This is a genomic window from Amycolatopsis sp. WAC 01375 (assembly GCF_003947325.1).
Classification (GTDB): Bacteria; Actinomycetota; Actinomycetes; order Mycobacteriales; family Pseudonocardiaceae; genus Amycolatopsis.
Genome location: NZ_QHHW01000040.1, coordinates 112,177 through 156,904, shown reverse-complemented (window position 1 = coordinate 156,904; position 44,728 = coordinate 112,177). Strand labels below are relative to the sequence as shown.

At 68.9% G+C, this 44,728-nt stretch carries 44 protein-coding genes and 1 riboswitch (1 of these 45 cut by a window edge); of the genes, 13 read left to right on the top strand and 31 right to left on the bottom strand.

Annotation, left to right across the window (positions count from 1 at the left end):
- Nucleotides 1-166 precede the first annotated feature (166 nt).
- The 9 genes from DL991_RS29120 to DL991_RS29080 form a co-directional block, all read right to left on the bottom strand.
- Nucleotides 167-952: a DeoR/GlpR family DNA-binding transcription regulator gene (locus DL991_RS29120; RefSeq protein ID WP_125787539.1), complete on the bottom strand. Its 786-nt coding sequence runs from the start codon at nt 950-952 to the stop codon at nt 167-169.
- 126 nt (nt 953-1,078) lie between these two features.
- Complete coding sequence (locus DL991_RS29115; RefSeq protein ID WP_125787538.1) at nt 1,079-2,935, bottom strand: DUF5107 domain-containing protein; 1,857 nt, start codon at nt 2,933-2,935, stop codon at nt 1,079-1,081.
- A complete protein-coding gene (locus DL991_RS29110) occupies nt 2,932-3,999 on the bottom strand; it encodes an ABC transporter ATP-binding protein (RefSeq protein WP_125787537.1) in 1,068 nt (355 codons plus the stop codon). The genes DL991_RS29115 and DL991_RS29110 overlap by 4 nt, the downstream gene beginning before the upstream one ends.
- 6 nt (nt 4,000-4,005) lie before the next feature.
- Nucleotides 4,006-4,935 carry a carbohydrate ABC transporter permease gene (locus tag DL991_RS29105; RefSeq protein ID WP_125787536.1) on the bottom strand — a complete coding sequence of 310 codons (930 nt, stop codon included), beginning with the start codon at nt 4,933-4,935 and terminating at the stop codon, nt 4,006-4,008.
- A 10-nt stretch (nt 4,936-4,945) separates the two neighbouring features.
- Nucleotides 4,946-5,893, bottom strand: a complete 948-nt coding sequence (locus tag DL991_RS29100; RefSeq protein ID WP_125787535.1) for a carbohydrate ABC transporter permease — start codon at nt 5,891-5,893, stop codon at nt 4,946-4,948.
- On the bottom strand, nt 5,893-7,284 hold the full coding sequence (locus DL991_RS29095) for an ABC transporter substrate-binding protein (protein WP_125787534.1): 1,392 nt from the start codon (nt 7,282-7,284) through the stop codon (nt 5,893-5,895). The genes DL991_RS29100 and DL991_RS29095 overlap by 1 nt, the downstream gene beginning before the upstream one ends.
- A gap of 81 nt (nt 7,285-7,365) precedes the next feature.
- Nucleotides 7,366-8,247, bottom strand: a complete 882-nt coding sequence (locus DL991_RS29090) for a class II fructose-bisphosphate aldolase (protein WP_125787533.1) — start codon at nt 8,245-8,247, stop codon at nt 7,366-7,368.
- Nucleotides 8,248-8,255: 8 nt separating this feature from the next.
- Entirely contained in the window at nt 8,256-9,146 is an 891-nt protein-coding gene (locus DL991_RS29085; protein WP_125787532.1) for a 1-phosphofructokinase family hexose kinase, read from the bottom strand.
- A gap of 7 nt (nt 9,147-9,153) precedes the next feature.
- Entirely contained in the window at nt 9,154-10,035 is an 882-nt protein-coding gene (locus tag DL991_RS29080; RefSeq protein WP_125787531.1) for an SIS domain-containing protein, read from the bottom strand.
- A 141-nt stretch (nt 10,036-10,176) separates the two neighbouring features.
- On the opposite strand from DL991_RS29080, the gene DL991_RS29075 reads away from it, so the two are divergent.
- From DL991_RS29075 to DL991_RS29055, 4 genes are all read left to right on the top strand, one after another.
- A complete protein-coding gene (locus DL991_RS29075; protein WP_125787530.1) occupies nt 10,177-11,025 on the top strand; it encodes a cobalamin-binding protein in 849 nt (282 codons plus the stop codon).
- A gap of 78 nt (nt 11,026-11,103) precedes the next feature.
- Complete coding sequence (locus DL991_RS29070; RefSeq protein WP_125787529.1) at nt 11,104-11,577, top strand: carboxymuconolactone decarboxylase family protein; 474 nt, start codon at nt 11,104-11,106, stop codon at nt 11,575-11,577.
- Nucleotides 11,578-11,676: 99 nt separating this feature from the next.
- Entirely contained in the window at nt 11,677-12,138 is a 462-nt protein-coding gene (locus DL991_RS29065; protein ID WP_125787528.1) for a MoaF C-terminal domain-containing protein, read from the top strand.
- A gap of 299 nt (nt 12,139-12,437) precedes the next feature.
- Nucleotides 12,438-13,895: an APC family permease gene (locus DL991_RS29055; protein WP_125787526.1), complete on the top strand. Its 1,458-nt coding sequence runs from the start codon at nt 12,438-12,440 to the stop codon at nt 13,893-13,895.
- On the opposite strand, the gene DL991_RS29050 is transcribed toward DL991_RS29055, so the two are convergent.
- A complete protein-coding gene (locus DL991_RS29050) occupies nt 13,875-14,624 on the bottom strand; it encodes a GntR family transcriptional regulator (RefSeq protein WP_125787525.1) in 750 nt (249 codons plus the stop codon). The genes DL991_RS29055 and DL991_RS29050 overlap by 21 nt on opposite strands.
- Nucleotides 14,625-14,733: 109 nt before the next feature.
- On the opposite strand from DL991_RS29050, the gene DL991_RS29045 reads away from it, so the two are divergent.
- Nucleotides 14,734-15,603 (top strand): aldolase, encoded by an 870-nt coding sequence (locus DL991_RS29045; RefSeq protein WP_125787524.1) that lies wholly within the window; start codon nt 14,734-14,736, stop codon nt 15,601-15,603.
- A 20-nt stretch (nt 15,604-15,623) separates the two neighbouring features.
- The gene (locus DL991_RS29040) at nt 15,624-17,108 is read left to right on the top strand and encodes a CoA-acylating methylmalonate-semialdehyde dehydrogenase (protein WP_125787523.1); all 1,485 of its coding nucleotides are present in this window, start codon (nt 15,624-15,626) and stop codon (nt 17,106-17,108) included.
- Nucleotides 17,109-17,174: 66 nt separating this feature from the next.
- On the opposite strand, the gene DL991_RS29035 is transcribed toward DL991_RS29040, so the two are convergent.
- Nucleotides 17,175-18,563 (bottom strand): amino acid permease, encoded by a 1,389-nt coding sequence (locus tag DL991_RS29035; protein ID WP_125787522.1) that lies wholly within the window; start codon nt 18,561-18,563, stop codon nt 17,175-17,177.
- A 171-nt stretch (nt 18,564-18,734) separates the two neighbouring features.
- Between DL991_RS29035 and DL991_RS29030 the strand changes: the two genes are divergently transcribed.
- Nucleotides 18,735-19,640, top strand: a complete 906-nt coding sequence (locus DL991_RS29030) for a glutaminase (protein WP_125787521.1) — start codon at nt 18,735-18,737, stop codon at nt 19,638-19,640.
- A gap of 80 nt (nt 19,641-19,720) precedes the next feature.
- Here the strand turns inward: DL991_RS29030 and DL991_RS29025 are convergent, their stop codons facing one another.
- Nucleotides 19,721-20,137 (bottom strand): hypothetical protein, encoded by a 417-nt coding sequence (locus DL991_RS29025; RefSeq protein WP_125787520.1) that lies wholly within the window; start codon nt 20,135-20,137, stop codon nt 19,721-19,723.
- A gap of 29 nt (nt 20,138-20,166) precedes the next feature.
- Nucleotides 20,167-21,024 carry a LysR family transcriptional regulator gene (locus DL991_RS29020; RefSeq protein WP_125787519.1) on the bottom strand — a complete coding sequence of 286 codons (858 nt, stop codon included), beginning with the start codon at nt 21,022-21,024 and terminating at the stop codon, nt 20,167-20,169.
- A gap of 82 nt (nt 21,025-21,106) precedes the next feature.
- Between DL991_RS29020 and DL991_RS29015 the strand changes: the two genes are divergently transcribed.
- The gene (locus DL991_RS29015) at nt 21,107-22,048 is read left to right on the top strand and encodes an MBL fold metallo-hydrolase (protein WP_125787518.1); all 942 of its coding nucleotides are present in this window, start codon (nt 21,107-21,109) and stop codon (nt 22,046-22,048) included.
- Here the strand turns inward: DL991_RS29015 and DL991_RS43040 are convergent.
- The 4 genes from DL991_RS43040 to DL991_RS29000 form a co-directional block, all read right to left on the bottom strand.
- Nucleotides 21,995-22,171: a hypothetical protein gene (locus tag DL991_RS43040; RefSeq protein WP_199746593.1), complete on the bottom strand. Its 177-nt coding sequence runs from the start codon at nt 22,169-22,171 to the stop codon at nt 21,995-21,997. The genes DL991_RS29015 and DL991_RS43040 overlap by 54 nt on opposite strands.
- Before the next feature lie 149 nt (nt 22,172-22,320).
- Complete coding sequence (locus DL991_RS29010) at nt 22,321-23,094, bottom strand: hypothetical protein (RefSeq protein WP_125787517.1); 774 nt, start codon at nt 23,092-23,094, stop codon at nt 22,321-22,323.
- Nucleotides 23,081-24,616 (bottom strand): substrate-binding domain-containing protein, encoded by a 1,536-nt coding sequence (locus DL991_RS29005; RefSeq protein WP_125787516.1) that lies wholly within the window; start codon nt 24,614-24,616, stop codon nt 23,081-23,083. Before DL991_RS29005 ends, DL991_RS29010 begins: the two co-directional genes overlap by 14 nt.
- The gene (locus tag DL991_RS29000) at nt 24,613-25,851 is read right to left on the bottom strand and encodes a hypothetical protein (protein ID WP_125787515.1); all 1,239 of its coding nucleotides are present in this window, start codon (nt 25,849-25,851) and stop codon (nt 24,613-24,615) included. Before DL991_RS29000 ends, DL991_RS29005 begins: the two co-directional genes overlap by 4 nt.
- Before the next feature lie 171 nt (nt 25,852-26,022).
- Here DL991_RS29000 and DL991_RS28995 point away from each other — a divergent pair, with 171 nt between their 5' ends.
- Nucleotides 26,023-27,678, top strand: coding sequence for a glutamate--tRNA ligase (locus DL991_RS28995; RefSeq protein WP_125787514.1), 1,656 nt, complete (start codon nt 26,023-26,025; stop codon nt 27,676-27,678).
- Nucleotides 27,679-28,075: 397 nt separating this feature from the next.
- On the opposite strand, the gene DL991_RS28990 is transcribed toward DL991_RS28995, so the two are convergent.
- Together DL991_RS28990 and DL991_RS42715 are read right to left on the bottom strand one after the other, a co-directional pair.
- Entirely contained in the window at nt 28,076-28,789 is a 714-nt protein-coding gene (locus DL991_RS28990; protein WP_125787513.1) for a hypothetical protein, read from the bottom strand.
- A 15-nt stretch (nt 28,790-28,804) separates the two neighbouring features.
- Nucleotides 28,805-28,960, bottom strand: a complete 156-nt coding sequence (locus DL991_RS42715) for a hypothetical protein (RefSeq protein ID WP_158634468.1) — start codon at nt 28,958-28,960, stop codon at nt 28,805-28,807.
- A 244-nt stretch (nt 28,961-29,204) separates the two neighbouring features.
- On the opposite strand from DL991_RS42715, the gene DL991_RS28985 reads away from it, so the two are divergent.
- Nucleotides 29,205-29,429, top strand: a complete 225-nt coding sequence (locus DL991_RS28985) for a hypothetical protein (protein ID WP_125787512.1) — start codon at nt 29,205-29,207, stop codon at nt 29,427-29,429.
- A 4-nt stretch (nt 29,430-29,433) separates the two neighbouring features.
- On the opposite strand, the gene DL991_RS28980 is transcribed toward DL991_RS28985, so the two are convergent.
- From DL991_RS28980 to DL991_RS28965, 4 genes are all read right to left on the bottom strand, one after another.
- The gene (locus DL991_RS28980; RefSeq protein ID WP_125787511.1) at nt 29,434-29,667 is read right to left on the bottom strand and encodes a hypothetical protein; all 234 of its coding nucleotides are present in this window, start codon (nt 29,665-29,667) and stop codon (nt 29,434-29,436) included.
- 140 nt (nt 29,668-29,807) lie between these two features.
- Nucleotides 29,808-30,104 carry a hypothetical protein gene (locus DL991_RS28975; protein ID WP_125787510.1) on the bottom strand — a complete coding sequence of 99 codons (297 nt, stop codon included), beginning with the start codon at nt 30,102-30,104 and terminating at the stop codon, nt 29,808-29,810.
- Between the two features lie 114 nt (nt 30,105-30,218).
- On the bottom strand, nt 30,219-30,809 hold the full coding sequence (locus DL991_RS28970; RefSeq protein WP_125787558.1) for a hypothetical protein: 591 nt from the start codon (nt 30,807-30,809) through the stop codon (nt 30,219-30,221).
- 63 nt (nt 30,810-30,872) lie between these two features.
- Nucleotides 30,873-31,529, bottom strand: a complete 657-nt coding sequence (locus DL991_RS28965) for a TetR/AcrR family transcriptional regulator (RefSeq protein WP_125787509.1) — start codon at nt 31,527-31,529, stop codon at nt 30,873-30,875.
- Between the two features lie 115 nt (nt 31,530-31,644).
- Here DL991_RS28965 and DL991_RS28960 point away from each other — a divergent pair, with 115 nt between their 5' ends.
- Nucleotides 31,645-32,274 (top strand): SRPBCC family protein, encoded by a 630-nt coding sequence (locus tag DL991_RS28960; RefSeq protein WP_125787508.1) that lies wholly within the window; start codon nt 31,645-31,647, stop codon nt 32,272-32,274.
- A 31-nt stretch (nt 32,275-32,305) separates the two neighbouring features.
- A complete protein-coding gene (locus tag DL991_RS28955) occupies nt 32,306-32,659 on the top strand; it encodes a hypothetical protein (RefSeq protein ID WP_125787507.1) in 354 nt (117 codons plus the stop codon).
- Nucleotides 32,660-32,663: 4 nt separating this feature from the next.
- On the opposite strand, the gene DL991_RS28950 is transcribed toward DL991_RS28955, so the two are convergent.
- The 6 genes from DL991_RS28950 to DL991_RS28925 are packed head-to-tail and all read right to left on the bottom strand — an operon-like array spanning nt 32,664 to nt 40,146.
- Nucleotides 32,664-33,497: an ECF transporter S component gene (locus DL991_RS28950; protein ID WP_125787506.1), complete on the bottom strand. Its 834-nt coding sequence runs from the start codon at nt 33,495-33,497 to the stop codon at nt 32,664-32,666.
- Nucleotides 33,494-35,089 carry an ABC transporter ATP-binding protein gene (locus tag DL991_RS28945; RefSeq protein ID WP_125787505.1) on the bottom strand — a complete coding sequence of 532 codons (1,596 nt, stop codon included), beginning with the start codon at nt 35,087-35,089 and terminating at the stop codon, nt 33,494-33,496. The genes DL991_RS28950 and DL991_RS28945 overlap by 4 nt, the downstream gene beginning before the upstream one ends.
- Complete coding sequence (locus DL991_RS28940) at nt 35,086-36,198, bottom strand: energy-coupling factor transporter transmembrane component T (RefSeq protein WP_125787504.1); 1,113 nt, start codon at nt 36,196-36,198, stop codon at nt 35,086-35,088. The genes DL991_RS28945 and DL991_RS28940 overlap by 4 nt, the downstream gene beginning before the upstream one ends.
- Entirely contained in the window at nt 36,198-37,130 is a 933-nt protein-coding gene (locus DL991_RS28935) for an ABC transporter substrate-binding protein (RefSeq protein WP_125787503.1), read from the bottom strand. The genes DL991_RS28940 and DL991_RS28935 overlap by 1 nt, the downstream gene beginning before the upstream one ends.
- On the bottom strand, nt 37,127-37,696 hold the full coding sequence (locus tag DL991_RS28930) for a flagellar hook-length control protein FliK (protein ID WP_233599051.1): 570 nt from the start codon (nt 37,694-37,696) through the stop codon (nt 37,127-37,129). Before DL991_RS28930 ends, DL991_RS28935 begins: the two co-directional genes overlap by 4 nt.
- Nucleotides 37,697-37,701: 5 nt before the next feature.
- Entirely contained in the window at nt 37,702-40,146 is a 2,445-nt protein-coding gene (locus DL991_RS28925; protein WP_125787501.1) for a hypothetical protein, read from the bottom strand.
- A gap of 66 nt (nt 40,147-40,212) precedes the next feature.
- Nucleotides 40,213-40,356, bottom strand: a riboswitch (cobalamin riboswitch).
- A gap of 132 nt (nt 40,357-40,488) precedes the next feature.
- Between DL991_RS28925 and DL991_RS28920 the strand changes: the two genes are divergently transcribed.
- The gene (locus tag DL991_RS28920; RefSeq protein ID WP_233599050.1) at nt 40,489-41,493 is read left to right on the top strand and encodes a prenyltransferase/squalene oxidase repeat-containing protein; all 1,005 of its coding nucleotides are present in this window, start codon (nt 40,489-40,491) and stop codon (nt 41,491-41,493) included.
- A 95-nt stretch (nt 41,494-41,588) separates the two neighbouring features.
- Here the strand turns inward: DL991_RS28920 and DL991_RS28915 are convergent, their stop codons facing one another.
- On the bottom strand, nt 41,589-42,416 hold the full coding sequence (locus DL991_RS28915; RefSeq protein ID WP_125787500.1) for an LLM class F420-dependent oxidoreductase: 828 nt from the start codon (nt 42,414-42,416) through the stop codon (nt 41,589-41,591).
- A 46-nt stretch (nt 42,417-42,462) separates the two neighbouring features.
- Nucleotides 42,463-44,728, bottom strand: the 3' portion of a protein-coding gene (locus DL991_RS28910; protein ID WP_125787499.1) for a LuxR family transcriptional regulator. 101 nt of this gene lie beyond the right edge of the window; 2,266 of the gene's 2,367 nt are visible here — the last part of the coding sequence; the start codon falls outside the window, past its right edge — the gene reads right to left on this strand; it ends in the stop codon at nt 42,463-42,465.

Here is a 44,728-nt window from a genome sequence, read left to right as displayed (position 1 = left end):
ACGAGGGCCTCCAGGTAGCCGGTGCAGATGTCGCAATCCACACCGAACCCGGAGGCCCTCCCCTATTCCAAGATCATCGACCCACGTGTCGCCCCCGTTCACAACCTCCCAGGTCAATACACCTAGGCGCAAGGAAGGGGGCCTTCATGTACTTGGACGGGAAGAGTCAGACGGCTTGGACCTCGACCCCCGCGGCCTCGAACGCCGCCAGCACCTTCGGATCGGCGTTGGAATCGGTGACCAGCGCGTGCACCTCCGGGGTCGCGCAGATCCGCGCGAACGCGCGACGGCCCAGCTTCGAACCGTCGGCGACCGCGACGACGCGTTCGGCCCGCTCGACCATCAGCCGGTTGATACTCGCCTCGCCCTCGTGGTGCGCGAAGGCGCCGGCGTCCGCGTCGAACGCGTCGACGCCGAGGAAAAGCAGGTCGATCGTCAGTTCGCTGAGGACCCGGGTGGCCAGCGGACCGCTGAGCTCGAACGACTGCGGACGCGCGACCCCGCCGGTGACCACGATCTTCACATGCGGCCGCACCGCCAGTTCGTGCGCGATGTTCAGCGCGTTCGTGACCACGGTCAGCCCGGGCGAATCACGGAGACCGGCCAGATCGGACCGCGTGGCCAGCGACCGCGCGACCCCGGCCGTGGTCGTCCCGCCGTTGAGGCCGACCACCATGCCCTGCGCCACGAGCGCCGCCGCGGCGACGCTGATCCGCTGCTTCTCGGGCACGTGCCGCGCGGTCTTGTAGCGCAACGGCAGGTCGTAGGCGAGGTCGTTGGCCACCGCACCGCCCCGGGTGCGGGTGAGCAACTGCTGCTCCGCCAGATGATCGAGGTCGCGCCGGATCGTGGCCGCGGAGACGTTCAGCTCCTCGGCCACGTCCTCGACGTCGATCTTTTCCCGCTGCCCCAGCAGGTCCAGCAGGGTGCTCAGCCGTTCGTGCCGGGCCATCGGCGCCACTCCTAGCTCGCTGCGGCCTATCGCGCATGACGTTGCGCTGTTGGCCACTGTTTCGAGCAGTATGCTGCATCGCGGTTGTCCGTCGCGAGCGGCACGCCGGTCGAGTGGCCCGGCCGCTCACTTCATCCGGAAGTCAAGGTGTTCCGGCAGCGGTTCGTTCGAAACCGCCGCCCAAGTGTCCGATAAAGACGTTTCCCCTTCCCTGATGTTCGCGACTTCGAAACCGGTGCCGTACACGGCCTTGGCCCCGGCGACGTCGCCCTGGGCGAGCAGGGTGCGGGCGGTCAGCAAGGCGATCCGCCCTTCCCGGGGAAGCCCCTCCAGCAGCGCGCTCGCCTCTTCCGGGAGCCCCGCAGCGAGTTGCGCCCCGATCGCCTCGACGACCAATGGCCGCACCGACGGTGCCAGAGCGACTGCCCGGCGGTACAGCCAGGCGGCCTCGTGCCCGGCCGTGGCGACCGCGAGATTCCGCAGTGCCCAAGGGTTCTCGTCCGCCGAGACCGATTCACGCCAGGCGCGGACCGCGTCCGAATGCCGTCCGGCCGCCCAGAGCGCGACACCGCGGTGATACCAGGTCAGCCAGTTCTTCGGGGCGTACTCCATGAGATCCGCCCAGTACCGGTTCACCAGCGTCGGCGGGGGCACGGCGAGCGGATCCCCGTCCGGCGGCGTCCCGTCGAGCAGCGCGAGCCACGGCTCCTGATCCGGCCCGAGCGATTCGTCCGGGAACGGCGTGCCGGGCAGGCACATCGGCGCGCGCCGGTTCTCCAGCGCACCCCAGCCGGAGCCGGTGACCAGGAAGGATTCCGGGGTGACGTCGGCGATCTTCCGCCAGTCGTCGTGGTATTCGTCCATGGCTTCCGCCGACGGCAGGCCGGCGGCGACGGCCTCGCGCGCCGTCGCCCAGTCCTCCCCGTGCGCCGCCGCCGGATCCGCGGTGACCGGGCCATAGGCCTCCAGCCAGTCCCAGCTCTCCCCCGGCGGCAAGCGCAGATGCTCCAGCTGGGTGCGAGCCAGCCCGGCTTGGATCTCCAGGTAGCCGCCGGCGCCTGGGGCAAGCCACTCCTGCCAGCGACGCCCACCGGTGGACTCGCCCCACAGGAACAGTTTCCGGCCGCGCAACCGGCCGGTGGACAGCTGGGCCAGCCCCGTCCCGTCCGCCTCGACGGCCGCTACCCACGGCCTTCCGGTCACCTCGAAGAAGTAGTCCGCCGCGGCTTCGGCGCGGGCCGGATAGGTCAGCTCGCCGGGGACGTCGACCAGATCGAGCCGCCCAGAATAGCCGTAGTGCCAAGCTTGGGTCGCGGGCGCCAGCACACGGGTGCCTTCGTTCTGCGGCACCGCGATGTTCGACCACCAGTACACCGGGACGTCGTAGGGATGCGGGTTCCGCACCCGCACGGCGACGAGCAGCTGATCAGACCCGTCGGGCAGCCAGAAGTCGATTTGATACGGCAGGTCGCGGGTGCGTTCCCACTCCCACAACCGCAGCACCGGCGTGCCGTCCGGGCCCTCGATCTCGGCGGCGAACATCGGCTCGCAGGTCGACGTCGTATGCCCGGTGCTCCCGAGGTTCCACTCGACACCGCCGGCGAACCACGCGTCCCGCAGCGCGAGATTCGCGGGCTGGAACACCGGATTGCGGTAGAGCAGTTCGCGTCCGGACGGCTTGTGCACCAGCGAGTACAGCCGCCCGCCCAGTGACGGCAGTACCGTGGCGCGCAGCTTGTCGTTCTCCAGCACCAACGCCGGAAGCTCGCGTTCCGCGCGCTCCCGGGTGTAGCCGTCCTGAAGCAGGCATGGCAAGGGTGTATCCAGGCGGCCGTAGCCGATGTTCTCCGCCAGGTCCGGCGGCAGCTCGTCCACATTGGACACCTTGGCCACCGCTTCGGGTTTCCGGAGCGGCGGCAACGGGTTCTCCGGCCCCAGCTCGGCGGCCGGGAGCAGCAGACCGGTGCGGTACAGGCGGGTCATGCGTCCGGGAGCCTGTCACCCGTCGCGGCGTCGAACAGGTGCACCGCACCCGGTCGCGGGGTCAGGGAGATCGGCTCGCCACGCTGCCACGGGGCCATCCCCGGAGTGCGAACGGTCAGCACGCGGTCGCCGTCCCGGCAGTAGAGGTACTGGTCGCTGCCCAGTTCCTCGACGACCTCGACGACGGCTTCGAAACCGCCGTCGCCGATCGTCCAGCCCTCGGGCCGGACACCGACGACGATGCCGGGGCCGGTCAGCGCCGAACGCTGCGCCGGGGTCAGCGGCAGCCGCGTGCCACCGGCGACGGCGCCGCCACTGTCCACAGTGGTCTCCAGCAGGTTCATCGCCGGCGAGCCGATGAACCCGGCGACGAAGACGTTGACCGGCTTCGCGAACAGCCCGACGGGCGTGTCGCACTGTTGCAGGATCCCGTCCTTCAGCACGGCGACCCGGTCCCCCATCGTCATCGCCTCGACCTGGTCGTGCGTGACGTAGAGCGTGGTGATGCCCAGCCGTCGTTGCAGGGAAGCGATCTGCGTCCGCGTCTGCACCCGGAGTTTGGCGTCCAGATTGGACAGTGGTTCGTCCATCAGGAACACACTCGGCTCGCGCACGATCGCGCGCCCCATCGCGACGCGCTGCCGCTGGCCGCCGGACAGCTTCGCGGGTTTGCGGTCGAGGTACTCGGTCAGGTCGAGCACGGCGGCGGCCTCGCGCACCTTGCGTTCGCGTTCGGCCTTCGCCATCTTCGCCAGCTTCAGGTGGAAGCCGATGTTCTCCCCCACCGTCATATGCGGGTAGAGCGCGTAGTTCTGGAACACCATCGCGATGTCCCGTTCCTTCGGCGGCAGTTCGGTGACGTCGCGATCGCCGATGTGGATGGAGCCGTCGTCGACGCCTTCCAGCCCGGCGAGCATCCGCAGCGTGGTCGACTTCCCGCAGCCGGACGGGCCGACCAGCACCAGGAACTCGCCGTCGGCGACCTCGAGGTCGAGGCCGTCGACCGCGGGACGTTCCACTCCGGCGTAGAACCGGGTGGTGTCGGAGAAGGTCACGGTGGCCATCAGGTCCTACTTTCCGGCGCCGAGGGTCATGCCGGTGATGATCCGGCGGGCGAGTACGAGGTAGAGCACGAGCATCGGGAGCACGACGATCGCCACCCCGGCGATCAGGCCGCCGTACTCCGACTGATAACTCGCGGCCCCGTAGAAGGTGAACAGCGCGCGGGACAGGGTGAAATGCGCCTGGTCCTTGAGGAACACGATCGCCAGCAGCGTCTCGTTCCACAGGCCGATGGCGTTCAGCGTCAACGCGGTGATCATGCCGCCGCGGGTCAGCGGCAGCATCACCGAGAAGAACGTGCGCGTCGGCGAAGCGCCGTCGAGCGCGGCCGCCTCCTCCAGTTCGTCCGGCAGCGACCGGAAGAAACCGGTCATCAGGAACACCGTGAACGGGATGGACAGGGCCACGTACAGCACGAACAGGCCGTACTCGTTGTCCATGTGCACTTTGCTGAGCACCACGAACAGCGGGATGATCACGGTCTGGAACGGCACGCCCATGCCGATCGCGACGACGTTCGTCATCGGACCGGCGCCGCGGACGCCGAGCCTGGTCAGTGCGTACGCGCAGGGCGCCGAGACGACGACGGTCACGACCGTCGCCAGCCCGACCAGGGCCACGGTGGTCAGCACCGCGTCACCGAAACCGGCGTTGTTCCAGGCGTAGATGAAGTTCCGGAACGGCTTGCCGTTCCGGAACCATTGGTACGGCAGGTCGAACGGCTTGGTGAAGATCTCCACCGGTGTCTTGAACGACGCCGTGAGCAGCCAGTACAGCACCAGGATGTTGCCCGCGGTGAACAGCCACACGATCGTGGTGCCCAGTACCCGCAACGGGCTGAACCGTTTGGAGCCGGGTGCCGGACGCGGTTTGCGTGGCGGCTTGCGCACCGGTTTCGCCGGTCGCCGCGCGGGCGCCTCGACGTCGGTGACGGACATGGGATCTCCCTCAGAACTGGATCGCGTCACGGCGCATCAGACGGCGGAGCAGGACGACGAGCACGGACACCAGCGCGATCATCGCCACCGCGCAGGCACAGGCCGCACCGAAGTCCGGCGTGCCGTTCGAGCCGAAGGTCCGGTCGAACACGTAGATCCCCAGCGTCCACGCCTCGTTGGGCGGGGCGTAGGTGCCGGGACCGGCCAGCACGAACACCAGCTCGAAGATCTTGAGCGCGTTGATCGTCCACAGCACCCCGGCGACGCCGACGACGTCCCAGGTCATCGGCAGCGTGATGTTCCTGAACTTCTGCCACGGCGAGGCGCCGCCCAGCTCGGCGTCCTCGTAGAGATACGGCGGGATGCGGTCGACCGCGGCCATCAGGATGGTGATGTAGAAGCCCGAACTGGCCCAGATCAGCGAAGCGGTCACGACACCGGTCACATTGGACGGTGCGAGGAACTTCGCCGCGTCCGCGCCGAGGCTTTCCAGCACGTAGTTCGCCAGACCCTGTTTCCCCGGCTGGTACTTGAACACGAAGCCGAGGAACATGCCGAGCGCCACCGGCGCCACGATGTTCGGGAAGAACAGGATGGCGCGGACGATCTTGCCGCCCTTCATGTCCCGCAGCACCATGGTGAACAGGAAGGCCAGCGCGAACGTGCCGATCCCGCCGAGGAACACGTAGATCAGCGTGTTGCGGAAGGCGTACTGGAACGAGTCGCTCGCCCACATCTGCGTGTAGTTGGTGACGCCGTTGGGTTCGGGGGTGTCGCCCGCGCCCGCCCAGCTGGTGAAGCTCAGCACCACGGTCGCGAGCGTCGGCAGGACCAGGAAGGCCAGGTACAGCACCAGCGCCGGCGCGGCGAACGGCCAGAACAGCCGTTTCTTGCGGCGCAGATGAGCCCCGGCCTTCACCGCCCGCGCCGGCGTCGTCGGCGTCGTGACCGTCGCCATCAGCCCTGGTTCTTCCAGAACTCGGCGCTCTTGACGGCGAGCTGGTCCACGAACTGCTGCGGCGTGAGCTGGCCCTTCAGCAGCGCGATGTCGGCCGGGTCGAAGACGTCGGTCTGCCATTTGCCGCCGGCGATGCCGTCGATCCCGTCGTACTGCAGGACGTGTTCCTTCTTCGGGTCGTCCAGCGCGGCCTTGACCTGCTTGAGGTCGTCCGGCACGGCGAGGTCGGCACGCGGCACGAGGTTGTCGGCCACGATCGGGATCCCGGCGAGCAGGTCCTTGTTGAGGAAATAGGCGATGAACGCCTTGGCCGCCTCGGCGTGCTTGGCCTTCTTGGTCACCGAGAAGCCGATCGACATCTGCTCGACGGTGTCGTGCGTGGCGCCTTCGGGCATCGGGAACTGGAAGGAGCTGTAATTGATCTTCGTCCCGGCGCCCTGCTTGTCCAGGTACTCACGGGTCTCGCTCGGCGCCCAGCTGCCGACGTAGAGGAACCGGGAGTCGCCATCGGCCCAGCGCTGCTGCACCTGCGGGAACTTCGCCGCGTCCCAGCCGTCGATGAAGTACTTGGGCAGCTTCGCGGTTTCGGTGGCGGCCTTGAGGAAACCGGGCTCGGTCTTCCACGCCTGGCCGGTCTTGTCGGTCGCCGCCTTGTACAGCCCGCCCGCGCCGACGAACCGCTCGGCGAGCTGGGTGTAGTAGTACATGTTGTAGAACGGGATGTCGCCGTCGAGGCTGATGGCGGCCTTGCCGTCGGACTTCGCCTTGTCGAACAGGGCGATCAGCTCGTCCATCGTCTTCGGCTGCTGGATGTCGCCGGCGGTGTCCTTGTTGAACCACCAGGCGCTCGACTGGATCGTGTACGGGACCATGAAGTTGCGGCCCTCGCGGTCCTTGTTCTGCGGGAAGTCGTACGAGCTCGGCGAAAGCACGTCCTTGACGGTCTTGTCGCCCTCGCCGACCTTCATCGCGAACACGTCGTCGACGCTCTGCGTGCCGCCCGGCGTCATGACCGCCGCGCCGACCTTGCTGACGTCCTGGTCGAACAGATCCGGCACCGCGTCGGTGTTCAACGCGGGCACCAGGTTCTGGGTGTAGGCCTTGCGGCCCAGCCACTGCACGTCGACCTTGACGCCGGTCTTCTCCTGGAAGCATTTGAAGGCCTTCTGGAGGACCTTGCCCTGGGGCTCGTCGGCCGTCCACATGGACCAGTACGTGAATTCCTTGTCCGTCGCGGGTTTCACTCCCGCTTCCGGACAGGGCGCGTTGAGGAACTGGTCGACGCCAGGGAGCGCGTTCTCGCCGGTGCCACCGGCCACGTCCCCGCCGCCGCATCCCGCGAGCAGGAGCGCCGCCCCTGCCGTCAATGCCGTCAGCCTGCCTACCCGCATCCGCCACCACCTGGATCGAAGATCACACAAGTTCTGCTTGTTGTTGCGCAGTTTTGTGAGGTTTCACGCACATGTCAACACTCAATCGCGCAAAGTCTGCTCAATCGTCACCTTGACCGGTTCAACATGATCAAGCTTGAGCACTCCCAGCAGCCGCCGCACCTCGGCGGCGACCGCCGCCCTTCCCGCACCGAGGTACTTCCGCGGGTCGACGCGCTCCGGATGCGCGCGCCAGTCTTCCGCGGCCGCGGCGGTGAACACCTTGTTGAGCTGGGTGGCGATATTGATCTTCGTCATCCCGGCCCGCACGGCCTCGGCCAGTCCCTCGTCCGGCACACCCGACGAACCGTGCAGCACCAATGGCACCGGCACCCGCTCCCGCAGGCGCGTGATCAGCTCGAAGTCCAAGGCGGCGTCACGGGTGAGCATGGCGTGCGAGCTGCCCACCGCCACCGCCAGCGCATCGATACCGGTGGACGCGGCGAACTCCGCCGCCTCGTCCGGATCGGTGCGCGCACCGGGCGCGTGGACGCCGTCCTTGCCCCCGACCTCGCCGAGTTCGGCCTCGACCCAGACCCCGTGGTCGTGGCAGTATGCGGCGACTTCCCTGGTCGCGCGCACATTGTCGGTGTAGTCCAGTTTGGACGCGTCGAACATGACGGAGCCGAAGCCGAGCGAGACCGCCTCACGGACGAGATCGGCCGATTCGGCGTGGTCGAGATGCACCGCGACCGGAGTGACGGCGCCTCTCGCCGCGGCCAGCGCCGCCGTGCCCACCGGCGCCAGTGAACCGTGGTACTTCACGGCGTTCTGGCTCAGTTGCAGAATCACCGGCGCTTCCGCCGCGGCCGCGCCGTCGACGATCGCGGTGATGTGTTCGAGCTGGATCGCGTTGAACGCGCCGCAGCCGTGCCGGGCCGCCGCGGCGGCACCGACGATCTCCCCGGTTCCCACCAGAGGCATGACGTCTCCTAATCCGGGCGGGCGCGCACGGCGACCAGCCCCTGTTCGGCTTCGTAGTGCGCGAGGTCGACGTCCCCGGCAAGCGGGCCAAGCACGGCCGCCCCGGACAACGCGACGGCGCGGCGCAGGATGTCCGGCCACGGTTCGGTGCGGCTCAATCCCAATGCCAGCGCCGCGACGACGGCGTCACCGGCGCCGGTGGTATTGCCACTGAGCACAGTGGACGGTGCCGCGTGCCAGGTGCCGGATCCGGTCACCGCAAGCAGCCCCTCCGGGCCCAGCGAGACGACGACGGCGCCCGCCCCCGCCTTGCGTAGTTCGGTCGCGGCGGCCACCGGATCCCGCAGGCCGGTGACCTCGCGCAGTTCGTCGGCGTTCGGTTTGACCACGGACGGCCGCCCGGCCAGTCCGGCGAGCAGCGCCTCGCCGGAAGTGTCCAAGATGGATGGTGCCCGGCCGAGGAGTCCGGCGTATCCCCCGGCGCCCGGCGGCAGGCTGCCCGAGCAGACGAGCACGTCCGGTTTCCGGGCTCGTACGGCCGCCGCAAGCGCTTGCCACTCGTCTTCGGTGAGCCGCGGCCCTGGCTCGTTCAGCAACGTGACCGAGCCGTCGTCCGCCAGGACCGTGGTGGTGCGCCGGGTCTCCCCGCCGATCGGTACCGCGGCGGCCGGAATGCCCGCCGCCGCGAGGTCGCGGACGACGGCGGTTCCCGTCGCGCCGCCTGCCGTGAAGATCGCGCGGACGTCGGCACCGAGTGCGTGCAGCACGCGGGCGACGTTGACACCCTTGCCACCTGCCCGGTGCCGCACTTCCCGCACCCTGTGCACCGCGCCCGGTCGCAGACCGTCCACTGTGTACGTGACGTCCAGCGCGGCGTTCGGCGTGACGGTGACGATCACGGCGGCCTCAGGTCAGCACGACGGAACGGGTGAGGCTGCGGGGGTTGTCCGGGTCGAGTCCCTTGCGGGCGGCGATGGCCCCGGCGACGCGCTGGGCGCGGACGAGGTCGGCGAGCGGATCCAGGCCGCTCTCGACGAACAGGCCGCCCGCGCCGGCGACGTCGTCGGCCAGCCCCTCCGGCGCCTGCCCGAACATCCACGTCACGCGGCCGGGTTCGCTGATGCTGATCGGCCCGTGCCGGTAGTCCCACGCCGGATACGACTCCGTCCACAGCAGACACGCCTCGCGGAACTTGAGCGCGGCTTCGTTCGCGATGCCCACCGACCAGCCGGTGCCGAGGAAGCTGAACTGCTCCGCGGCGACCAGTTCGTCGGGCAGCGGTTCGGCGAGCACGCGTTCGGCCTGGTCGGCGACCGCGGTCAGGTCTTCGCCGAGGTGCGCGCGCAGCATCGCCAGCGCCGTCGTGGCGAACCGGGTCTGCACGACCGAGCGTTCGTCCACGACGGACAGGTCGATGATCGTGTCCGCGGCGGCGTCGATCTCGCGGGGCACGCCGGTGATCGCGATGGTCGGCGTCCTGCCCCGCAGTTTCGCCAGCAGGGCGTGGACCTCGGTCGTCGTACCCGACCGGGTCAGCGCCACGACGTGGTCGTAACCACGGCCCGCCGGGAACTCGGAGGCGGCGAAGGCGTCGGTCTCGCCGAGCCCCGCGGACTCGCGAAGGACGGCGTACGCCTGGCCGATGAACCACGACGTGCCACAGCCGACGATCGCCACCCGCGCGCCCGGCGGCGGCAGCAGATCACTGTTCGCCGAGGCCAGGGCCGCCGCTTCCCGCCAGCAGCCGGGCTGGCTCGCGATTTCCGCCGCCATGAAGGTCCCGCTCATGAACTCCCCATCCGTGCCAGTTGTGCGCAATAGCTGTCACGTTAGGTGCAGTTTTGTGCAACGTCAATGCTCTGTTAGCGCACTTTCACGCATTTGACTCGCGCAGATGTGCATGATGGGCCGGTCGCCTACCGTGGACGGATGCGAATCGTCTCGCTGCTCCCCGCCGCGACCGACTTCGTCGCGACCCTCGGGCTCCTGCCGTCGCTGGCAGGCCGGACCCACGAATGCGACTGGCCCCCCGGCGCGCTGGACGACGTCCCGGTGGTCACGAGCGGCGCGATCGACCACGACGTGCTGTCGAGCCGGGAGATTTCGGCGGCCGTCGGCGGCGAGCATCGCGGTTCGGGCCTGTACTCCCTCGACGCCGGCCTGCTCGCGGCGGCCGAACCCGACGTCGTGCTCACGCAGGACCTCTGTGACGTCTGCGCGGTCTCCTACCGGCAGGTCTCGGAGACCGTACGCACGCTGGACGGCGACACCCGGGTGGTCAGCCTCGAACCGCGAACGCTCGACGGCGTCTTCACCTGCTTGGCCACGCTCGGCGAGGTGCTGGGCGTCCCGGAGCGCGCGGCGGCCGAGGCCCGTCTCCTCCGGGAACGAGTGGACGCGGTCCGCGCCCGGGTCGCCGGACGGCCGCGCCCGCGGGTGGCCGCCATCGAATGGTTCGACCCGCTCTGGCCCGCCGGGCACTGGGTCCCGGAGCAGATCGAAACCGCCGGTGGCGTCCCGTTGCTCGCCGTCGCGGGCGAACACACCCGTCCGATCACGTGGGACACCGTCGTCGAGGCACGGCCCGACGTGCTGTTGCTCATCCCCTGCGGTTTCCCGCCCGAACGGACCGAAGCGGAACTGCATCTACTGAGCGGCTTACCGGGTTGGGACGACATTCCGGCCGTGCACATCTTGGACGGGCCGGCCTACTTCAACCGTCCCGGACCCCGTGTCGTCGACGGCGCGGAGATCCTCGCCGACCTCCTCCACCCGTGACCGGCGTCACGTCCGAAGCTGTCACAACCTCTCCGGCCCACTCGTCATGTGTGCAGGAACCGACGGAGAGGAAAGATCATGGAACCGCGCGTCAACCTGTTCGAGAACGAGGTCATCCTCAAGTACGCCAAGCGTCTCGGCGCCGCGAACCGGCCGATCGAAGAGTCCTCGCTGCCGCACGCGACCCAGGAACTGGTGAAGCTGCGCGCCAGCCAGATCAACGGCTGCGGCTTCTGCACCGACATGCACAGCAAGGACGCCTCGCACGCGGGCGAGACCTCGGTGCGGCTCAACCTGGTCGCCGCCTGGCGGGAGGCGAACGTGTTCACCGAGCCCGAGCGCGCGGCGCTGGCGCTCACCGAGGAGGGCACCCGCATCGCCGACGCGCACCACGGTGTCAGCGACGAAACCTGGGCGCAGGTACGCAAGCACTACGACGACGAGCAGATCGGCGCCCTGATCGCGCTGATCGCCACGATCAACGCGTACAACCGGCTCAACGTCATCGCCAGGACGCCGGCGGGCGACTACCAGCCCGGCATGTTCGACTGATCCTCGCGTCCAGCGACAACAGGATCGCTTCGCCGGACAACGATCGAGCCGCCACGGGCTGATAAACCTGCGGAAACAAGCGATCCGGAGGTTCAGCCCGTGCGACTCGACGTCCGTTTCTTCCCGGTGACCGGGACTCATCCGCTCAGCACCGACCTCGTCGGACTCCGCGCGAACTTCCACTACGGCTCCGGGAACGTGCTGGAGCAGCACTACGCGGACCGGACGACGATGATCTGGACGGGTGTGTCCGGCGACTTCGCCGGTGTCCGGCAGAAAGAGGCGACGCTGCGTGTCTTCGAAACCGGACCGGCGCAGTACTTCGTCACCTGGTACGAAACCGGGACCGTCGCGACGGCCGCGCACGGCGAGATCTTCGACGGCGGTTACCCCATTGCGGTGATGGCCGACTTCGACCGTCTGGTCGCGACGGCGGCATATACGAATCCGCGCGAGGACGGCGGGCAGTATTTCCTGGTCGACCAGGCGACCATCGAGATTCTGGAGCGGCCGCACGGGTGGCCGTCCTTTCCCGCGACAAAGTCCTCCGCCGGAAGTTGACCCGGAGCGCGAGCATCCGTCCCGATCGAAGAGCGGGCATCTGACGGTGCCGCACGGCGTCGCGCTGTACGTCGGCGCGGTCCTGCTGGTCCTCCCGTCACTCGCCGCCAAGCCTGCGGGGCCGGCGTCGCTGATCTCCAAGCGGGGCAAACGTGGCGTGTCGATTCCGGTCAATCCTCGCGGACTCCGCACCTCCCGCCATCACCCAGCGCTGATGGGCAAGCGATACGCGCACAGAGACAAAGGTCGCGGGGCAGCCGCTCCCATACTGGCCGTCCAGCGGAGATGAGGAGCAGCGAATGAGCCGGGACGACACGTCGCTCGCGAAGAACGTCTTGGGCGTGCCAGGCATCGTCTTCCTCGTGCTCGCCGCGGTCGCGCCGTTGACCGGGATGATCGTGATCGCGGCCATCGGGATCGCGGTCGGGAACGGCGGCGGGATGGTCGCGGCCTTCCTGCTGGCCACGGTCGTCCTGTTGCTGTTCGCGGTCGGCTACGCGCAGATGTCGCGGGTGCTCACCAGCGCGGGCGGCTTCTACGCCTTCGTGGTCAAGGGACTGGGCAGGACGCCGGGGCTCGTCGCCGGTTTCGTCGCGATGCTGGGCTACAACTGTTTCGTCGCGGGCGCCATCGGCACGAGCGGGTTCTTCACCTCCACGGCGATCGGCGACGTCTTCGGGCTCCACCTCGATTGGCTCTTCTGGAGCGCGGTTTCGGTGGTGCTGGTCCTTCTGCTCAGCCGCCGGGGAATCGCGGTGAGCGCGAAGGTGCTGGGAGTCTCGCTGATCCTCGAGGTGTCGATCCTGCTGGTCATGGACTTCAGCGTGCTGTTCCGGCACGGCTTCTCGTTCGCCGCCTTCAGCCCCTCCGTGCTGTTCCAGGGTGCCGGCGGGCTGGCGTTGTTGTTCGCCGCCAACGCTTTCATCGGTTTCGAGGCGACGGCACTGTTCGGCGAGGAGGCCAAGGATCCCAAGCGGACGATCCCGCGGGCGACCTACATCGCCATCGGGTTCATCGGGGTGTTCGCCGCGTTCACGACCTGGGCCGTGGTCAGCGCGATCGGCGCCGAACAGGCGCAGGACGTGGCCGTCGCACATCTTTCGAGCGGGGATCTCGTGCTCTCGGTCGCACAGGAGTATCTCGGCGGCCCGCTGACCAAGGTGATGTTGCTGCTTCTGGTGGTCAGCCTGTTCGCGGCGTTGCTGGCGCTGCACAATTCGGCGACCCGGTATCTGTACGCGCTGGGCCGGGTCGGCGTGCTGCCGCGACTGCTGGGCAAGACCAGTCCGCGCAACGGAGCACCGCGCTACGCCTCGATCGTCCAGCTGGTCTTCGGCTCGGTGGTGGCACTGGCGTTCCGGCTCGCCGGGCTCGACCCGGTCGCCGACCTCACCGCGAGCATGACCGGCTTCGGCACGCTGGGCATTCTCACCCTGCAACTGTTCGCGGCGGTCGCGATCCTGGTCTATTTCCGCCGGACGCGGGATCGCCGGGTGATGAAGACGCTGATCGCCCCCGGGCTGGGCGCGGTGGGGCTCGGGATCATCGTGACGCTGGCGATCCTCAACTTCCCGACGCTCGCCGGGTCGAGCAACGGCGTCGTCCCGCATCTGCCGTGGCTGCTCCTGGTGGTCGCGCTGGCCGGGCTGGCACTCGCCGGCTGGCTGCGCAAGTTCCGGCCCTCGGTGTACGCGGCGTTGGAGACCGATCTGGAACGCGACGCCGCGCCGAAGCCATCAGAGACTGTTGGTCAGTGAGAGGTTGAACGAGTAGCGCGAGGCACGGTAGACGTGCCAGCCGTATTCCACGACCTTGCCGGAGTCGTCGTAGGTGGTGCGTCGCATGGTGAGCAGCGCCGCGCCCGGCTCCTCGTCGAGCAGTTCGGCGTCCTCTTCAGTCGCCTGCCGCGCGCCGACGTTCTGCTGCGCGGCGTGCAATCGGACACCCGCCGAGCGCAGTAACTGATAGAGCCCCTTGTCCCGCAGTTCGTCGTCGGCCGGGTCGATGAGGCCGTCGGGCAGGTAGTTGTTCATGATCGCCAGCGGTTCGCCGCCGGTCGAGCGCACCCGCTTCAGCCGCCGGACGTGGGTCAGGCCCGGTGTCTCGAGATGCTCGACCGCCTCGTCGTCCGCGGGCTCCACCCGGTTGACGAGGACGACCGACTCCGGCCTGTCCCCGAGTTCGCTGAGATCGTCGAAGAGGCTGCTCAACCGCAGCGGGCGGGCGACCTTGGTGCGGACGACCTGGGTGCCGACCCCGCGTTTGCGGACGAGCAGCCCCTGGTTGACCAGCGACTGGATCGCCTGGCGGATGGTCGGCCGCGACAGGTGCAGCCGCGCGGCCAGGTCCAGCTCGTTGTCCAGCCGGGCGCCGTTCGGCAGCCTGCCGTCTTCGATCGCGGCGCCGAGCTGCCTGGCGACCTGCGAGTACAGCGGCTCCGGGCCGTTCGGATCCACCACGATCTCACCGGGTGCCCAGGGTTTCATGCGCGGAGCCTACCGCGACGAGCGACTATGACCTTATGTCCATATGTCTTGACAAAGTCTCCGAGCGCTTGCGAAGGTCGAAGCACCACGCGAGCCTGGAGGAACGAAAGTGTCGGACACAGTGCGCCGGATAGTCGCCGCGCGGGTACGCGATCCGGGGGCCGTCGCGGTGGCCGCGGCCACCCGGATCCGGGCGAAATCGCCGTTCAACGACAAGGGCCGGACGATGATCATCGCCGCGGACCATCCGGCGCGCGGCGCGAACGGTGTCGGCGCCGATCCGCTCGCGATGGCCGACCGCGGCGAGCTGCTCGACCGCCTCGGCCTGGCGCTGGAACGCCCCGGGGTCACCGGCGTGCTGGCGACCCCGGACATCATCGACGATCTGCTGCTCCTCGGCGCCCTCGACGGCAAGACCGTCATCGGGTCGATGAACCGCACCGGCCTCGCGGGATCGAGTTTCGAGATCGACGACCGGTTCGCCTGCTACGACGCCGAAACGATCGAGCGGATGCGGTTCGACGGCGGCAAGACGCTCACCAGGATCTGCCTGGGCGACCCGGCGACGCCGAGCGCGCTCGAGAACACCGCGAAGGCGGTCAACGACCTCGCCGACCGGAAGCTGATCGCAATGGTCGAGCCGTTCCTCTCCGAGTGGGCCGACGGACGTCTGCGCAACGACCTCTCCCCCGATGCCGTGATCCGGTCGATCACCATCGCCTCCGCGCTCGGCCGCTCGTCGGCGTACACCTGGCTGAAACTCCCGGTGGTCGAAGACATGGAGCGCGTGCTGGCCGCCTCGACGCTGCCCGCCGTACTGCTGGGCGGCGAGGTCAAGGATCCCGACGCCGCGTTCGCCGCCTGGCAACGGGCGCTCGCACTGCCGACCGTGCAAGGCCTCGTGGTCGGCCGCTCCCTGCTCTACCCGCACGACGGCGACGTCGCCAAGGCCGTCGACACGGCCGTCGGACTGCTGTGAACACCTGTGGAGGACAACGCGTGAAGACCATCGACCACTGGATCAACGGCACCGCGACCACGGCGGGCTCCACCCGCACCGCGCCGGTGTTCGACCCGGCCGCGGGGCGCCCGCGGGCGCAGGTGCTCCTCGCGGAACCGTCCGATGTGGACACCGCGGTGTCCGCCGCGGGCAAGGCCTTCGAGACGTGGGGCGATTCGTCGCTCTCGCAGCGGACCAAGGTGATGTTCGCCTTCCGCGAGTTGCTGGTGAAGCACGAGGACGAACTCGCCAGGATCATCTCCTCCGAACACGGCAAGGTGATCGACGACGCGCGCGGCGAGATCGTCCGCGGCCGCGAGATCGTCGAGTACGCCTGCGGGATCGCCGACGCGCTGAAAGGCGGCTTCTCCGACCAGGTCTCGCGCGACGTGGACGTGCACGACTTCCGGCAGCCGCTCGGAGTGGTCGCCGGGATCACGCCGTTCAACTTCCCGATCATGGTCCCGCTGTGGATGCATCCGATCGCCATCGCGGTCGGCAATACGTTCGTGCTCAAACCCAGCGAGCGGGTCCCGTCCGCGTCCCGGCTGGTCGCCGAACTGTACGCCGAGGCCGGCCTTCCGGACGGCGTGTTCAACGTGGTCAACGGGGACAAGGTCGCGGTCGACGCGATCCTGGAGCATCCCGGTATCGCAGCCGTGTCGTTCGTCGGCTCGACGCCCATCGCCAAGTACGTCCACGAACGCGCGACGGCCACCGGCAAACGCGTGCAGGCGCTGGGCGGGGCCAAGAACCACGCCGTCGTCCTGCCCGACGCCGATCTCGAGTACGCCGCGAACCATCTCACGGCCGCCGCGTTCGGTTCGGCCGGGCAGCGCTGCATGGCGATCTCCATCGGCGTCGCCGTCGGTTCGGCGGGTGACCGGCTGGTCGAGATCCTCGAACGCAAGGCGGCCGAGATCAAGGTCGGCCCCGGGTACGAAGCCGGCAACGACATGGGCCCGGTGGTCACCGAGGCCGCGCGGCGGCGGGTGATCGACTCCGTCGCCCTCGGGGCGGAGCAGGGCGCGACCGTGGTGGTCGACGGCCGGGAGCTGAGCGTCGCGGGGCACGAGACCGGTTTCTTCGTCGGACCGTCCCTTTTGGACAAGGTGACCACCGGGATGTCCGCGTATCGCGACGAAATCTTCGGGCCGGTGCTCGGGATCGTGCGGGTGTCCACTCTGGACGAAGCGATCGAGCTGATCAACGCCAACCCTTACGGCAACGGGACCGCCGTCTTCACCGGCAGCGGCGAGGCGGCGCGGCGCTTCCAGCGGGAGGTGAAGGTGGGGATGATCGGGGTGAACGTGCCCATCCCGGTGCCGATGTCGTACTACTCCTTCGGTGGCTGGAAGGACTCCCTCATCGGCGACAGCCCGATCCACGGCCCGGCGGGCGTCCGGTTCTACACCCGGGCGAAGGTCGTCACGACGCGATGGCCGCACTCCGCAGCGGGCTTCAACTTCCCGACGTCCAGCTGACCCACGCAATTGGTCACCTACTTGCGGTGTGAGTGAGCGCAAGTAGGTGACCAATTGCGAGTGGGGTCAGCCCACCTCTTGCCGCTGCCGCTTCCCGACGATCCGCCAGCCGACCGCGAGCACCACGACCAGCACCGGGATCGAATAGAACGCGATCTTCTCGGCACCGTCGGAGAAGCCCATCAGGACGACCACCAGCGCGAGGAAACCGAGCGTCGCCCAGCCGCTGTAGGGCGCCCACGGCATCCGGTAGGACGGCCGTTCCAGCTCCCCGCGCAGCGCCGCCTGGCGCATCCGCATCTGGCAGAAGATCAACGTCGCCCAGGTGGTGATCACGCCGAGCGAGGCGATCGCGATCGCGATGTCGAAGGCGTCCTTCGGCACCAGGTAGTTGAGCACCACGCCGAGCACGTAGGCGCCTGACGTGAACAGGATCCCGCCATAGGGCACGTGACGGCCGCTCATCCTGCCGACGAACTTCGGCGCCTCGCCCTTGTCCGCGAGCGCCCGCAGGATACGGCCGGTCGAATAGAGCCCGGAGTTGCAGCTCGACAGCGCCGCGGTGAGCACGACCGCGTTCATCACGTCGCCGATCCCCGGGATCCCGAGCCTGCTGAACACGGTGACGAACGGGCTCTCGCCGCCGTTGTAGAACGGCCACGGCAGCAGCATCGCCAGCATCAGCACGGATCCCACGTAGAACACGCCGATCCGCCAGACCACCCCGTTGATCGCCTTCGGCAGCACCTTGCGGGCGTCCTTGGTCTCACCGGCGGCGATGCCGACGACCTCGATCGCCGAGTACGCGAAGATGACCGCCTGCAGCGTCATCAGCGCGATGCCGATGCCCGCCGGGAAGAAACCGTTGTGGGCGGTCAGGTTGTGCACGCCTGCCGTGGTGCCGCCGATGTCCGCGCTGGTGAGCACCAGCCCGGTCGCGGTGACCAGGAAGACCACGATGGCCAGCACCTTGACCACCGAGAACCAGAATTCCAGCTCGCCGAACAGTTTCACCGAGAGCAGGTTCACCAGGATCAGCACGCCGAGCGCGACCAGCGCGGTGATCCACTGCGGCACGTCGGGCAGCCACTTGTGCACGTAGATCGCCACCGCGGTGATCTCCGCGATGCCGGTCATCGCCCAGTTCACCCAGTACATCCAGCCGGAGGCGAAACCCGCCCACGGCCCGATGAACTTGCGGGCGTAGGTGACGAAACTGCCGGAGGTCGGCTCGTGCAGCACGAGCTCACCGAGGGCGCGCATCACGAAGTAGGCGGCGATACCGCAGAGCGCGTACGACAGGACCAGCGAAGGCCCGACCTGGTGGAGCTTGCCGCCGGCACCGAGGAACAGCCCGACGCCGATCGCGCCGCCGATGGCGATCATCTGCACTTGGCGGTTGCCCAGTGCTTTTGAGTAGCTTTCACCTTTTTCGGTGAGCAGCGAGGAATCCATGGTTGCCAGACGCTAGAGCGTGTGCGGCACGTCACCCAACAGTGCTAAGGAAGACTTAAGGTGTGCGGGACGTCACCCAGGTGGTTTAACCGGATTTTCCCGTTTCGATTTGACAAGTTCACCCGCGAACCCCGATCTTCGCGCGCGAAGACGCACTTCTACGCTACGGCCGTGGACCTCGCAGCGCTGCTGGACCGGATCGCCGACGACGTCGCGCCGGAGATCGGCCGCGGCTCCGTCGCGGACTACATCCCCGCCCTGGCAAGGGTCGAACCCCGGCAGTTCGGCATCGCGGTGGCCGAAGTGGACGGTCGGGTGCACGGCGTCGGCGACTGGGAGGTGCCGTTCTCCATCCAGAGCATGTCGAAGGTCTTCACCTTGGCGCTCGCGCTCTCCCATGGCGACGGGGTGTGGGAGCGGGTGGGCCGTGAGCCGTCCGGCAACCCGTTCAACTCGCTGGTGCAATTGGAGAACGAGGACGGAATCCCCCGCAATCCGTTCATCAACGCCGGCGCGCTGGTGGTGACCGACGAACTGGCGCACCACGGCGATGCGGCGGAAACACTGCTTCGGTTCCTTCGTGCGGAAAGCGGCCGCACGGCCATCGGGATCGACGACGAGGTCGCCGCTTCGGAGGCCGCGCACGCCGATCGCAACCGCGCGCTCGCCTATTTCATGGCGTCGTACCGGAACATGCGGCATCCGATACCCGCCGTCCTCGATCAGTACGTGCGTCAATGCTCGATCGCGATGAACTGCGGCGACGTCGCGCGCGCGGCGGTGTTCCTCGCCCGCCACGGCGTTCGCAACGACGGCACCCGGCTGCTCGAGCGAAGCGCGGCCAAGCGGGTCAACGCGGTGATGCTGACCTGCGGCACCTACGACGCGGCGGGCGAATTCGCCTACCGGGTCGGGCTTCCCGGCAAAAGCGGCGTCGGTGGCGGCATCGTCGCGATCGTCCCTGGCCGGTGCGCGATCTGCGTGTGGAGCCCCGGACTGGACCCTCGCGGCAACTCCGTCGCGGGCGTCGCGGCGCTGGACCGGTTCACCACCCTGACCGGCTGGTCGATCTTCTGATCGGTTCCGTGCTCGACCAGCGGAGGCTCGGAAAGCAGCGCGTGGAGACGATCCAGGTCCTGCCCACGAAGAGGAGCGGCTCAGGTGCTGGGCCGCCCCATTTCGTGCCCCGGCCGCCCCTCGGTCCGCCGTTGCCGCTTGATCCGCTCTTCGTGCAGGTGCCGCCGCCCTCCGGTCAAGTCTTCGGCGACCTCGCGGGTCAGATCGCGGTAAGCCCGGTAGTAGCCGTCGTCGTACTCCTCGATCAGCTGGAAGGTCCACCGGTCCGGCAGCACGTTGAGCCCGATCAGCTCGGTCTCGATCCGCTCGGCCCAGTCCGCGTGCCCGGCCTTCCGGAGCCCTTCGACGGCCTCGCCGAGGGCGAAGTCGGCGGTTCCGGTGAGGTGGTGGAAGGCGTACAGGTGGCCGCGCGCCTGTTCGACTGTTTCGAGCGCGAAGACCAGCTTTCCGACGGCGTCGACGGTCGCGGCGTCGGGTTCTGGGGATGAGTCCGGCATAGGCGATGACTTCCCCGGAGCCGGCGTCTTTACACCCCGGCGACGGCGATCCGGACGAACGAGCGGATCAGCGGACTCTCCCGCCCGGTCACCCACGCCACGACGAGCGGGCTCGGCGGCATATCGGCCAGCGGCACCCAGGTGAGCCCGTCGGGCAGCGCGTGCCCGAGCGGCGCGATCCCTGCCGAGCCGTTCCACAGGACGGCCTGCAGGCATTCGCTGACCGTGCGCACCACCGGACCGGTGGGCCGTTCCCCGATGGGCGCCGCCCCGTTCCAGTACTCACGCCACCGCGGATCCGTCCCGTCCGGCAGCTGGAACCAGGGCCGATCGGCGACGTCGGCCAGCCTCAGCGACTCACGACCGGCGAGTGGGTCGCCGGTGCGCAGGACCAGCCCCACCGGGTCGGAGCGCAGGACGCGGACGCTGATGCCGGTCTCGTCGAACGGCGACCGGGTCAGCGCGACGTCGGCCAGCCCGGCGAGCAGGCCGGTGGTGGGATCGGTGAAATCCGCCTCGCGGAAGCGGATCGAGACCTCGGGATGGCGTCGCCGGAACGCCTCGGCCAGCCGGATGCCCGACTCCCCCGCTCCGTCGGCGAGGGTGCCGATGGTGAGTGTGGCGGGGCCTGCCGCCGCCGTCACCAGGGCGCGGGCGCGTTCGGCCTGGTCCAGCAGGGCGCGGGCCTCGTCGTACAGGATGGTCCCGGCGGCGGTGGGTTCGACGCCGGCGGCCGAGCGGAGCAGCAGGACGACACCCAGCTCGTTCTCCAGCTGCCGGATGGCCCGGCTCAGCGGCGGCTGGGTCATGTGCAGCCGCGCGGCGGCCCGGCCGAAATGCCTCTCCTCGGCGACGGTCACGAAGTAGCGCAGCAGTCGGAGCTCCATCACCAGCGATGATACCCATCAGGTATCGAGACCAGAGGATCGGACTTGGACGGCGGGCGGAGACCGGCGGAACAGTGAGGTCATGCCCTTCGAACCCCTCACCCACGAACCCGCCGTCGACCCCGGCCAGGCCCGCGAAATCGCTCACGACCTCGTGGTGATCCCGAATCTCGGTGTCGACCTCGTCCCCAACATCGGGGTCGTCGGCGGGTCGCATTCGGTGCTCGTCGTCGACACCGGACTCGGTCCTCGCAACGCCGAGAAGGTGCTCGCCTTCGCCGCGGAACACGCCCGCGGCCGCAGGCTGTACCTGACCACGACGCATTTCCATCCCGAGCACGCTTTCGGCGCACAGGCCTTCGCGGACCAGGCGACCTACCTCGTCAACAGCGCGCAGGCGGCCGACCTGGTCCACAAGGGACCGGGCTATCTCGAGATGTTCCGCGGTCTCGGCACCCCGGTCGCCCGGGCACTGGAAGGCGTCGACCTGGTCGCCCCGGACGTGGTCTACGACGAGACGTACGACCTCGATCTCGGCGGCCGGATCGTGCGTATGGAGGCCACCGGACGCGCCCACAGCAAGGGTGATCAGGTGGTGAGCGTGCCCGACGCGGGGGTGCTGTTCACCGGGGATCTGGTCGAGACCGGCCAGTTCTCGATCTTCCCGTGGTTCCCGCCGTACGACACCGACGTCTCGGGAGGGCGCTGGATCGAAGTGCTGCGACGGCTGGCCGCCGCCGGGCCGGACCTCGTCGTCCCCGGCCACGGCGACGTCTCCGGACGCCGGATCCTGACCGACGTCCGGGAGTACCTCGAACTGCTGCGTGACGAGACCTGGACGCGGCGCGACTCGTCCCTCCCCGAAGAGACCATCGCCGCCGAGGTCGAAGCGCTGATGATCGAACGCCACCCCGAGTGGGAAGGCCGGGACTGGATCGCGAAGGGCGTCGGTTGCTTCTGTGCCGATCACTCAGGCCATGAGACCGCAGGCACCGGTGAAGCAGCCGAAGGTGCCTCCGCTTGACGTGTTCTTCCAGTTGTCGAAGTGATCGATCACGATCTCGACGTCGGCCTGCCCGGCGGCGGTGACATCGACACCCGAGTCGGCGAAGAAACTGCGGATATCGTCGGAAACGGTGCTCTTCATGGAAGATCTCCCTCGAACCTGCGGTGTTTGATACCGAAATCGTGCAGGTTCACCCCCGTCGACCGACAGTGTGAAGCGCTATGGACGGGGTGTGGCTTTCGACTGCTCCACTCGTGTCAACCGGGTGGCGCGAGTGGAGCAGCCGAGCGCTACTTGAAGATGGCGATGGGATGGACGACGAGTTCCCCGGTTTCGGGATCCCAGTCCTCGACCTTGCCGAGGCACCGCGCCCGGAACGCACCGGCCGGGGCGGAGTCCCGCAGGTCGCTGGTCACACAGGTGAAGCGGACACTCCTGCTCTTCGACGGATCGTCCGGGTTGCCGTACGGCGCGACGAAAACCGTCTCGGTGTCGGTCTGGGAGCGTTTACGGAACAACCCCTTCACGGAGACGAACGCCTCGACACCACGCAGCCGGGTCTGGAGCTGCCGGGTGCTTTCGAGACCGTCGGACCAGCCGAGTTCCTTCACCAGCGCGCGATTGTGGACGAGTTCCTGCTTCGCCAGGTCGACGTGGATGATGTCGTGGTGCCTTTCCAGCACCTTCGTCACGATGCCGATCACCGTGATCGGTTCGGCCTTGCGGATGTACCGCCGGAACTCCTCGTCGGTGTCGGTGCGCTCCGATTCCCCTCTGAGCGGACCGATACCGCCCGATCCCAAGAACCGCCAGCCCCGGCTTTTCCGTTTCTCCACCTCCTGTTCCAGCGCTTCGTTGTAGCGATGCAGCTGGTACAGGCCCATCACGGATTTCGTGTGCAGGTAGAAGCCGATGCCCCGGACCATCCCCTGATCGCCGTCGGAACGGGCACGGCGCCAATGCCGTACGAAAACGACGATCGCGGCGACGAAGGCGAGCACGGTCAGCACCCAGACCGCGAGCCACAATCCCCAGACTTCCCACCACAGATTATCGGCAGCCACGGATCTCCTTGAAGGCGTCGAGCAGGGATGTCGCGTTCGCGTCGACCATCCGGCCACCGGTGGCCACCGCCGCGCGATCCAGTTCGGCGGGATTCGCCTCGCCGAACCGGATGGTGTACGTGTGCACGCCGGGATCCCTTGGCGCGCGCAGGAATTCTTCGATGCCGGGGCCGGTGTTGCTCTCCCCGTCGGTCATCAGCACGATCGAAACGCCGCTGCCGGGCTCGGCACGGCGATGGGCACCGGCCTTCGCGTACGCCTCCCCGAGCGCGGACCAGACCGCCGTGTTGCCGTCGAACTCGTCGGCGGCGATGAAGGCCCGCAGCGCGTCGAGATCCTGCGGCCCGCCGATCGTGAACTCCTTGTCCCCCAGTATCTTCCCGCCGAAGCGGAGGACCGTGAGCCGCTCGCCGCGGTAGAAGCGGTCGAATCCGCCGTCCGGGCCGCCGCTCAGCCCGGCGAAGGTCGCCCGGAGCGCGGCGATCCGCGGCCCCTTCATCGAACCGGAGAAGTCGAGCACGAAGATCACGCGTCCGGGTGTCCGGCCGGCGGGGGCCACGTAGTCGTCGAGCAGTTTGTCCACGACGGCCTGCTCGTCGGGGAAGTACAGGGAGTTCCCGATCGAGGCGGGCAGCCTCGGGTCGAGCGCCACCTCCCCGGCGATCGGCCGCCGGAGAGTCCGCTCCATCAGCTTCTTCTGTGTCGCCGGGCTCCTCAGCCAGGAGACGACCTTGTCGTAAGCCTCCCGTTTGGCCGGGTCGAGCAGGAGGAGCGGGTAGTCGGACTGGACGATGCCGTCCTTCGGGTACACCAGCTCCAGCGGCGTCTTGAGCCTGCCGCTCGCGTTGAGGGTGAGCAAAGTGGACTCGTACCCGATGATCGCGTCCACGTCCTGGCGCTCGGCGAACCGGTCGGTCACCGCGGCCGACGTGTCCGCCGTGAGCGTGTGCCCCGTGCGGAAGCCCTGCAGCTTGTCGCATTTCACGTCCTGGAGCCGCAGCGCCGCGCCGGTGCCCGAGGCGGCCGTCGCCACCCCGACGAGTGAGGTGAGCCCGCTGGTCGACTTGGCCGGATCCGCCATCGCGAACCGGAACCCGCCACCGGCCGCCGCGTCCGCCAGATCGGCCCAGGAGAGCTTGCCGTCCGGTTTGCCGCGGCGCAGCTCGGCCGCCTTCGCCGGGGTGATCCCGACGATGACCGGCGACACCATGGTCTTGGTCGCGAGCGGCCGTTCCCCCTTGTCCGCGGACTGCCGGTACTTGAGCTGGAAATACCGGTCGGTGGAAAGCCAGGCGAGATCGTGGGTGGCCTTCCCCGGCGTGAGGGAAGTGGTCGCGTCGACGGTTCCCCGGAAATCCATTTCCAGTTCGATTCCCGTTTCCCCGCGAAGGTCGTCGAGAATCGGCCCGAGATCGGCCAGTTCGGAACTGGCCAGCACGCGCAGTTTCACCTTCTGCCCGCCGCTCGTACAGGCGGCGACCACCAGGAGCAGGCAGCACAGGACCGCGAGGACCCGCTTCACGGGCAGTCCCCGACGGTCTTGATCATCTCTTCCAGCACCGGATTGTCCGGTAGCGGCGTGGTGCTGTCGTCGCCCGCGACCTCCGGGGCCGTCAACCCCTGTTCGCGCACGAAGTCGTACAGCCGCGCGCTTTTCGTGGTGCCCGCGGGGGTCGCGACGCCGAATCCGAGCTCCATCGCACGGCGTTGCAGCTCGGGATCGAAGGTGATCAGCTCGCCCAGCCGTTCCGCTTCCGGCTTCAGCGCCAGGAACTGCGGTTTCGTCAGGATGTTGTCCTTCGGGTACAGCAGGACCCGGTCGAGATCCGGCCGCCCGCTCTGCGCCTTGGCGCGCAACTGCATCGCGAGGTACTGATGCTCGTAGATGACGACGATCGGCTTGTCTCCCTCGGCGAGATTCGCGTACGACTCGGACAGATCAGCCGACGGGAAGCCTTGCGCCGCCACGAGCGGTTTGACCCGGTCGGCCAGCGCCTTCGCGCTCGTCAGGTTCGGCGGACCCGCGGGCGCGCCCGCCGGCCGCGGGTCGACGACCGGGACCTGACGGCCGTTCTCCAGGAACGCCAGCAAGATCAGGTACGTCGCGCCCGAGTTGGAGTCGCAGATGTTCGACGTCTGCGCCAGCACCCTGTTCCCGTTCTCCGCGCCGAACTTGCCGACGCCGAGTGAGTCCCAGGTGCGCTCCTGCCGCATCGCCTGGATGAACTTCTCGGTATCCAGCGTGTAGTACAGCGGATCCTGCTGCCCCGGCGGTTTCGTGGCGATCTTGTTGCTCTCCAGCGTTTCCGCGTAACGGCGATAGGTGGCGAGGACGATCGGGCTGGTGAACGGCTGCCGCGCGGTGCCCGTCCACTCGTTCGCCCTCGACCGCCGGACGAGACTCGCGGCAGGCTCGCCCGACATGAACACGAAGTCGTACTGGCTGAGGTCGTGGGTGGCGACGTCACGTGATCCCGCCCTGGTCACGTGGACGCGGATGTGGTGGCGCATCAGGATCTCCTGGATCTTCGCGTCCTCGAAGAGATCCGATTTGGAGCCCATCTTGCCGCGCAGGACCAGGGTCTGCTGGAACGGCACCACGATCGTCCCGCTCAGGAGCAGGGCGATCAGGCCGCTCACGGCCAGCGCGAGCGCGGGCCCGAAAGTGCGGAGAAAACGACGGCGAAGAAAGAACGCCGAGGGTTTTGGTCGGATGGTGAGCTGGGGTTCTTCACGAAGCGAGCTATCGGTGGTCACCGATTTCCTCCCCGAATGTCCGGCAAGCCCATTTTACCGGGACACACCGACGGAAAAGCACGTCTCGATCCGGCTTCGGTACCCACCCTCACCAGGCCGGGAGGCCGGGCGGTTAGGCTCTTCGGTGGCGAAAACCGCCATGCACCACGACGCCGGGAGATCTGAACCGCCATGCTGGACCGAGCAGTCATCGACGCCCTCTTCCCCGCCGACCTGCCCGAGCCCGAGCACTGGGAACAGCGTTACCCCGCCCGCGAGCTCCCCGAGGGCGCCATGGTCACCCGGTTCGGCCCCTCGCCGACCGGGTTCGTCCACATCGGCGGCGTCTACGTCGCCACCATCGACCAGGACGTCGCACGCCGCAGCGGCGGCCGCTACCTCGTCCGGGTCGAGGACACCGACCGCTCCCGCGAGGTCGAAGGCGCCATCGACCAGTTCGAGCGCGGCTTCGCCTACTTCGGCCTCGCCGCCGACGAGGACATCCACCGCGGCGGCGACTACGGCCCGTACCAGCAGTCCGAGCGCGAGCAGATCTACCTGACCTACGTCCGTCACCTGCTCCGCTCCGGCCGCGCGTACCTCGACTTCGCCACCAAGGACGAACTGGCGGCGATCACCGCCCGGCAGCAGGCGACGAAGCTGCCGACCGGCTATTACGGCTCGTGGGCCATCTGGCGCGACGCCGACCCCGCCGACGTCCAGGCCAAACTCGACGCCGGAGACCCGTACGTCGTCCGGTTCCGCGCGCCGGACGACACCGGCGCCCGCGCCCGGTTCACCGACGCCATCCGCGGCCCGCTGGAGGCCGAGGCCAACCGCAACGACGTCGTCATCCTCAAGAGCTCCGACCAGAGCCCCCGGCTGCCGACCTATCACTTCGCGCACGCCGTCGACGACCACCTCATGCGCGTCAACCTGGTCATCCGCGGCGACGAGTGGATCTCGTCGGTGCCCGTGCACCAGCAGCTGTTCGACGCGCTCGGCTTCGACCCGATCACCTATGCGCACATCGCCCCGCTGATGAAGCAGGAGGGCGGCAGCAAGCGCAAGCTGTCGAAGCGCAAGGACCCGGAAGCGAGCGTCGACTTCTACATCGAGTCCGGCTACCCCACCAACGCCGTCCTCTACTACCTGCGCGGCCTCGCCAACGGCCGGCTCGCCGAAATGCCGCTCGACCAGGCCCTGGCCGAGCCGATCAACCTGGACGAATGCGGCGTCGCCGGCCCGCTGGTCGACCTGGTCAAACTCGACGACATCTCGGCCGACCACATCGCCACGCTGTCCGGCGCCGAGATCCTCGAAGAGGTCCGCGCCTGGGCGGAGCGGTTCGACCCCGAGCTGAAGACCGTCCTCGACGCCGAGCCGGACCTCGCGCTCCGCGCCCTCGCCGTCGAGCGCGACGGCGCCGAGAACCCGCGCAAGGACCTGAAGAAGTGGAGCGAGTTCCGCGCCGTCTACGGCTTCTTCTTCCCGCAGCTGCACGCCGCCGTCGCGAGCCCCGACGACGAGCGGATCACCGCCCTCGGCGTCGACCGTGAGGTCGTCCAGGCCGTGGCGCGGGACTTCGTCGGCAGCTACCAGCAGCTCGACGACGGCCAGGAATGGTTCCAGCAGATCCGCGAGGTCGCGGCGAAGCACGGCTTCGCGAAGAACGCCAAGGAGTTCAAGAAGAACCCCGAAGGCTTCCCCGGCTCCATTCGCGAGGCTTCGCAGATCATCCGGATCGCGATCACCGGCTCGACCCGGAGCCCGGACCTGCACTCGATCACGCAGGCGCTGGGCCGCGAGGAGACACTGGGCCGGTTCGCCGGTCTCGTAGGCGAGTGACTCGTGAGTGGTAAGCACAGTTCTTGAGAGGTAAGGCAATGTGGTGCCTCTCGGGCGAGACGGCGGCTGGGCGACGCGACACCGCGTGTTCAGACTCCGGCACCCCCGAGTTACGTCCCCAAGCACGCGAGTCACGCCTTGCCGAAGTACATGAATGCCCCCTTCCTTACGTCTAGCGCAAGGAAGGGGGCCTTTATGTACTTCACGACCGGGCCGCCGAGGCCACAGCCGTCCCACGGTCACCAGGGATCACATCCGACGGTAGCGAAAGCCTCCTTCACTACCGTCAAAGTAGGCAAGGAGGCCTTCATTACCAGGAGAACGCGTACGCAGGAGCGACACCGACCCCGCGCCACGACACGTTCGACTTACCCCTCGATACAACCGTCCTTACCACTCACGAGGCGGGCAGGAACTGGTCGTAGAAAGCCGTTTTGATCGCGACGACGGCCTGCTCCGTCTCCCGGAACCGCTCCCGCGCCTCGCTCGAGTCGATCAGCTGCACCAGCCGCAGCCCGAGCTGATCGGAATGCGTGAGCGAGAGCGGGGACGCGGCGGCGAGCGGGCGGGACTTCGCGTCGTGCACGTGGTGCGGGTAGTAGAAGACTGACCGGTCGCCGAGCACCGGGCCGATCCGGCGCCACAGTTCGCCGTACTCGACGGAGACCAGCACCTCGCCCCAGAAGCGCAGAATGGTCAGCAGTTCGACGTCGGCGTACTTCGAGTCGCCTGCCGAGGCGATCAGCTCCATCGTGGTGTCGACGCAGGCCGTCGTGGCCAGTGACTTCCGCGACCGCACCAGCACTTCCCGCGGGACGCCCAGCGCGAGGATGTCCGCCATCACGTCCTCGCGGTGTGAAGGCTTGCTGCCGGGCGAAGTGGTGTCCGGGTACTCCTCACGGATGATGACGCGGGCGATCCGTTTGGACTGCTCGTCGGTGAGCAGGTCGATCGTCAGGTCGTAGGCCATGGTGAAGGCCAGCGACAGGAAACGCCGCTGCAGCAGGACGGTTTGCAGACCCTCCTGCGACAGCTCGGTGACGCCACGCAGCGCCGGGTGATTCCGGAACCGCTCGATCAAACCGTCTTCGATCTCGTCGAGTTCGCGCATCACTACACCTCTTGCTCAGAAACGGATCATGTCGATGCTTCGGTTCGCGGCTTCCAGTTCCTTTTCCAGGCGTTGCAGGTTGGGGATCCAGGTGTTCAGGATCGTCACCTGTTCGGCCTTCGCGATATGCGCGGCGAACTCGTCGTCCGGAAAGCGTCCAGCAAGCCGCATTCTGCGGAGCATTCACCCTCCGGGATCCGGCAGCCTTGCCCTTATGTTCCCACGATCTTCACCGACGATTGTGATCGGGGTCACCACTTTGGCGCTTTGGCGTCCTTTCCGCGGAATTCACGAAAAGAATCGAATCCGGCGCGGGAATCCGCAGTACGAAGGGCGCACGTCACAAAGCAGCGGTGAAACGCGCGGGCTCCGACAGGCGACTTACCCGGTACGCAAGTACGGAAAGTTGTGGTCGATGAGCGCTGATCGTGTTGTCCAGCTGCGCTGGGAGTCCCGCCACGTGGCCGACGACGGCCGCGCGGCGCTGTCCTACCCGGGAATCTCCGTGATCCGGAGCAGGCTGGGTGAGATCGTCGACCGTACTTGGATACCGGTCGGGGAAGAACCCACCTTCGACGACGACGAGGCCCTTATCGCCGTGCTGCACGCCGCATGGCGTTGGACCAGGCCCGCCGCGTAGGTCCTTACTCCTCGCCCGATTTGTACCGGCGCTGGAGCTCTTCTTCCTGCTCACGCGGCGACTTCTCCACCCAGCGCCCGTGGACGAGGTCGTTCTCCGTGTAGCCGGCACGCCGGGAAGCCCAGTCCGGCAACATGAATTTGCGGGTCCCGCCGCGTCCGCGATCGCGCAGATCGGCGACGACGGCGATGCCGATCACCAGGACGAGTACCCCGAGCGCTATCCAGATTCCGACCATGTCCGCTCCCCCGCAGATGAAGTCGTTTCCGTCAGGTTAGCGCCGAACGACTCGTGAGCGGACATTCTTTTCGGGAAGCGCCGGAATGGAGCATGACGGTCTCCCCGATATCCACGGGATACCGGGGAGACCGGGGGCGGTCAGCCCCGGGCGTTCGGGTCGATCACGTCGCCGGCGAGTCCGGTGGCGGCGTCACCGACGGCACCGGTGGAGTCGACGACGCCCTGACCGGCCGCGGTGGCCGAGTCGACGGCGTCCTGGCCCGCGGCGGTGGCGTTCTCGGCGAGCCCCTGGCCGGTCTCGGCCAGTCCGCCGGCGGACTGGGTGACCTGGTCGGCGGCGCCGGAAAGGTCGACGCCGGTCAGTTCGCTGACCTTGTCGCCCGCGCCGCCGAGGAGTTCGGCGGCCTTTTCCTTCAGCGAGTCGAACAGGCTCATCTGGGGTACTCCTCGGATCGATCGTGCAGAGGCGGCTGAAGGTTCACCGTACAGGACAAATCGGTCACGGTGCGCTGCCCCCGGCGCTCCGGACAGGTGAATACCGCGAGGAATTCAGCGGCAGGGCGGCCGGTAGCGGTCGATCGCAAGACCGCGGAAGTCGAGCTTGTTCGGGGTCTTGCCGACGAAGACCAGCCCCCGCGCTTCGGTCAGCGCCGAGGCGAAGGAGTAGCCGGGCGTACCCAGCTCGGGCAGCGTCGTCCACGCGTCGGCCTTGAAGCTGAAGAACTTCTTCACGATCTTCCCGCCGGTCGACGGCACCTTCGTGAGCCACTTGTCGCCGCCGCTCCAGTGCGAGGCGGGACGCAGCTGGACGTAGAGGTCGTCGGTCGCGCTGTAGGTCATCCAGAAACCGGCGGATTTCGAGAGATCCGCTTGCGCTTCGAACTGATTCCCCAGCCACACCACGACCACGTGCCATTCGGCGTTGAGGAAGGTCACCTTGGCCGCGTAACCGCCGCGTTCGCGGACGAGCAGGCTGCCGGTCGGCGGAACCGTGGTGCCCTCACCGGAAGCGAGCCAGTGCTGCAACCGGTCGATCGAGGGGGTGGCGCATTCACAGCCGTGCCGCGGCGGATGCCCGCCGGACGCGTTCGCGACGGCACCGGGGCCGATCAGTGAAGCCAGGAGCAACGACACGATCACCGCGAGCGTACGACCGAAAGGAACCCCGGATCCTTTGCGCATCCGCGGAAGTTAGCACAACGATCACGAGGATTGGGGCACTCCCGCGAGCAGATCGTCCAGCTCCGCGGCGAACAACAAGGCGGGGTCGAACCCCATGCCGCCGAAGTGCCCGGCCAGTTCGAGGGACAGGACACCGTGGAGCCGGGTCCAGAACGTCACGGCACGGCGGAGAACAGCGGACGGCACCGGCGAACCACCCGCCCATTCGCGATGGTCCTCGAGATGACCGTCGAACGGCGTCACCCGTCCGTCGTCCGGACCCGCGGCGTGGACCTCGATCAGCGCGGCCATGATCTCGTTCGAGATCTCCGTCGTGTCGCCGGGCGCGCGATAGCCGGGGATCGGAGTTCCGTAGATGAACAGGTATCGCTGTGGATCCGCCAGCGCCCATTCCCTGACGGCGTAGGCGACTTCGGTCACGCCACCGGAAGCGGCGGCCGCCCGGACGGTGTCGGCGAGGCTTCGATAGGCGTCGCGGATGAGGTCCGTGATGAGGTCGTCGCGACTGGCGAAGTACCGGTACAACGCCGGGCCGCTCATCCCGACGTGTTTGGCGATCGCGTTGAGGGACAACGCGGACACGCCCGTCGTGGCCAGCTGCTCCCACGCGTACCGCTTGATCTCCGCGCGCACCTGCACCCGGTAACGCTCACGCGAGGTCTTCCCGTCAGTGTCCATCGACCACTCCTTCCTGTCCGTTAGAGGTTATCACTTTCCCTATTGACACTCACCCCATCGCGGTTATAGCTTCTAACTATCGCAAGTGCCGCTAAGTAGATGAAGGAGAAAGACCATGCCGGACACCAAGACCCGCCGCCGCACCGTCGCCAGGGCCGCCGCGCTCGCGCTCCCCTTGGCGATCGGCCTTCTGGGCGGCACCGTCACCCCCGCGCAAGCCACCACCGCTTCCCCGTCGCCGCTTTCCTGCCAGGGCAAGACCATCGACACGAAGGCCCCGATCCACTACCGCACCGAGACCCTGGTCAACGCTCCCTTGAGCAAGATCTGGCGGCTTCAGACCGACGTCGAACGCTGGCCGTCATGGCAGGAACCGGTGTTGAGCAACGAGCGCCTGGACTGGGGCCCGCTCCGGAAGAACTCCCGGTTCCGCTGGACCACCCCGGCACCGCCCACGGCCACGACGCCCGCCACCACGTTGTCGATCACCTCGACCGTCCACCAGCTCCAGCGCGGCAAGTGCATCCGCTGGAGCGGGCCCGCGATCGGCGAGGGCCTCGGCATCGACAACGGCATCCACGTCTGGAACTTCACCGAGGTCAAGGGCGGTGTCCTCGTCCGCACCGAGGAGAACTGGTCCGGTGCCCAGGTCGAAGCCGACGTGCCCACCGCGACCAAGTTCCTCGGCTGGGGCCTCGAAGCCTGGCTGAAGGACCTCAAGGCCACCGCCGAATCCCACTGCTGAGCCCTGGCCCGCGAACCTCAGGAGGAAACCGATGTCCACTCAACCGCTCGACCGCGAAACCGTCACCCGCCGCGTACCGCGCTCCGTCATCATCTCGGCCTGGGCCGTGCCGATCATGATCCTCGGCCAGTTCGCGATGATCGCCATCGTGCCGGTCGCCCTCGTCCTGATCGGCACCCTGCGCGACGCCAGACTGAAGGCGCTCCGCTGGGGCGCGATCGCCCTCACCGCGGCCTACGCCACGCCGTTGGCGCTCTGGGCGATCGGACCCGAACGCGCGCAGAGCCTGTCCAAGGACATGCATCCCGTCTTCGCCGCGATCATCGTGGCCGTGGGGGTGGCGTTCGCCGTCACCTGTCACGTCCGGCGCCGTGCCCGCAAGTAGGTGACTAATTGCGGGGCACGCTGTCGGTGAACGAGGGGATCACCCCGAAGGAGGCCTTCCGCGAAGCCCGGCGCAACGTCGCGAGGACGGCGGGCCCCACCACCAGGATCGCCACCGCGTTGGTGATCGCGCGCCCCGTGTCCCATCCCGCCGTCGAAGTCAGCAGCGTGAACACGGCGAACCGGTGCAGGTTCTCCAGCACCGGGGCGCCGGGGACGTACGAGATGTGCCCGTCGTGGTACGGCACTTCGACGTCGGTGATGAACGGCCAGAACCACAGGTTCATCAGGAATCCGAACACGTACGCGACGAAGATCCCGAAGGCCACCAGCATCGCGATCTCGGCCTTGCCGGTGACGCGGCGCGGCAGCAGTCCCGCGCCCATCCCGATCCACGCCGAGCACAGCATCTGGAACGGCAGCCACGGTCCCACCCCGGCGGTCAGCAGTGCCGAGGCGAACATCGACGTACAGCCGAGCACGAAACCGAAGCCGGGCCCGAACACCCGCCCTGCCAGCACCAGCAGGAAGAACACGGTTTCGATACCCGCGGTCCCGGCGCCGAGGGGCCGCAGGGCCGCGTTCACCGCCGAAAGCACGCCGAGCATCGCGAGGGCCTTGGAATCCATGCCCCCTTCGGACATTTCGGCCAGCACGATGACGATCAGGATCGGCAGGATCCCGAGGAACACGAACGGCGCGTCGGTGCCGTGCTGCATCGACTGGGGTTCGACGCGGACCAGAAGCGGCCAGAGGAACATCATCAGCCCCGCGAGCGACGCGAGGCCGAGCACCGTCGCCGAGCGCGGACCCAGCCGGACCGCGGGCGCCGTCGTCACGGGACCTCCTGCGGCAGCGCCGATCGGACCTCTTCGACGGTGAGCCAAGGCTCGCCGAGGATCTTGGCGATCTGCGTGGCGAACGCGGGGGAACCGCCGAGCACCTCGCCGGTCGGACCGTCGGAGACGACCTCCCCTTCCGCCATCACGAGCACGCGGTGCGCGATCGTCGCGACGAACTCGACGTCGTGGGTGGCCACGACGACCGCCCTCCCCTCGGCGGTCAGCGACGCGATCATCCGCGCCAGCGCCGACTTCGCCGTGTAGTCGAGGCCGCGGGTCGGTTCGTCCAGCAGCATGATCCGCGGCGCGGCGGACAACTGCACCGCGAGCACGAGCGCGAGCCGCTGGCCTTCCGAAAGGTCCCGTGGATGCGACGCGGGATCGATGCCCGGGGCGAGCCTGTCGAGCAGCTCACGGCAATGCCCCGGCTCCGCACCCGATTCCGCGTCGGCCGCCTCGCATTCGGCGGCGACGGTCTGCAGGTACAGCAGGTCACTCGCGGTCTGAGGCACCATGCCGACGAGCGTGCGGGCCTCGGCACTGCTCAGCGTCTTCGGGTCCTTGCCTCCGACGGTGACCTTGCCACCCTGCCGGGGGCCGGAGCCCTGCACCGCCCACAGCAGCGACGACTTGCCGGAACCGTTGCGCCCCATCATCGCCAGTACCTCGCCGGCGCGCAGGGTCAGGTCGACCTCCCGCACCGCGACCTTCGGCCCGTACCGCACGACGACCCCGGACGCGGTCAGCAACTCTTCGCCGTCGGTCGTACTTCGCGCGGGCGGGGTGCCGAGGGACAGCGACGACGCGCGCCGCCGGGCGTCACGCACCGACATCGGCAGCGGATCCCAGCCCGCCAACCGTCCCAAGTGGACGATCGGCGGCGCGATGGGCATGTCCCGCAACACCTCCGGCGGCGTCCCGTCGATCACTCCCCCGGTGCCGGGGACGTGGATCATCCGGTCCGCGAACGGGATCACGCGTTCCATCCGGTGCTCGGCCATCAGCACCGTCGTGCCGAGATCCTCCACCAGCCTGGCCAGCGTCGCCAGCACCTCCTCGGCCGCGGTCGGGTCCAGCGCCGACGTCGGCTCGTCCAGCACCAGCACCTTGGGATGCGTGGTCAGCACCGAGCCGATCGCCACCCGTTGCTGCTGCCCGCCGGACAGCGTCCGCAGCGCGCGCCTGCGTAGCTCCGCGATGCCGAGGAGATCGAGGGTCTCTTCCACCCGGCGGCGCATCACCTGCGGGCTCAGGCCGAGTTGTTCCATGCCGTACGCGAGTTCGTCCTCGACCGTGTCGGTGACGAAACCCGCGAGCGGGTCCTGGCCGACGACGCCGACCAGGTGCGCGAACTCGCGCGGTGGCCGGGACCGCGTCGTGACACCGTCGACGGAGACCGTTCCTTCGAGGTGGCCGCCGGTGAAATGCGGGACGAGACCGTTGATCGTGCCGAGCAGTGTCGACTTGCCCGCCCCCGTCCGGCCCGCGAACAGCACGAGTTCGCCTTCACCGATGGACAGTGTCACGTCGGCCAGCACCGGCTCGGAGCGGCCGTGATAGGTGAAGGAGACGTTCTTCAGTTCGATCATGCGTGCACTTCTTTTTCCACTGCGGCGTAGGGAGGTTCGGGGGCCGGGGTCAGGAACGCGGGCAGCACGCCGATCAGGACTCCGAGCAGCGGCCCCCACGAAAGCGACGGCCAGGACAGGTCGATCAACGACGGGTTCATGTTCATCGGGTTCACGCTGGACGTCACGAACAGGATCACCGCGACCCCGATTCCGCTGACCGCGACGAGGATTTCCGGCGGCTGCCAGCGATCCGGCCGGTAGCGCGTGCGCCGCACCCGTTTGCCCGCCGACCAGAACCCGATCAGGCCGATCACCAGTCCCGCCGAAAGCACCGGTGCGGCGAGGTATCGGGGCGTCGAACCGTCCAAAGTGGCGTAAACGCCGACGCAGACGCCGATCAGGCCGACGATCATCAGCGTTCCCGTGATCAGCCTCGCCCGCGCCTCGACCAGTCCGGCGCGGCCGTAGCCGCGTGAGTCCATCGACGCGGCGAGCTGCAGTGAACGGGAAAGCGCGTCCTCCAGCACCGGGATGAGGACGGTGTGCAGGACCTTCACCTTCTTCTTGCCGGAGCCCCCGCGCAGCTTGCGCGCCCGCCGGACCCGCAACACGCTTTCGGCGAGCTGCGGGAACACCGACAGCGCGACGATCACCGCCGTGCCCACCTCGTACAACGCCGGCGGCATCGCCTTGAGCAGCCGTTTCGGGTTCGCGAGCGCGTTGGCCGCGCCGAGGCAGATCACCATCGCCGCCAGCCGCATCCCGTCGTAGAGCCCGCCCAGCAACGATTCCGCGGACACGTCGCCGAAGAGCCGGATCCCCGCCGCCCATTCCGGCAGCGGGATCTCCGGCAGCCGCAGGAGGATCGTGGAACCCTCGGCGCCGCCGAACACGACGCGGAAGAACACGCGGATCACGACGATGAACGCGCCGAGGTACAGGTAGAGCCGGAAGGCCAGCGCCCACGGCGCTTCACTGCGCCGGGCGACGACGACATACCCCGCGACGGCCACGATGGTCAGCAGCAGCCACGGGTTCGTCGTGCGGGTCGCCGCGACGGCGAGCCCCAGCGCCCACACCCACCAGGCGGCCGGATGCAGGTCGCGCGGCAGGAAGTAGGACGTCATCAAACTCCTTGTGCGCGTTTGCGTCTGCGTGCCATCAGGAATCCTGCCACGCACAACGCCAGTACCGCGCCGACGGCGGCCCAGGGTGCCCAGTCGCTGGCCCCGGACTCGCGTTCGATCACCGCGTTGACGTCCTCGGCGTTCTCACCACCGGTGAACGCGACGTTCGACGACGGGTCCTGCGCCTTCGGCCTCGCCGACGCGCTCGGACGCGGCTTCGGCGGCGGGAGCGCGCCGGAACTCGGCCCCGCGGCGGGGGCTTCCCCCGCGCCCGGCTCCGCACCGGCCGTCGGTCGCGGACCGTCGGCCTGACCGCTCCCCGGCTGCGGACGCTGTTGTCGCTCGCCGGGATCGCCGGTGCCCGGCTTGGCCTCTTCGCGCGGCACGCACGGCTGGCTCTCGGTACCCGGCCGCACGGCGGAGACCCGCGGGACCGGGTTGCTCTGAGCGTTGGCGTTCAAGGAGAACGACCAGCCCTCGAACCCGCCTGGGGTGAAGTCCCGGTTCTTGAGCCCCCACTGGCTGTAGTCCCACGCGCAGTTGTTCGAGGCGTGCCAGTAGGACCAGTAGGCCTGCGCGGGAGGCGTGTCGACGCACAGCTCCCGGTACGTCTCGCGGCCGCTGACCGGGATGTTCTCCGCCGCGGAAGGACGATTCTCGATCCGGCAGACGAACGACTCGCCCCAGCGCTGCACCCCGGCGATCTGGAAACCGGCGCCCTTGAGCGCGTCCAGTCCGGTGCCGCGGGTGGTCTGGGGATTGCAGCGGACGATGGCCGTGCCGCCGAGCTGCTGGAAGTCCACCACCACGGTGACCCCGGTGGCGTCCTTGCAGAACCCGGGATATCCCTTGCTCTGGTCGACGGCGTGCGCGGACGGTGCCGTGGCGGCGATCAGGAAGATCGCCGCCACCGCGGGAAGAACCCTCCTCACGGGATGGCCGGGTTCCTCGGCGTGACAGCGGGCGGCGGGTTGGTCGTCGCCGACTTGTTCAGCGAGAACGACCAGCCCTCGAAGCCGCCGGGAGTCACGTTCCGGTTGACCGCGCCGGAGGTGCTGTAGGTCCAGGTCGAGCCGGAACCGTCCGCATGCCAGTAACCCCAGTACGCGCCGGTGGGCGGAGTGGTGACGCACGCCTCCTTGTAGTTGGGGTTGGTCGACAGCGGGAGGGTCTCCGTCGCGGACGGGCGGCCTTCCACGCGGCAGACGAAGGCGAGCCCCCAGCGTGCGGTGCCGGCGACCGCGATTCCCGCGTCCTGCAAGGCCTTGATGCCCGTGCGGGCGGTACCCGGCGCGGCGTTGGGCGAGCAGCGGGTGATCGTCGGCGCGGCCACCCCGCCGTTACCGTCCAGTTCCTGGAAGTCGACCACGACGGTGACCCCGGTGAGCGCGTCGGAGCCGGTGCAGATCCCGTTGTAGCCCTTGGTGGTGTCGACCGCGTTCGCGGGTGCGGCGGAAAGCCCGATCAGTCCGATGAGGACGGATGTCACGGCCAGCATTCTCTTCATGGTGTTGCCCCCTTTTTCTTGGTGAAACGGCGAAGTACGAAAACCAGAGCGATCACGGTGAGCAGCAGCAGGACGGCCAGCCCGGCGAGCCCCCAGATCAGCCATGACGGAGGGGAGCCGGACTGCTCCGCGGCCAGTACCGGTGCGCCGGACGGATTCGCCTCGGTCAGCGGCAGCCGGATCGCGGGCGAGAGCGGCGAATCCGCCGCGGTCAGCCACGATCGGCCCGCGACTCCTTGCGCGGCGGCCAGACTGGTCGGGAAATCGGTCTCCCCGGCGGACCCCTTGGCCAAACCGCCATCGGCTTGGACCAGTGCGCCCAGTGATCGCGCGGTTCCGCTCGCGTCGAGTCCGGCGGTCTGCCGCGCGGCGGCTACGGCGGCGCTGAGCGCGACGTCCGGCTCGCCGCCCTCTCCGGTGACCACGCCCTCGCCGGTCGGCCGGACGCCGAGCGCGCCCACCGCGGAGACGAACGCCGACACGCGCCGCTCGCTCCAGCCGTCCGGGCGCCTGGTCGAAGGCGCGGCGTCGGTGTGCGGACGGGCGGCCAGCGCGGTGACCGCGGCGGCGGTCGCGGCGAGGTCACCGGAACCGCACTCCACGGTGTCGAGATGCTTCGGGAAGGTTCCGTCGGCGCACTGGCGCGAAAGGAGCAGTTCGACCGCCGGACCGGGATCGGCGGCGGTGGCGAGCACCGCCCACGCGTGCCGCTCCACGGTCTCGTCGGCGTCGGCGAACGATCCGGTGTCGGTGAACTCGCCGCCGGCGCCGCGCAGTTTCACCAGATCGGCGCGCAACCGCCCGGCGACATCCGCCTTGGCGAATTCGGCGACGAGCACGAGTTTCGCGAGCGGTCCGGCATACGACGCGTCGCCCTGCTCGTACGGCGCGCCGTGGGCATAAGCCTGTACGGCTTCCGGCTTCACCAGGAACTGCGACGCGCGGGCGACCGAGTCCGGCTGCTGGTCCAGCGCTCGCAGGGCCAGCACCACGTCGGCGGTGGCGTCGTAGTCGACGTAGGTCCTGCCGTCCTCGGTCACCTCGACGTGGTCACCGTCGGTGAGCCGGTTCGCCAGGTAGGCGCCGAGGCGGGCGGCCGGTGTCGCCGTGTCCGGAGTGGCGATCGTGGCCGGTGGCCGGACGACGGTGGACGCCCTGGGCGTGCCTGCCCTCTTGGGTCTGGGCGGAGGCGTCACGGATTTCGTGATGGTGGTCGTCGTGGGAGCCGGGCCACCGCTGGTCGGCGGCTGAGCTTCGCCCTTCGCGAGCGCGTAGAAGCCGACCTGCGACAACCCGAGCGAAGCCTGGGCACCCGCGCGGATCCAGGTGTCGACCCCGCTGATGCCGGACGCTCGCGCGGCCTCGTAGGAAGCCGGGTTGTAGGCGATCGCGCCGAGTTCACCCGCGAGCTTGGTGCCGGAGTCGGCGGCGTTCGCCTGCGCGGATTTGAGGTACCGCACCCCCTTGTCCACCGCCGCCTCGGCGCCGCCCGCGTCGGCGAGCGCCTGGACGATCATGCCGGTGCTGTTGGTGTTCGGTGCCTCGGTGCTGACGCCACCGCCCCAGCCGCCACCGGAAGCCTGGTTCGCCTTGAGCCACGAGACGGTCTTGGCGATCGGGGCGTCGAGTCCGGTCGCGCCCGCCTTCCGCGCGGCCAGCAGCGCCGAGAGCGCGAGGCCGGTGGCGTCGCCGTCGGTCGGGGAAAGGTCGAGCGGCTTGCCTTCGTCGCAGGTCGATACCTTGCGGCCGTCCGGGGTGACGTGGTCGCCGGTCTCCTTCGTCGGAATGTATTCGAACACGAGGCGGAAGTAGCCCTCGGAACATTGCTGGGCCAGCAACCTGTCGATGGCGATCCGGTCGTTCTCCCCCGCCGCGGCGAGCCCGACGACGCCGAGCGCCTGCCCGAACGAGTTCGCGTCGTTGTTCACCGCGCCGGCGAGGTCCGGATCCTTGGAGTAGTCGCTGATCCGGCCCTTGTCGGGGCCCTTGCGCATGATCGCGGCATGGGTCTCGGCGACCAGGTCGTACCCGTCGACGTTTCGCGGGTCCCTGCCGGAAACCTCGGCGGCGACCAGCGTCTTGGCGAGCGAGCCCCCGACGACGACCTTGTCGTACCCGGCACCGGGAACCAGTCCGTCCCAGGTGAAGTAGTCGGTGGCGTGGCCTTCGTCGTCGAGGAACTTCATGATCGGCTCGGCCTTGGCGCCGTCGCCCGACGCGTACAGCGCGAAGAGCACGTCGAGCATCAGGCCGTGGTCGGGTAGTGCGCCCCCGTTGGGGTTTTCGAGCGTGCCGTCCGGCTTCAGCTTCGTCGCGAGCCAGCGGGAATTCGCCTTCGCCGCGCCGGGATCGTTCGCGGCGGCGGCCGTCCCGGTGAGCAGTGCGGCGACCACGCCGACACTGACGGCGAACGCCACTGCGGCGAGGTACCGGCGGCGCATGACTCCTCCTAGCGGCATGACGGAGGACAGCGCGGACGCCGCGGTCACCCCTGTTTATCGCGACAGTGGTTCGTTCATCCGCCCGTTCGGTATCCCGGCTCGCCCTGGTGAAGGGCCCACGGTTGCGCGACAGCGCCGGATTTCGACCGGCTTCCCCGTCACGGGCGGCGGTGTGCAGTTGTCGAGCCGATCGAGGTTAACACCCGATCACTTCCGGCAGGCACCGCTGACCAGGTCGGTTGCCAGGATCACATCGGCTCTTCGCGCCCGGCGGTACCCGGACGCTCGGCCGGGGTGGGACTCTTCGGGTCGTTCATCGCGGTCGTTGGGGGAAGGGTTCTCATGAGACGTTTGCTTTTCGCTGTCGCCATGGTGTGCGGCATCGGGCTGGTCGCCGCTCCGCCGGCGGCCGCGGCCACCCACGACAAGGCGGACGCCGCCGCGGGCTGGCTCGCGAGGCAGATGGCCGACGGGGAAAGGTTCGAGGCCGACTTCGGCGGCCAGAAGTTTCCCGATCAGGGTTCGACGATCGACGCGATCTTCGCGTTCGCCGCGGCCGGGGTGTCGGACACGAACGCGGGCAACGCGATCGCCTGGCTGGCGAAACCGGAGATCACCACGGGCTACGTCGGCAGCGGCACCGAGGCGTACGCGGGCGCGCACGCGAAACTGCTGCTCGCCGCGCAGGTTCGCGGCAAGAACCCGGCGTCGTTCGGCGGCGTCGATCTGAAGGCGGGCCTGCTTTCGTCGCTCACGCCGTCCGGCCGGTTCTCCGACCGCTCCGAATACGGCGACTACTCCAACGCTCTTTCGCAGTCGCTCGCACTGCTGGCGCTGGACCGCACCGGCGACGTCCCGGAGCGGGCCGTGACGTTCCTCGCGGGCACCCAGTGCCCCGACGGCGGTTTCCCCCTGAGCTTCGGCGAAGCGACGTGCACGAGCGACGTCGACGCGACCGCGACGGTCGTGCAGGCCTTGCGCGCCACCGGTGACCCGGTGAACGCCGGCGAGGGCACCTCCTGGCTGGTCACCAAGCAGCACCCGAACGGCGGTTTCGGTTTCGCCACCAACGCGCCGAACGCCAACAGCACCGGACTCGCCGCGCAGGCACTGGCCGGGCACCGTCCCGCCGCCGCGGTCAAGGCGCGGGAATTCTTGCGGTCGCTGCAGACCGGCTGCGCCGGCACCGAGGCGGACCGCGGCGCGATCGCCTACGACGCCACGGGCCTGAACCCGTCGACCGCCCCGCGCGCGACCGCGCAGGCGATCCTCGGCCTGGCCAGGGTTCCGCTGAGCGACCTGCACGGCGGCGGCCGTCCGCAGGCCCCGGTCCTCGCCTGCCCGTAACTCACGTGATCAGAGGCGTAACTCAAGTGTTCCGCCTCCAATCACGCGAGTTACGGCTCCAATCACGCGAGTTACGGCTCTGAGGGCAGGTCCGGTCAGCGGAGCGGCTCGATGGTCTTGGCCAACTCGTCGAGACGCTCCAGGGTTTCGGCTTCGGGCAACGTCGGCAGGGTGAGCGAGACCTCGTCGGCCCCAGCGGCGGCGAGGCGTCGCAGCAGCCCGGGATCGGCCGGAGCACCGAACACACTGATCCGGACGTCCTCGCGGCCCTGGTCGGCGAGCCAAGACCGGCCCCGGCGCAATTCCTCCGGCGGTGTCACGGAATGCGGCAGCCAACCGTCGGCGTGCTCGGCGAGCCGTTTGAGGCCCGCAGGCCCCTGGCCTGCGACGTAGATCGGCGGATGCGGTTTTCGCACCGGTTTCGGCCAGGAGTAGACCGGGTCGAAGTCGATGTGCTTTCCGTGGAACTCCGCTTCGTCCCTGGTCCAGATCTCCTTGAGCGCCTGGAGTTGTTCGGTCAGCAGCGCGCCCCGTGTCCGCGGCTCGACGCCATGGTTACGCATCTCCTCGATGTTCCAGCCCGCTCCCACGCCGAAGATCACCCGTCCGTTGGAAAGCAGGTCAAGGCTGGCGATCTCCTTGGCCGTATAGAGCACATCTCGCTGGATCATCAGGGCGACCGCGGTGCCGAGGCGGAGGGTCGAGGTGACGGTCGCGGCGGCGGCCAGCGCCACGAACGGGTCGAGATTGCGGAGGGCCCCCCGCGGCAGCTCACCGCCGGGGTACGGACTCTCCCGGCTGACCGGGATGTGAGAGTGTTCGGGGAGGTAGAGGGAGGCGAAGCCCTTCTCCTCCAACGCCGCGGCCAGTACGTGCGGCCGGATTCCTTCGTCGGTCACTGAAGTCGCGATACCGAAGTCCATACTCGGCTACGACTCCAGGACCGGGGTGAGTATTCCGCCGGGCCCGTCATTCGCCGGCGGCGACGCGGCGCGCGAGTTCCACGCGGGACCGGACGCCCAGAGCGGTGAAGATGTTCCGCAGGTGGTGATCCACCGTCCGGTGACTGATGACCAGCCGCCGCGCGATCTCCTTGTTGGTCTCCCCCGCCGCGACCAGCCGGGTGATGGCGTCCTGCTGCGGCGTCAGCCCGGCGAGCGAGCGGTGCGGCACGTCGACGGTCTCGCCGGTGGCGCGCAGTCCGGCGCGGGCCCGTTCGGCGAACCGCTTGGCGCCGACGTTTTCGAAGCCGCGCAAGGCATCGCGGAACTGGTCGCGCGCGTCCCGGGTCCGCCGGTGACGGCGCAGCAGGGTGGCGTACGCGAACCGGGTCCTGGCGAGTTCCACCGCGCCGCCCGCCCGCCGGTGCGCGTCGATGGCCAGCCGGAAACGCCGTTCCGCGGTCTCCGGCTCCGGCGCGGTCAGCGCGTGGCAGCGGTGGCTCAGCGCGAGCCAGCAGGGTTCCGCTCCGGCCAGGGTCCAGCGGTCGAACACCGCCAGCGCGGCCAGGGCCCGTTCGGGCCGCCCGGAACTGACGGCGGCCTCGACGAGTTGCGGAGTGGCCAGCACCCGGATCACCGGCTGGTCGCCGGAGACGCCCGAAGCGAGATCTTCGAGCCTGCTCAGGGCGTCGTCGGGCCGGTCTTCGGCCAGGTCCAGACAGGCGTTCGCCCACGCGGCGACGGCGGCCGGCCTGCCGAGACCGCGTTCGGCGATGCCTTCGGTCGCCTCGTCCAGTTCCGGTACGCGGTCGCCGAGGAGCGCGGCGGCCAGCCCCAGCAACGTCAGATGTTCCATCCGCAGGTTGTGGGGCGCGCGCAGACCGTCGCGGGACGCCGCCCGCGCGCACGGGATCCGGTCGAGCGCGATGGCCGAAAGCGACAGGTAGATCAACGCCCACGGCAGTTCCGCGTGCCGTTTGCCGAGTCTCGCGCGGCTCACGGCGGCGGCCGCGTGTTCGTGCGCCCTTTCGGCATGCCCGCGGGCGAAGGCCGCTTCGGCGGCCCAGACGGCTCCGGCGACGTCCGCGCCGGCCATCCCCCGGCCGGCGGCCTCGTTCAGCGGAAGGACCGCGTCCTCGTGACGTCCGGCGTAGACCGACGTCAGACCACGGAAATGAGAGAAGGCAAGCCCCTCGCCGTCGGGGACCGTCCGCGCGAGCGCCCGGTAGCCGCTCAGGTCGCCGCCGAGCCGCCGTGCCTCGCCCGCCAGCAGGAGCGCGGCGGACGGATCGGGCAGCAGTTCCGCCGCCGCGCCGAGTTCGTGGGTGGCGACGGCGGGATCGCCGTCGCGCAGCTCGATCTCCCCGTGCAGCAACGCCACCGCAGCCGGATTTCTGTCCACTTTGGACAGAAGTAGCCGAGCCCACCCTGGTCTTCCCGCCTGCCAGGCCGCGTCCGCGGCGGCCAGCAACCGGTCCGCCCGGGCGGCCGGATCGGCGGTCAGGGCGGCGGCGCGTTCGAGCTGCCGTGCCGCGGCCGCGTGGTCCGCCGCCGGTGCGGCGGCGAGCGCGTCGGCGAGCGGCGCGGACGGCGTGGCGGCCGCCATCGCGCGATGCCACAGCGCGTCAGGCCCCTCCTCGGCGGAGGCCAGCCGCGCGTGCGCCGCCCTACGGTCGGCCGGTGACGCCGCCGCGTACCACGTCGCGTTCCTCGCGGAAGAGTCCATGCAGGTGGCAAGGAACCGGAGGCGTTCCTCGAACGACATCGCGTCGAGCTCGGCCGCGTAGCGAGGCAAGCGGTCCCGAAGGATCGGCGACACCGGTTCCCGTCCCGCCGCCTGCGCGGGCGTCAACGAAGCCGCCAGCGCGACGAGATCGGCGGGGTTCCCGTCGCCGAGTTCGACCAGCTGCGGGCGTACCCCTGCGGGTACACCGCGATCGCGCAGCACCAGGTCGGCGGCGGATTCGGTCAACGGCGGCAGCTCGACGGAGTCGAACTCGTCGGACCCGGATCGCGACGCGAGCACCATGCCGACCGGGGCCCCGGCCAGCCGCCTGCCCGCGAAACCCAGGGCCGCCAAGGATTCCGGATCGACCCACTGCGCGTCGTCGACCCAGCAGATCGTCGGTGCCGAAACGGCGCCGAGCCGGTCCCTGGCCTCCGCTCCGCCGGAGACGGACGCGCCGAACATCCGATGCAGGGCGCCATACGGCAGCGTGCTTTCGGCCCGCAGGCCCCGCACCCCGACGAGACGGACGCCGAGGGTGGCGCGCAGCGCGGTGAGCAGGGCCGAT

What these genes read in the sequence shown, in the direction of transcription:
- DL991_RS29120 (WP_125787539.1), bottom strand. Translation starts at nt 952, where the DNA reads ATGGCCCGGCACGAACGGCTGAGCACCCTGCTGGACCTGCTGGGGCAG.
- DL991_RS29115 (WP_125787538.1), bottom strand. Translation starts at nt 2,935, where the DNA reads ATGACCCGCCTGTACCGCACCGGTCTGCTGCTCCCGGCCGCCGAGCTG.
- DL991_RS29110 (WP_125787537.1), bottom strand. Translation starts at nt 3,999, where the DNA reads ATGGCCACCGTGACCTTCTCCGACACCACCCGGTTCTACGCCGGAGTG.
- DL991_RS29105 (WP_125787536.1), bottom strand. Translation starts at nt 4,935, where the DNA reads ATGTCCGTCACCGACGTCGAGGCGCCCGCGCGGCGACCGGCGAAACCG.
- DL991_RS29100 (WP_125787535.1), bottom strand. Translation starts at nt 5,893, where the DNA reads ATGGCGACGGTCACGACGCCGACGACGCCGGCGCGGGCGGTGAAGGCC.
- DL991_RS29095 (WP_125787534.1), bottom strand. Translation starts at nt 7,284, where the DNA reads ATGCGGGTAGGCAGGCTGACGGCATTGACGGCAGGGGCGGCGCTCCTG.
- DL991_RS29090 (WP_125787533.1), bottom strand. Translation starts at nt 8,247, where the DNA reads ATGCCTCTGGTGGGAACCGGGGAGATCGTCGGTGCCGCCGCGGCGGCC.
- DL991_RS29080 (WP_125787531.1), bottom strand. Translation starts at nt 10,035, where the DNA reads ATGAGCGGGACCTTCATGGCGGCGGAAATCGCGAGCCAGCCCGGCTGC.
- DL991_RS29075 (WP_125787530.1), top strand. Translation starts at nt 10,177, where the DNA reads ATGCGAATCGTCTCGCTGCTCCCCGCCGCGACCGACTTCGTCGCGACC.
- DL991_RS29070 (WP_125787529.1), top strand. Translation starts at nt 11,104, where the DNA reads ATGGAACCGCGCGTCAACCTGTTCGAGAACGAGGTCATCCTCAAGTAC.
- DL991_RS29055 (WP_125787526.1), top strand. Translation starts at nt 12,438, where the DNA reads ATGAGCCGGGACGACACGTCGCTCGCGAAGAACGTCTTGGGCGTGCCA.
- DL991_RS29050 (WP_125787525.1), bottom strand. Translation starts at nt 14,624, where the DNA reads ATGAAACCCTGGGCACCCGGTGAGATCGTGGTGGATCCGAACGGCCCG.
- DL991_RS29035 (WP_125787522.1), bottom strand. Translation starts at nt 18,563, where the DNA reads ATGGATTCCTCGCTGCTCACCGAAAAAGGTGAAAGCTACTCAAAAGCA.
- DL991_RS29025 (WP_125787520.1), bottom strand. Translation starts at nt 20,137, where the DNA reads ATGCCGGACTCATCCCCAGAACCCGACGCCGCGACCGTCGACGCCGTC.
- DL991_RS29020 (WP_125787519.1), bottom strand. Translation starts at nt 21,024, where the DNA reads ATGGAGCTCCGACTGCTGCGCTACTTCGTGACCGTCGCCGAGGAGAGG.
- DL991_RS29015 (WP_125787518.1), top strand. Translation starts at nt 21,107, where the DNA reads ATGCCCTTCGAACCCCTCACCCACGAACCCGCCGTCGACCCCGGCCAG.
- DL991_RS43040 (WP_199746593.1), bottom strand. Translation starts at nt 22,171, where the DNA reads ATGAAGAGCACCGTTTCCGACGATATCCGCAGTTTCTTCGCCGACTCG.
- DL991_RS28995 (WP_125787514.1), top strand. Translation starts at nt 26,023, where the DNA reads ATGCTGGACCGAGCAGTCATCGACGCCCTCTTCCCCGCCGACCTGCCC.
- DL991_RS28990 (WP_125787513.1), bottom strand. Translation starts at nt 28,789, where the DNA reads ATGCGCGAACTCGACGAGATCGAAGACGGTTTGATCGAGCGGTTCCGG.
- DL991_RS42715 (WP_158634468.1), bottom strand. Translation starts at nt 28,960, where the DNA reads ATGCGGCTTGCTGGACGCTTTCCGGACGACGAGTTCGCCGCGCATATC.
- DL991_RS28985 (WP_125787512.1), top strand. Translation starts at nt 29,205, where the DNA reads ATGAGCGCTGATCGTGTTGTCCAGCTGCGCTGGGAGTCCCGCCACGTG.
- DL991_RS28980 (WP_125787511.1), bottom strand. Translation starts at nt 29,667, where the DNA reads ATGGTCGGAATCTGGATAGCGCTCGGGGTACTCGTCCTGGTGATCGGC.
- DL991_RS28975 (WP_125787510.1), bottom strand. Translation starts at nt 30,104, where the DNA reads ATGAGCCTGTTCGACTCGCTGAAGGAAAAGGCCGCCGAACTCCTCGGC.
- DL991_RS28965 (WP_125787509.1), bottom strand. Translation starts at nt 31,529, where the DNA reads ATGGACACTGACGGGAAGACCTCGCGTGAGCGTTACCGGGTGCAGGTG.
- DL991_RS28960 (WP_125787508.1), top strand. Translation starts at nt 31,645, where the DNA reads ATGCCGGACACCAAGACCCGCCGCCGCACCGTCGCCAGGGCCGCCGCG.
- DL991_RS28955 (WP_125787507.1), top strand. Translation starts at nt 32,306, where the DNA reads ATGTCCACTCAACCGCTCGACCGCGAAACCGTCACCCGCCGCGTACCG.
- DL991_RS28945 (WP_125787505.1), bottom strand. Translation starts at nt 35,089, where the DNA reads ATGATCGAACTGAAGAACGTCTCCTTCACCTATCACGGCCGCTCCGAG.
- DL991_RS28940 (WP_125787504.1), bottom strand. Translation starts at nt 36,198, where the DNA reads ATGACGTCCTACTTCCTGCCGCGCGACCTGCATCCGGCCGCCTGGTGG.
- DL991_RS28930 (WP_233599051.1), bottom strand. Translation starts at nt 37,696, where the DNA reads ATGCTGGCCGTGACATCCGTCCTCATCGGACTGATCGGGCTTTCCGCC.
- DL991_RS28925 (WP_125787501.1), bottom strand. Translation starts at nt 40,146, where the DNA reads ATGCGCCGCCGGTACCTCGCCGCAGTGGCGTTCGCCGTCAGTGTCGGC.
- DL991_RS28920 (WP_233599050.1), top strand. Translation starts at nt 40,489, where the DNA reads ATGAGACGTTTGCTTTTCGCTGTCGCCATGGTGTGCGGCATCGGGCTG.
- DL991_RS28915 (WP_125787500.1), bottom strand. Translation starts at nt 42,416, where the DNA reads ATGGACTTCGGTATCGCGACTTCAGTGACCGACGAAGGAATCCGGCCG.